The sequence below is a fragment of the Candidatus Pelagibacter sp. HIMB1695 genome (genome assembly GCF_052047655.1).
In the GTDB taxonomy this organism is placed as follows: domain Bacteria; phylum Pseudomonadota; class Alphaproteobacteria; order Pelagibacterales; family Pelagibacteraceae; genus Pelagibacter.
In genome coordinates this window covers 285592-343262 of record NZ_JBNAJT010000001.1, presented here as the reverse complement: position 1 = coordinate 343262, position 57671 = coordinate 285592, and the positions used below count along the sequence as shown (strand labels likewise).

Sequence of the window (57671 nt, the reverse complement as noted above, 5' to 3'; positions counted from 1 at the left end):
AGATTTGTTAAAGAATTAAGTGAATTAAATAATCAACATAATTCTAATCAAGACGAGTTAAAAAAAGCTGTAATGAAAAATGGGCAAAGTGTAGATGACAATTTAGTGGCACTTATTGCAAAAATTGGTGAAAAAATCACAATTGGAAAATCAAAAACAATTGAAAATTCAAGTGGTATCAATAACCATTATTTGCATACAGTAGTAAAAGATAATGTAGCAAAATTAGCAGTATTAGTATCTCTTGATACAAATGATAAATCAGACACAGTTAAAGCTTTTGGTAAACAATTATCTATGCATATAGCAGCTTCAAATCCTTTGGCACTTGAGTCAAATTTAATTGACCAAGCAGTAATTGATAAAGAACAAGAACTTGTTGCTGAGGAATTAAAGAATTCTGGTAAACCTGAGGAAATAGCAAAAAAAATTAGCTTAGGTAAAATGAACAAGTTCAAGGAGGAAAATGCACTTTTAACTCAAGCTTGGGTTATGGAACCTAAGAAAAAAGTTCAAGATATTGTAAAAGAACTTTCAATAGCTGATTTAAAAATTAAGGAATACTTTAGAATTAAAATTGGAGAGTAGATGTTTGACGAAAAATCGTATGGTGTAAAAATGGATAAAGCCATAGATGTATTCTCAAAAGAATTATCTTCTTTAAGAACAGGTAGAGCTAATTCAGCTATGTTAGATCTTGTAAAAGTAGATGTTTATGGTCAGCAAATGCCAATTAATCAAATAGGGAGTATAACAACACCAGAGCCTAGAATGATTAATATTCAAGTTTGGGATGCAAATAATGTTCCATTACTAGATGCGGCAATTAAAAAATCTGATTTGGGTTTAAATCCACAAATTGATGGTCAGCTAATAAGACTCCCTGTTCCAGAGCTGAATGAAGAAAGAAGATCTGAATTAAAAAAATTAATCAAGTCAATTGGTGAAAAATGTAAAGTATCAATAAGAAATATTAGAAGAGAAGCTAATGAAGATCTTAAAAAATTATTAAAAGAAAAAGAAATTAGTGAAGATGATGAAAAATTAAAAGAAAAAATAATTCAAACAATAACTGATGATCATATAAAATCTGTTGATGAGAAAGTTTCTTCAAAAGAAAAAGAAATAATGACTATATGAACCCATTAAATCATGTAGCCATTATTATGGATGGCAATGGACGTTGGGGTATTAAAAATCGAAAATCAAGGAATGAAGGTCATAAAGAAGGTATTAAAACTGTAGAGTTAATAATCAAAGATTCTATCAAGCATAAAATAAAATATTTAACATTATTTGCTTTTTCTACAGAAAACTGGAAAAGACCAACAAAAGAAATTAATTATTTATACAAATTATTAGAAAGGTTTCTGGTAACCAAAATAAAAATTTTTGAAAAAAATAATATTAGATTAAATTTTATTGGTGATAGAAATTTTTCAATCAAAATTAAAAATTTATTAAAAAGTGCTGAAAAAAGAACATCTAAAAACACATTAATTCAGGTAAATATTGCTTTAAATTATGGCGCAAAACAAGAAATAATTAATTCAATTAAAAAAATTTTCAAAATGAAAAAAAGAATAAATGAAAAAAATATTGAAAAATTTCTTTATACTTTTGACGTACCAAACCCAGATATTTTAATAAGAACAGGAAATAAAAAAAGATTAAGTAATTTTTTGCTATGGCAACTTGCGTATACTGAAATTTTTTTTGAAAAAAAATTATGGCCAGATTTTAATTCTAAGGATTTTAAGAAAATACTTAATATGTATAAAAAAATTAAAAGAAATTTTGGAGGAATATAGTGTCTAGTGAGCTAATTAAAAGAATTTTTAGTTCCATCATTCTACTGCCTATTTTAATTTATTTGATAATACAAGGTTCTTTATATTTCAATTTATTGCTAATATTTTGCTTTGTAATTTCAACTTACGAATGGAATAATATCGCAAAAACAAAACAAATAAAACTTGTTGGTTTAATTTTTTTAATTTTATCATTCTTCTCAATATATAAATTAAGAAACGAATTTTATGGAGAATATAATTTGGTGTTTTTTGTTTTGTTAATTTGTATATCAACTGACCTAGGTGGTTATATATTTGGAAAAACTTTTAAAGGTCCAAAATTAACAAAAATTAGTCCTCAAAAAACATATTCAGGTGTTTTAGGTAGCTTTATTATTAGTTATTTTTGTTCAATAAATTATTTTTATTTTTTTAATAATTTTTTTTCTAAAGTTTCATTGCTTGAAATATCTATCATTATTGTTTTAATTTCATTTGTAAGTCAAATAGGTGATTTGATTATTTCTTATTTTAAAAGAATTTCAAATATGAAAGATACTGGACAATTAATACCAGGTCATGGAGGTATTTTAGATAGAATAGACGGAATGATTTTTGCATTTCCATTATTTTATTTTTTATTTGCAACAAATATATTTAAATAATGATTAACAAAAAGAAAATTGCAATTATAGGTTCAACTGGATCAATTGGTAAAACTGTATTAAAAATTGTTAAAAAAAATCCAGATAAATTTAAGATAAAACTTCTAACTGCTAATACAAATTATAAAGAATTATTAAAACAAACAGAAAGTTTTAATGTCGAGAATGTTATAATAAAAAATGAAATTGCCTATAAAAAATTCCAAAAGCTAAATAAAAATAAAAATATCAAAATTTATAGAGATTTTAGTTATTTGAAAAAAATTTTTAAAAATAAAATTGATTACACAATGAGTTCAATTGTTGGTATTGAGGGTCTTGAGCCAACTTTAAAAATAATAAAATATACAAAAATAATTGCTGTAGCAAACAAAGAGTCAATCATTTGTGGTTGGAACCTAATTAGTAAAGAATTACTCAAATTTAAAACAAAAATTATACCAGTAGATTCTGAGCATTTTTCAATTTGGTATTCGATTAAAAACAATATTAAAAATATAGATAAAATTGTCTTAACCGCATCAGGTGGTCCCTTATTAAAGAAAACAAAAAAACAAATAAAAAACATTAAATTAAACGAAGTTTTAAAACATCCTAATTGGAAAATGGGCAATAAAATTACAATTGATTCATCGACTCTTATGAATAAAGTTTTTGAATTAATTGAAGCAAGAAATTTTTTTAAAATAAATTTAAAAAATTTAGATATTCTTATACATCCTAAGTCCTATATCCATGCAATTATAAAATATAATGATGGTATGATAAAAATCATTGCGCATGAAACTACGATGGAAATACCAATTTTTAGTTCAATTTATTCGAATAACGAAAAGTATTTCAAAAAAACAAATATTAATTTGTCTAAATTAAATAATTTAGAATTTTCAAAAGTTAATATTCAAAAGTTTCCTTCAATTAAAATACTAAATATGTTGCCAACAAAAATGTCTTTATTTGAAACTGTACTAGTATCTGCTAATGATGAGTTGGTTAGAATGTATTTAGAAAAAAAAATATCTTATCAAGATATATTAAAAAAATTAATTTTATTACTTAAAACTAATGAATTTCTTAAGTATAAAAATAAATTACCTTCGAATGTTTCAGATGTTTTAAATTTAGACAGATATGTTCGTTTAAAAATCAAATCAATAGGTGTATAAATCAGCATGTTCTTTAGATATTCAAAATTGTTTTTGATTACTTTTACATTATTTTTTTTAATGATTTCCAAGTCTTTTTCAGAAATTTTAAAAGATTTTAATATATCAGGTAATGAGAGAATTTCTGATGAAACAATAATAATGTTTTCTGAATATAAACAAGGAGACGTTATTGAGCTTGAAGATTTAAATAATGTTTTAAAAAATATTTATAGCAGTAATTTTTTTGAAAATGTTAATATTAATTTTTCAAATAACACACTTTTCATTAAAGTGTTGGAGCTTCCTATTATAGAGTCAATTTTATTTGAAGGAATTAAAGCTAAAAAAATAAAAAAAGAAATTACACAGAATTTAAAACTTAAGGAGAGATCATCTTATAATAAAAGTTTTTTTAACGACGACATAAATAAAATCAAATCAAGTCTTCAAAATTTAGGTTACTATTTTTCTGATGTGGATGCATTGTTAGAAGAACTTGATGACAACAAAGTTAATGTTATATACAAAATTAATTTAGGCAAAAAAGCTAAAATTAAAAAAATTAAATTTGTAGGTAATAAAGTATTTAAAGAAAAAATTCTTAAAAATATAATTGCAAGCGAAGAATATAAATTTTGGAAATTTATTTCTGGAAAAAAATTTTTAAATCAAAATTTGATTGAATTTGATAGAAAATTATTGACTAATTTCTATTTAAACAAAGGGTATTTCAATGTTAAAATAAATTCATCTTATGCCAAAATATTTGATAATGAGTCTTTTGAACTAATATTTAATATCAATGCTAACGATAAATTTTATTTTGATAAATTAACAATTAGTCTTCCAAGCGATTTTGATGAAAATAATTTTAAAAAAATTTTTGATCTATTTGCCGATTTGAAAAATGAAGTTTATTCTATAAATAAAATTGAACTAATACTTGATGAAATAGATCAAATTACTTTAGATGAAGAATTTGAAAATATTTCTGCAGTGGTTGAAGAGTCAATAATTGAAAATAAGATCAATCTTAATTTTAAAATTAAAAAATCTGAAAGATTAATTGTTGAGAAAATTAACATTTTTGGAAATAACATAACTCGAGAAAATGTAATTAGAAATCAATTTGAAGTTGATGAAGGAGATCCTTACAACGAAATATTAAAAAACAAAACAATAAATAATCTTAAAAGCCTTGGTTTTTTTAAAAGCGTTAAGTCTGAAGTAAATAAAGGAGAGTCTGAAAATAGTAAAATTATCAATATATCTGTCGAAGAAAAACCTACCGGTGAAATAGCAGCCGGAGCTGGTTTTGGTACAGACGGAGCAAGTTTTTTGTTTTCTGTTAGTGAAAATAATTATCTTGGAAAAGGTATTAAAGTAGACAATACACTTAATGTGAGTGGCGAGAGTATTAAAGGAAGTCTTTCAGTTAGCAACCCCAACATTTACAACTCTAACAATTCTGCTTATGCTGGAATTGACGCATCTGAGACAGATCGTTTAAAAGACTTTGGTTACAAAACAAATAAATACGGTTTTAATTTTGGAACAGCATTTGAATTTTTTGATGACACAAGATTTGGAATAGGTACATCCAATTATTATGAGAAAATTTCCACAAATAGTAGTGCTTCTGTAAGACAAAAAAAACAAGCAGGTAACTATTGGGATAGTTTCCTTAATCTAAATTTTGACTATGACAAACGAAACCAAAAATTTCAAACAACAGATGGATTTAGAAGTGCATACTTTTTAGATTTACCTTTAATAAGTGACACGAATACTTTAAGTAATAGTTATACTTATCAATTTTATACTGAATTATTTGAAAATAATAGATCCAATTTTACACTTTTTTTAAAATCTGTAGAATCAATTAGTGGTGATGATGTTAAACTTTCTGAGAGAATTTTTTTACCAGCTAGAAGACTGAAAGGTTTTGAAAAAGGTAAGGTTGGACCAAAAGATGGTGGTGATTATATAGGTGGAAATTATGCTACAACAGTAAATTTTGCATCGACAATACCATTTCTTTTTGAAAACTCTGAAAGTGTAGATTTTTTATTCTTTATTGATGCTGGCAATGTTTGGGGTGTTGACTATGATTCTTCAATTGATGATAATAGTAAAATTAGAAGTTCTACCGGTATTGGACTTGATTGGTTAACCCCAGTTGGACCTTTAAATTTTACTTTTGCAGAAACTATCTCTAAAGCTGAAACAGATGTTACAGAAACATTTAGATTTAACATTGGAACTACTTTCTAATGATTAGATTTAACAGATTGATTGCAATTATTTTTGTTTTTTTTTTAAATGTAGAGCATTCTAATGCCAGAGATAATATAGCATTCATTAATTTAGATATTTTAATACAAGAAACAAATCTAGGAAAATCTTTTTTAGATGAAATTAAAAGTCAAAATAATAAAAATATTAGTGAATTAAAAAAAATTGAAACTGAACTTAAAAGTGATGAAGAACAACTCAATGCAATTAAAAATATTATTTCAAAGGAAGAATATGAAAATAAGTTAAATTCTTTAAAAGAAAAAATTAATAAATTTCGAAATAAAAAAAACGAAATGGTAAAAAATATTCAGCAAAAAAGGGACTTAGAATTAGAAATTTTTTTTTCTAAAATTAACCCCATTATTCAAGATTATATGACTAAAAATTCAATAGATATAGTCTTAGATCAAAAAAATGTATTTATTGGAAAAAGTACTTCAGATATAACAGATAAGTTATTGATAGAAATTAATTTAAAGTTTAATTAGAGAAATGATATCACTAAATAAAAAAGATATTCAAAATCTATTGCCACATCGTGAGCCGATGTTACTAATTGATGAACTTTATGATATTGAAAAACTTGCTTCTGCTACTGGAGTAGTTAATGTAAAAAAAGATAGTTTTTTTGTTCAAGGTCATTTTCCTGACCAACCTGTTATGCCTGGAGTTCTTATAGTAGAGGCTTTTGGACAAACAGCTGCAGCTCTTACTGCTCATGGTTTGGACCAATCAGTTTATATAAACAAATTAGTATTTTTGATGGGAGTGGAAAAAGCTCGATTTAGAAATCCAGTAGTACCTAATTGCAAGCTATTATTAAAAATAGAAGCAATCAGATCACACGGAAGAGTTTGGAAGTATAAAGGGCGAGCATTCGTTGATAACAAATTGATGGCTGACGCTATTTGGTCAGCTACAATTGTTGATAAGAAATAAATAGCAATAAATATTGATAACTCCAATTTAATTGCTCTGTTACAAGCAATTATGTCTAATCCTTTCTTTAAAAATAAGGGTCCTTTTTTAATTTTGGATATTTTAAATTTTCTTAATATTAAAACCGAGACTTTGACCACTAATGTTGAAGTTACAGATATTAAGGACTTATTTAGTTCTAACAATTCTGAGATTACATTTTTACACTCAAAAAAATATAAAGAATTAGCATCAAAAACAAAAGCATCTTTTTGTATTACAACTGAGTCTTTAAAAAATGAACTCCCAACTTCGTGCGTTCCTATACTTGTTGAAAATGTATTAGTATCTGTATCAAAGATAACATCTATGTTTTATCCTGATGCTACAAATGACGATTTTGACAATAGTACAAGTTATATTAATGAAACAAATTTTAAAGATAAAGTTATTTACGGTAAAAATGTATTAATTGGAAAAAATGTATCTATAGGAACAAATTGTAAAATAGGCCATAATACAATAATTGAAAAACATGTTTCTATCGGTAATGACTGTTCAATTGGATCAAATACAATAATAAGAAATTCGTTAATTAGTAATAACGTAAAAGTTTTGGATAACTGTGTAATTGGAAAACATGGTTTTGGTTTTTTTCCAAATAAAACTAAAAATTTAAGGTATCCACATGTTGGTATTGTTATCATTGAGGAAAATTGTGAAATAGGATGTGGTTCTACTATTGATAGAGGATCGATGTCTAATACTATAATTGGAAAAAACACTTTTTTAGATAATCAAATACACATAGCTCATAATGTTAAAATAGGAGAAAATTCTATTATAGCAGGTCAAGTAGGAATTGCTGGTAGCTCAATTATTGGTTCAAACGTAAGAATAGGTGGTCAAGCAGGAATTTCAGGGCATATTAAAGTTGGTAATAATGTAGAAATTGGAGGTGGCACTGGTGTAATAAGAAATATTCCAGATAATACAAAAGTAATGGGTTATCCAGCAAAAAATATTAGAGAATTTTTAAGAGATAATAAATGATAGATAAAACTGCTATTGTTGATTCAAATGCTAAAATCTCTAAAAATGTATCAATAGGACCCTATTCTATAATAGGCCCCGATGTGGAAATTGGAGAGGGTACAGTAGTACAATCTCATGTAAATATAATAGGTAATACCACCATAGGAAAAAATAACCAAATTTATCCATTTGCATCTATAGGAAATGATCCCCAAGATTTAAAATTTAAAGGTGAAAAAACATTATTAGAGATAGGTAATCACAACAAAATAAGAGAGTACGTAACCATTAATCCAGGCACTGAAGGTGGTGGAGGAATAACTAAAATAGGTAATAATTGTTTGTTTATGGTGTCTTCTCATATAGCGCATGATTGCATAGTGGGAAACAACGTTATTTTAGCAAATAATGTTCCATTGGGGGGTCATGCTCATGTAGATGATAATGCAATAATAGGTGGTAATTCAGCTGTACAACAATTTACCAGAGTTGGCAAATATGCAATGATCGGTGGCATGTGTGGTGTGGTAAGAGATGTGATACCATATGGCATAGCACATGGAAATAGAAGTATATTGCAAGGATTAAATCTCATTGGTTTAAGAAGGAAGAATATTCCAAACAAAGAAATATTATCTCTTAGTGAAGCTTACAAAATAATATTTAAGAATGAGAATTTAACAGAGAATTTAAGTAATTTATCAAATGATATAAGAGAAAATAAATTAGTTTCAGAAGTAGTTAATTTTATAGAAAAAGATAAAAAAAGACCAATTTGCACTCCCTTTTCTAAATAAAATGATTGGTTTATTTTTAGGTGATACAGATTTTTCTGAAATAGTTTTAAATAAAATAAAAAAATTAAAAAAAAAATATTTTATTATCGATTTTTCAAAAACTAATAAATTTCATAAAGATAAAAACTCTCACAGAATCAGTATTGGAAAATTTGGAAAAATAATAAATTTAATTAAAAATAAAAATTGTAAAAAAGTTTTATTTGCTGGCAAAATAGCTAAACCTAATTTTACTTCTCTTAGATTAGATTTAAAAGGTATATACTATATGCCAAGTGTAATTAGGGCATCCAAAATTGGTGATGCTGCAATTATAAAATCTATAATTAAGATCCTTGCAAATGAAGATATTAAAGTTATTAGCTCGATATATTTTAATCCAGATTTATCTCTTAAAAAGGGAAATTATACAAAAAACAAGCCTAATAAGAATGATAATAGCTCAATTAAAAAAGCTAAAAATTATTTCAATAAAATTAATAGTTTAGATCATATCCAGGCTTTAGTTGTCAAAGATGAAAAAATAATTGCAAAAGAGGGAAGGCAAGGTACAAAAAAAATGCTTTCAAAGTTAAAGAAAAATTCAAAAGGTATATTAATAAAATTACCCAAAAATAAACAAGATTTAAGAATGGATTTACCAACTGTTGGTTTACAAACTTTAAAAGATATTAAAAAATATGGATTAAAGGGTCTCGTTTTAAAATCTAAAAAGAATATTTTTCTAGACAAAAAGGAAGCGATTCATTTTGCAAATAAAAATAAAATTTTTATTAAAGTGATATGAAAAAAATCTTTGTATTAACAGGCGAACCATCTGGAGATAAGCTAGCATCAACTTTAATTTCAAAATTAAAATTAGAATATCCAGAAATCGAGTATTTATCAGTGGGTGGTACTCATCTAAAGAATTTGGGAATCAAATCTATTTTTGATTTAAAAGAAATTACATATTTAGGATTTACAAGTGTATTGCTTAATATTTTTAAAATTAAATCAAAAATAAATAAAACTGTAGAAGAAATAGTAAAATTTAACCCTGATATATTGCTAAGCGTAGATAGTCCTGATTTTACCTTGAGAGTTGCTGAAAAAGTTAAAAAAATAAACAGCAACATTAAAACAATTCATTATGTAGCACCTCAAGTATGGGTGTGGCGAAAGAATAGAGTTAAAAAAATTAAAAAATTTATTGATCACATTCTTTTGCTGTTTGAATTTGAAAAAAAATACTTTGATGAAGAAAATATTAATAATACTTTTGTTGGCCATCCTCTAATAGAAAGAAATCAAAATAACAAAACTATTATTGACAATATTTTACCTAAAAATAAAAAAATAATATCTATATTTCCTGGTAGCAGAAATTCCGAAACTAATGTTTTGCTACCTATATTATTGAATTTTATTAAATTAATGAACAAAAAACATAATGAATATTTTTTTTATATTCATGCAACCGAAGAAAACAAAAGTTTAATTTTAGAACATGTAAAAAAATATAACTTTGACAATATAGATATTGTGTCTGAAGAAAATATTAAATCCGAAATTTTGTCTAAATCCATTTTTGCTGTTTCAAAATCTGGTACTGTTTCATTGCAAATTTGTAATTTTAATGTTCCATCAATTATTATTTATAAACTTAGTTTTATTAATTTTATGATTTTTAAAATGTTAGTTAATGTGAAATTTGCAAATATTATAAATATAATTAATAATCGTGAGGTAATTCCTGAATTACTTCAAAAAGAATGTAATGCAGATGAAATATATAGGTCTGTTATTTATTTACTTAAAAACCCCGAGTTGATGAAAAAACAAGTGAGTGAGTGTTCCAAAACTTTAGAGGGCATCAGGTCTAAAACTTCATCTGCAGGTGAGGCAAGTTCTATTTTAATTAAGTATCTTTCTTAATCTTTTCTCAACATCTGCTTTACCTAAAGATATAACAATGTCATATAGACCTGGTCCAAACTTAGATCCTGTTAGAGCCACTCTTAAAGGTTGACCTACACCTTTGAAATTTGTTTCATGTTTTTTTATCAAGTTGTTGACTATTGGCTCTAAATTATCTCTAGTTAAACTTTCTAAGTTTTTAATTTCATCTTGAAATTCATTAATTATTTTTTTGGATTTATCGTCAATTAGTTTTAAATCATTTTCATTAAAATTAACTTCATCATTAATGATATATTTTGCATTATTAAATATTTCTTCTAGTGTTTTCGCTTTATTTTTCAAAAATCCTAAAGATGATTTTATTTTCGATGCTTTTTCTGTATTAATTTTATCTTTATATTCTTCACAGTATCTCAAAAGATGATCATACAGATCATTTTCATCAATATTTTTGATATAGTACTCATTCATTGACAAAATACGGCTCATATCTAATTTTGATGGTGATTTTCCAATACCTTCTAAGTTAAAAAATTTTATACTTTCCTCTAGAGTAAATATTTCTTTGTCTTGATACGACCATCCTAGTCTTAGTAAATAATTTCTTAATGCGTCAGGCATAATTCCAATTTTTGAATAGTCATCCAATGTTGAAGCATTATCTCTCTTAGATAATTTTTTACCCTCTATTGTGTGAATTAAAGGAATATGGGCAAACAGTGGAACATCCCATTTCATTGCTTCATAAATTTGTATTTGTTTAAAGGTATTTATTTTATGGTCATCACCCCTAATTATATGCGTCATTCCCATTTCATGATCATCTACAGTTGCTGATAAATTATAAGTTGGTGTTCCATCATTTCTTAATATTACAAAATCTTCAATTGTACTATTTTCGATTTCAACCTCGCCCTGAACTAAATCTTTAAGAATTGAACTTCCTTCAATTTTACTTTTAAATCTAATTACAGGTTTAATTTCTTTAGGAGCGTCTTTTTCTTCTGCATCTCTCCATTTTCTGTTGTAAATATAAGGTATTTTCTTTTGTCTAGCTCTTTTTTTTTGCTCTTCTATCTCTTCAGGTGAACAGTAACATTTATAGGCATACCCATTTTTTAATAATTCATGTGCAATTTTTACATGATCATCAATTTTTGTTGACTGAATATATTCTTCACCATCATGTTTTATCCCTAACCAATTTAAGGATTTAATTATTTGAATTTTGTGTTCTTCTTTCGATCTTTCCTTGTCAGTATCTTCAATTCTTAAATGAAAAGTGCCTTTTTGATTTTTTGAATATAACCAATTAAACAAGGCAGTTCTAACACCACCTATATGAAGAGCCCCAGTAGGAGAGGGAGCAAAACGAGTTGCTACTTTTGACATCAGAGATATTTAGACTATTTTTTTAGAAGTTTCTATATAAAGATACTAAAACACCCTGAACTTTTACTCTATCAGGGCCAAATATTTTAGTTTCATAGTTTCTATTTGCACTTTCCAATGCAACAACTTTACCTTTTTTACGAATTCTTTTTAACATTGCTTCATGTTCATCGATTAATGCGACTACAATTTTTCCATTATCTGCTGTATCTGTTCTTTTAATTATAACCGTGTCTCCTTCGTGGATTCCAGCTTCAATCATTGAGTCACCTTGAACTTTCAATCCAAAATAATCTCCATTTTTTTCTAAATTATTTGGTAATGGTATTCTTGAAACTTCATTTTGTATTGCTTCAACAGGAGTACCTGCAGCAATTTTTCCTAATACTGGAACTTCCATTTCATCAGAATTGTTAATTTCTTCGTCTAAACCACCCTTTATAACGCTTGGCGAAAAGCTATTGTAAATATCATTTGCTGAAGCTGTTTCAGGTAATTTTACTACCTCTAAAGCTCTCGCTTTATGAGCTAATCTTTTAATAAATCCTCTTTCTTCTAAGGCGCTAATCAATCTATGAATACCTGACTTTGATTTTAAGTTTAGAGATTGTTTCATCTCTTCGTAAGAAGGAGATACACCAGAACTTCTCAACTTCTTGTTGATAAATAAAAGCAGGTTTTTTTGTTTTTTTGTTAGCATAAGAACAAATATCGTACAAAAGATGTTCTATAAAAGTTCTTTTGTTTTAACAATACTAAAAAAAGTCAGTAAAATAGGGCTTAAATTGACTACAAAACTGAAAAAATTGAATTTTCATCCAATTTTTTCAAAAGTGATTCACCAATTAAAAAAGTATTAATTGAAGTCTTGCTGTTTAATTCTAATAATTCTTCTTTAGATTTAATACCACTCTCAGAGATTAGAGGTCCTTTATGGTTTTTAACAACATTATAGATATCATAGGTTGTATTTATATCTGTTTTAAGTGTTTTTAAGTTTCTGTTGTTAATACCAATTAGTGCATCTTTAAAATTTAATGCTTTTTGAGCCTCTTCAATAGTATGCACTTCTACTATTACCGACATATCTAATTTCAACGCTTCTTGATATAAGTTGTTTGCAAGTTCATCTGATACACCAGCTAAAATAATCAGAATTGCATCTGCACCATAACTTTTGGCAAGTGGTACTTGAAAAGTATCAATAAAAAAATCTTTACATAATATCGGTAAATTAACCTTATCTTTTATTTTGCTTATATGGATTAAATTTCCTAAAAAATAATCTTCTTCAGTTAAAACTGATAAACAAGTAGCATTATTTTTTAAATAAATATTAGCAATTTCTACTGGATTGTAGTCTTCAATTATAACACCTGCAGAAGGACTTGCTTTTTTTATTTCAGCAATAATTGAGGTTTTATTTTCTTTTAAATTATTTTCAATTTTATCTTTAAAATTTATGTATGATTTATTTTTTTGTATTAATTCATCTAATTTTTTAAGATCTATTGATTTTTTTAGATTATCAATTTTTTCGATTTTTTTTTTAATTATATTTTCTAAAACGTTTTCAGACATTTTGTATTTGTTCCAAATGTAAAAAAGTTTTACCAGAAAGAATGAATTGTCTTGCGTGATTATAGGCCTCTTTAAAATCAACAAACTTTTCTGCAACGATTAAACCAGCTGCAGCATTTAAACAAACTGCTTTTGAAAAATCATTATCTTTACCTTTAAATATTTCAATCATTTTATCTGCATTAAATTTTGCATCATTACCAATTAAATTCTCAAATTTTTCTGCATTTACACCAATTGAATTAGGATCAACCAAGATTTCAGATATTTCTCCATTCTTCAATTGTATAATATTTGTTTTTGCATAAGGTGATATTTCATCTAATCCATCTTCGCTGTTTACTATCCATGCAAATTTTATATTTAAATTTTTTAATCCCTCTGCAAAAATTTTTAATAATTTTTTATCAAATACTCCAACAACCTGTCTTTCTACTAGAGCGGGATTGCTTAAAGGACCAATCATGTTGAATATAGTTCTTTTACCAATTTTCTTTCTTACAGGACCTACAAATTTCATAGCACTATGATAATTTGGAGCAAACATAAAACCAAAATTATTATTGCTTATCTCTTGTTCAATTTCCTCCGGCTCTAAATCAATTTTAATATTAAGAGCCTCCAACACATCTCCAGATCCACATTTTGAAGATACAGCTTTATTGCCGTGTTTTGCAACTTTTATACCCATACCAGCTAAAAGTAAGGCTGATGCAGTTGATATATTAACAGTGTTCATACCGTCACCACCTGTACCGCATGTATCTATGCAATCTTGAACGTTTACTCTTTTAGATTTTTCTCTAAGCACATAAACACCTCCAGCAATTTCATCTGCAACTTCTCCTTTTTCAGACAGAAGTGTTAAAAAATTATAGATTTGATCCTCATCAGCTTTACCAGTCATTAAAATTTCAAATGCTGATTTACTCTCTTCAAAGGTTAAATTTTCTTTATTTTTAAGTTTTTCTAAAATCTTTTCCATAAAATTAATAATTTATAAAATTTTTTAAAATTTTAATTCCCATCTTAGTTTTAATACTTTCTGGATGAAATTGTACACCATGAATATTAAATTGCTTATGTTGGATAGCCATAATTACCCCATCATCAGTTTCAGCTGTAATCTCTAAATCTTTCGAAAGAGTTTTTTTATCAATAATTAAGCTATGATATCTTGTAGCTTCAAAGGTACGAGGTAGATTTTTTAAAATCCCAATTTTTTGTGACTTAATTTTGCTAGTTTTTCCGTGCATTAATTTTTTTGCTTGAATAATTTTAGATCCAAAAACTTGACCTATAATTTGATGTCCAAGACAAACACCTAAAAAGGGCAATTTTTTATGTAATGATTTTAAAATGCTTATACAATTACCAGATTGATTTGGATTTCCAGGTCCAGGTGAAATAACAATTTTATCATATTTTTTTCTTAATATTTCTTTAGAGTTAATTTTATCATTTCTTATGACATCAACTTTTACATCTAATGAAGAAATGTAATGATAAAGATTAAATGTAAAACTATCATAATTATCTATTAATAATATTTTCATTATCTTAAAGCATTTATCAAAGCTTTCGCCTTGTTCACTGTTTCATCATATTCGTTTGTAGGCTTACTATCAGCCACGATACCTGCTCCAGCTTGTACATAGAATTTTTTATTTTTGGCTACAGCTGTTCTTAATGCAATACAAGTATCAAATTCACCATTAGCAGAAAAGTATCCAATTCCACCAGCGTAAACTTTCCTTTTCGATGTTTCTAATTCATCAATAATTTCCATTGCTCTTATTTTAGGAGCACCAGAAACAGTACCAGCAGGAAACCCTGCCAACAGTGATTTAAATTTTGAAAACTTTTTATTATACTCTCCAACTACATTGGAAACTATATGCATTACATGAGAGTACCTCTCAATTATGAAACTCTCAGTTACCTTTACAGTATTTATTTTTGATACTTTACCAGCATCATTTCTTCCTAGATCTAAAAGCATTAAATGTTCAGAAAGTTCCTTTTTGTCTTTAAGAAGGTCTTTTTCATAAAAAAGATCTTCTTTTTTGTTTTTTCCTCTTGGTCTAGTACCTGCTATTGGTCTAACTGTAATTTTATTATCTCTTAGTCTTACTAAAATTTCTGGACTTGCCCCAATAATTTGGAAGTCATTAAAATTGAAGTAAAACATAAAAGGAGAGGGGTTAGTTAATCTAAGTTTTTTGTAAATTTCTAAAGGTTTTTTTGTTAATTTTGCTTCAAATCTTTGACTTAAAACAACTTGAAAAATATCACCAAGTTTAATGTATTTTTTAGCTTTATTAACCATTGCAAGAAATTTATTTTTAGATGTGTTTGATTTAACTTTAATTTTTTTTTCTTTTAATACTCTTTTTGTATCAATATTTTTGATCGATGATTGAATTAATAGTTTAAATAGATCAGTTTTTATAGAGTCATACTTTTTTTGATAATTTTTAATTTTTTCATCATTAAAAACATTACTTATATAAAATATTTCTTTTTTTAAATTATCATGAATAACCAAGGTTCTTGGTCTCATCAATCTTACATCAGGTAAATTAAGATCATTTTTACATGAGTTAGGAATTTTTTCTATGTACCTAATAGAGTCGTATGAAAAATAACCTGAAATTAGCGAACAAATCTTAGGTAAATTCTTAGGTGTATCAAATTTAAAATTTTCAATAATTTTTTCTATTAACTCGTCTGGTTTATCTTTAAGAATGATTTTTTTATTATCAGTGATTAAATATGACTTTTGGTTGTTGAACTCCCATATCTTATCAGGATCTTTACCAAAAATTGTGTATCTACCTTTAATTTTTCCTTTTTCAACAGACTCAAATATAAAACTATTTTTTTCCTCTAAAAAATTATCAATTAAATTTATGACTTCATCATCAGAATTTACTTTTTTAGAAGTGTATATAATCTGATTTTTTTTGCTTCTATGTCGAAACTTAAAATCTTTGAAGCTTCGATTAATTATCATTTGAAATAGTTTTTAATTCTATCAATAGTTTTTTGATTCAATTGAACCTGATATTTATTATTCAACAGGGTATCGTAAGATTGTAAAATACTTTTTCTGTTGTTTGTATTTTGTGAATTTACAAATCCTTTATATTCCTCACCTTGTTTATTTATAGTATTTTTATTTATATCTTTTATTTTGACTAAAAATATTTGATTATTAGTATTGTTTACTAAAGCAAAAGAATTTTGAGGTAATGAGTAGAGCATTTTAATTGAATTTACTTCAAACAGCCCATCATCACTAATTGAATTAATTGATCCAGTTTGGATTTTACCTGAACTTAACTCTATAAATTTACTTTCATTAAATACATCATTCTGTATTTCTTCAATTATTTTTCTATTGTAATCAAATTTACCTTTTTGATAAATAAGTTCTACAATTTCACTTTTTACTATCTCATCATTTAGATCTGGCGAACGATCATATTCATTCTCTATATTATAAAGAATATAATTATCGCCACTTTCAAATATATCTAATTTGTTTGATTTCTTAGAGTAAATTAACTTTTCGTTCGTACTAGTGTTTTCATCTGGAGCAAATTCATTGATATTATTCACATCCACATTTATGTTTTCGATGATTGAACTAAAACTTTCATTTTGAGAAATTTTATTTTCTATTGAATCAATTTCGTTAAAAAAATCTTGATTAAATTCATCAATTCCAATTAAATTTTTTGGATTTAAAACTACATATTTGAAGTCAATATATTCTCTTTTTAATTGATCTTTATTTTCTTCAATAAATGTGTTGATTTCATCTGATGTATAATCATCTTTAATCTTATATAAATTTTCCATATCGAAGTATTCAATAGATAATGATTTATTGTTTTCTTCAAATTTACTTTCTATTAAAAATTCAGGGGTAACAGTACCTGCACCAATAAAATCAAATAAGTGTTTCTGTAAACCTTGATTTTTTAATTTTAACTCAAACAAAGGAGCAGACATATTATTTGAAAGTAAAAATTTTTCGTATTTAATTCTTTCAAAAGCACCATTCTCGTCTTTAAAATTTTTATTGTCTTTTAAATATTTTAAAATTGTCTTTTCGTTTATAGAAAGTTTAAAATCTTCAATCTCTAGATCAATTAAAGTTGTTGAAATAAGTCCTGATAGTAATTCTTCTATAATGTTGTTGTCTAAATTATTTCTTATTGCTTCTTGTGAAATTCCACTTTGATTAACATAGTCCATGAAATCTTGAGTGGTAACGTTAGTTTTATTTATTTTAGCAATATTATTTTGATTGTTAGTGCTAAAGCCTCCACCAAAACCTCCAAAGATAAAAGCAAAAGCAACAAAAGCCATCACCAAAAATCCTCCAGATTTTTTCCAACCTAAATTTTTTATAGTGTTAAACATAGTGTAAAATTTATTGATCTGTAAAAAACAAATCTATAGATTAAAAAGTCAATTAAGACAAATAAATATATGTATTTTATAGCTAATTGGAAAATGTTTGGTGATTTAAAAACCATAAATTCATTGGATAAAGTTATTAAATTTTCGAAAAGTTATAAAAAAAATAAGTTCAAACTAATTTATTGTCCTCCAAATACTCTAATACGTCCAATTTCAAAGAGACTTAGTAAAACTAATATTGAGGTTGGTGCACAAAATTCTCATCAAAGTTTAGATTATGGAGCTTTTACAGGTCAGGTTAATGCAAGAATGCTTAAAGGTGTTGGAGCTAAATATGTGATCTTGGGTCATTCCGAAAATAGAATAGCTGGAGAGGATGATAAGCTAATTAATCTTAAAATAAAAAATTCAATTAAGTCTGGTTTAAAAATTATTTTTTGTATTGGTGAAACTCTAAAACAAAAAAGAGATAAAAAAACTAATCAAGTTTTAAATAGTCAATTAAACAAAGGATTAAAATCTATCAAAAAAATTAATGATATAATTATTGCGTACGAACCAGTATGGTCAATTGGAACTGGTTTAATTCCTTCATCAGAGGAACTGTCTAAATCAATTAAATTTATAAAAAGTAAATTTGGAAAAAAATCTCCAAAAGTTTTATATGGAGGCTCTGTTAACAGTAAAAATATTGATCAATTAAAAATAATTCCTGACATAGATGGTTTTTTAATAGGTGGAGCATCACAAAATCCAAAGAAATTTATTGATATAATTAAAAAAACCATTAATTAGTCCCACATGGAAACATTATTACTTGTAATTAACATCATACTTGCATTTATTTTAGTTGTGCTTGTGCTACTTCAAAAATCAGAGGGTGGCGCTTTAGGTATTGGCGTTTCACAAGAAAATTTCATGCTATCGAGATCAGCTGGAAGTTTTATTACCAAAGCAACTGCAATAGTTGCAACTTTATTTATCATTTGTAGCTTAGCGCTGACAATAATTTCAAGAGCAGAATTAACGCCCACAGGATCAGTTTTGGACACAGTAGAAGAAAAAACTGAAGATACTCCATCAATTCCTGAAAATAATTAATTAATACTTCCTATTTCTTTTTTTATTAGCTATAAGATAATTCCATGGCGCGATATATATTTGTGACTGGCGGCGTGGTTTCATCCCTTGGAAAAGGTTTATCATCAGCATCACTAGCTTATCTTCTACAATCTCGAGGTTACAAAGTTAGACTTAGAAAATTAGATCCTTACTTAAATGTAGATCCTGGAACAATGAGCCCATTCCAGCATGGAGAGGTATTTGTAACAGATGATGGTGCTGAAACAGATTTAGATTTGGGTCACTATGAAAGATTTTCAGGAGTTACTGCAAAGAAAACAGATAATATTACTACAGGAAAAATTTATAGCGATGTTCTGAGGAAAGAAAGAAAAGGAGAATATCTTGGAAAGACAGTACAAGTTATTCCACATATAACTGATAGAATTAAAGAATTTATTAAATACGATACGTCAAAAGAAGATTTTGTAATTTGCGAAATAGGTGGAATTGTAGGAGATATTGAAAGCTTACCATTTGTTGAGGCTATAAGACAATTTTCAAATGATATTGGGAAAAAAAATGCTTTATTTATTCATTTAACTTTAGTTCCATATTTAAAAGCATCAGATGAAATAAAAACTAAACCAACACAACACTCCGTAAAAGAATTGAGAAGTATTGGTATTCAACCCGACATAATTATTTGTAGATCCGAAAGACCAATACCTTTAGAGCATCGAAAAAAAATATCTCTATTTTGTAATGTTGATATTAAAAATGTAATTGAAACAGTTGATGTAAAAACAATTTATGAAGCACCAATTAGTTTTGCCAAAGAAAAGTTGGATGTTCAAGTTTTAGATTACTTTAAAATAAAATCTAAAAAATCAAATAACTTAAATCCTTGGAAGAAAATTACCAAAATTACACTTAATACAAAAAAACAAGTTAATATTGCGATAATAGGTAAGTATGTAGAATTAAAAGATGCATATAAATCATTAGATGAAGCTTTAACTCATGGAGGAATTACAAACAACCTTAAGGTAAATTTAGTTAGAATTGATTCAGAAAAACTAAAAGTTTCTGAAATTAAAAGCAAACTTAAAAATGTTTCAGGTATTCTAATACCAGGAGGGTTTGGAAAAAGAGGAACTGAGGGAAAAATTGAAGCAATTAAATATTCAAGAATTAATAAAATACCATTCCTAGGTATTTGTTACGGTATGCAAATGGCAATAATAGAATTTGCTAGAAATAAATTAAAAATTAAAAAAGCAACTTCTTCTGAGTTTGATAAAGGTGGTGTTCATATAATTGGTTTAATGAATGAGTGGGAAAAAAGTGGAAAAAAAGTTAAAGGTACAGATAAAAATTTAGGTGGAACAATGAGACTTGGTTCTTATGATGCAATTTTAAAAGATAAATCTAAAATTAGAGATATCTATAAATCAAAATTAATCAAAGAAAGACACAGACATAGATATGAAGTGGATATTTCTTTTAAGGAAAAATTTGAGAAAAATGGACTAATATTTTCTGGTTTATCACCAGACAATAAACTTCCTGAGATAATTGAACTTAAAAATCATCCTTGGTTTATTGGAGTTCAGTTCCATCCTGAATTTAAATCTAGACCTTTATCTCCTCATCCTTTATTCTCTTCATTTATCAAAGCAGCAAAAAATCACAAATGAGTAGTATTACAGTTAATTGTGGGAACATAGAAATTTCAAACGACAAAAAAATTTGTATCATTGCTGGTCCATGTCAGCTTGAAACAGAGCAACATACAATGGATATGGCTGGAAAAATAAAAGAAATAACTTCCAAATATGGTCTAGGTTTTATTTATAAAACTTCTTTTGATAAAGCTAACCGAACAAGTTTAAAAGGTAAGAGGGGTGCTGGTTTGGAAGCTTCATTGCCTGTGTTTGACAAAATTAAAAAAGAATTAAATATTCCAATTTTGACTGACATTCATAATTCAGAGCAATGTTCAGTAGTTGCTAATCATGTTGATGTTTTACAAATTCCAGCTTTTCTTTGTAGGCAAACTGATCTTTTAATTGCTGCTGCAAAAACAAATAAAATTATAAATGTTAAAAAGGGTCAATTTTTAGCTCCTTGGGACATGGTAAATGTTACAAAAAAAATATCAGACTCAGGAAACTCAAATATTCTTGTTACTGAAAGAGGTGCAAGTTTTGGATACAACACTTTGGTTTCTGACATGAGATCTTTACCTATTATGGCCAAGAATGGTTATCCAGTTATTTTTGATGCAACGCATTCAGTTCAGCAACCTGGAGGACAAGGAGAGTCTTCTGGTGGTCAAAGAGAATTTGTTGAGTATCTTGCAAGAGCAGCTGTTGCAGTTGGGGTTGCTGGTGTATTTATAGAAACTCATCAAGATCCTGATAATGCACCATCTGATGGACCTAACATGGTTCCTCTAGATAAACTAGAAAATTTACTAAAACAGTTAACTGAAATTGATAAGCTTATTAAGTGAGTAAAATAACAAAAGTAAAAGCGCGGCAAGTTTTTGACAGTCGAGGAAATCCAACTGTAGAAGCTGAGGTTTATACAAATAATTTGAGTGCATCTGCTATATGCCCATCAGGTGCATCAACTGGAACTTATGAAGCTTTTGAAAAACGAGATAAAAATAATAAGAAGTATCTAGGTAAAGGTGTTTTAAAAGCTGTTGAATTAGTAAATTCAAAAATTTCAAAAAAATTAAAAGGCCAAAGCGTTCATAATCAAGAGAGAATTGATGCCTTATTAATTAATTTAGATGGCACGAGACAAAAAACCAATTTAGGTGCAAATGCTATGCTCGCAGTATCAATGTCTGTAAAAAAACTTTCTGCAAAAGTAAAAAAACTACCTTTGTATAAAACATTTTTTTTAAAAAATAATTTTCAATTACCTTATCCATTAATGAATATTATTAATGGTGGAGCCCATGCCAACAATGGTCTTAGAATTCAAGAATTTATGATAAGACCAGATAAAGCAAAAAGTTTCTCAGAAGCAATGAGGATTTGTTTTGTTGTAATTAAAAACCTAAGTAATTTAATAAAAAACAAAGGTTATTCTACATCAGTTGGTGATGAAGGTGGTTTTGCACCAATGATTAGTAGCAACAATCAGGCTCTAGATTTGATTGTCTCTGCAATTAAGAAATCTGGATTTGTTAATGGTAAAGATGTTTCAATTTGTTTGGATGTAGCTGCAAATGAACTATTAAAAAAAAATAAATATTCAATCCATTCAAAAAATTTTGTTTCTGTTGAAAAATCAATCAAAGAGTATCAAAAAATTATTAAGAAATATAAAATTAAATCTATAGAAGATCCTTTTGCAGAAAATGATTGGTTGGCTTGGAATAAATTAATGCGTTCTGTGAACAAAGTTCAGATTGTGGGAGATGATCTTTATGTTACAAATCTTGAGAGATTAAAAAAAGGATTTTTAAATATTTCATCTAATTCCATATTAATTAAACTTAATCAGATAGGCACTGTTTCTGAAACTCTAGATGTAATTAAATTTGCTCAAACTATTGGTTATAAAACAATAATTTCTCATAGATCTGGAGATAGTGAGGATACATTCATTGCTGATTTAGCAGTTGGAACAAATTCTAATCAAATTAAAACAGGATCTTTAGCACGTTCAGAAAGAGTTGCTAAATACAATCAATTAATTCGTATTGAAGAAGAACTTGGAAATAAGGCAAGAATGAATAAAATCAATTAATGTTAAGATTAATAAAAAGAAATTATTTTTTATTAACATCAATTTTTTTAATATTTTATTTTATATTTAATTTAGTTTCTGGAGAAAGAGGGCTTTTTTCGTATTTTGAAAAAAAAGAACTTTTGTCTGACTTGAAAAAAGAAGAGATATTATTAATTAAGAAAATAGAGGATACAGATCATAAAAATTCTCTATTAAGTACAAATCTAGATTTAGACTATGTGGAAATATTAATTAGAGAAAGATTTTTATTTGGTAAAAAAGGTGAAACAATTTATTTAATTAAAAAAGATGAAAAGTAGACATCCTGAAAAAGAAAATAAGCCGATAAATCCAATTAAAAAAAAACCAGATTGGATTAGATCAAAGCTTACAAATAGCAAAGAATTTTTTTTAACGAAAACAATAGTTAATAATAATAATTTAGTAACTGTTTGTCAGGAAGCAAACTGTCCAAATATTACTGAGTGCTGGAGTAAGAGACACGCAACTTTTATGATAATGGGTGATACTTGTACAAGAGCATGTGCTTTCTGTGATGTTAAAACTGGTGTTCCAGGAAATTTAGATTCATTAGAACCAGTTAAAATTGCAGAAGCTGTAAAAAAGTTAAATTTAAAACATGTTGTAATAACTTCAGTTGATAGAGATGATTTAGACGACGGAGGTTCTGAACATTTTTATAATGTGATTAACCAAACAAGAAAATTAAATCCAAATACAACTATAGAAGTTTTAACACCAGATTTTTTAAGAAAAGGGGAAGCGTATAAAAAAGTTATTGAAGCCAAACCAGATGTTTTCAATCATAATATTGAGACTGTACCTAGTCTTTATTTAAAAGTAAGACCAGGATCAAGATATTTTGCATCCTTAGAACTTTTAAAAAATGCAAAGAAAATTGATAAAAATATTTTTACTAAATCTGGAATTATGGTTGGGTTAGGAGAAACAAGAGACGAAATATTGCAAGTTATGGATGATTTAAGAGCAGCTGATGTAGATTTTATAACTATCGGCCAGTACTTGCAGCCATCAACAAAACATTTTCCATTAGATAGATATTATACCCCAAAAGAATTTGATGATTTAGGAACTATAGCAAAAGCTAAGGGATTTTTATTAGTTTCCTCATCACCTTTAACAAGATCTTCTTATCATGCCGACGAGGATTTTGCTAAGTTACAACAAAACAGAATAAAAAGTAATTAATGCCTAAAGCATCAGTTACACGTCACATCTCACGTGATAAACAAACATTAATTGATTTTGTTTTAGATATTGAAAAGTATCCTGAATTCATTCCATTTTGCATAGACTCAAAAGTTTATGAAAACAATGACGAGGGAGATGTAAAAAAAATAATTGCTGATCTGACCATTGGTAAAAGACCTTTTATAGATACTTATAAAAGCGATGTAAGATATGATAAAAAAAATGACTCTATTCATGTAACTAATATTGATGGTCCCTTAAAACATCTTGAAAATAATTGGAAATTTGTAGAAAAAGATAATTTAACAGAAGTTCAATTTGATGTTGATTTTGAAATTAAAAATAAGTTTTTGAATTTAATAATGGAAAAATCATTTCAATTTGGTTTAAATAAAATAGCTGATGCTTTTCAAAAAAGAGCTGAAAATCTTTAAGAAATAATTTTTGTAATTTTATTTAATACTTCTCTTACTGTATTTTTTTGAATAGTTGATCTGTTCCTAGATTTAAATTTATTTTCTAAAATTAATAAATATTTTCCTGTTTTAATCCCAATATAAACAAGTCCAACTGGTTTTAATTTTGATCCTCCTCCTGGCCCAGCTATACCAGTAATTGATACATTAATTTTGCTTTTAGAAATTTTAGATAAATTCTTTACCATTTCTTCACAGCATTCTTTGCTTACAGCGCCATATTTTTTAATGATATTTCTATTTACTTTTAAGATTTTGATTTTTGCTTCATTAGAGTAAGTAATTAAACCCATTTGAAAGTATTTTGATGAATTTGCTAGTTTAGTAAGATTGCTAGCCAACAAACCTCCTGTACAAGATTCAGCTACAGAAATTGTTAATTTTTTATCTATCAATTTTTTATGTAGTTTTTTTAAATTCATCAAAATATGAAACTAAATAAATAGACTACAACCATTGAGTAAAGACCTGCCATTATATCATCCATAATTATACCAAAATAATTTTTATAATTTTTATCGAAATAACTTACAGGAAATGGCTTTAAAATATCAAAAAATCTAAAAGATAATAAAGAAATAATATAATAAAATTCAATAGCAATATTGATTTGATTGGTTTGATTTAAATATAGCAAAAGTATCAAAGGCATTGATTGACCCAAAACTTCATCAATTACAATTTGTCTAGGATCTTTATTTTCAAATTCACTCTCTGTGTCTTTGACCGCATAAAAAGAGTAAAAAAACAAAATAATAAAAAATACTATCGAGAATTTTAAACTTGTATAATCAAGAATTTCATAAGCTATATAAATAAAGACTGTTGTGACAATCGATGCAACAGTACCAGGCATTTTCGTTAAGTATCCGTAGCCAAAAAAAGTTGAGATTAAAACATTAATTTTTTTCATTTTGATATTGAGCAAATTACTTCACAAGCAATTGCTTTTTCTTTTCCAATTAATCCAAGTTTCTCTGTCGTTTTGCCTTTTAAATTAATTAAATCTTTATTTAAATCTAGAAGATTTGAAAGCGAATTTAATATTTTATTTCTGTATTTTGATATTTTTGGTTTTTCACATATCAAATTAATATCTAAATTAATGATATGATAATTATTTGAATTTAATAACTTTATAATTGGTTTCAGCATTTTTGTAGATCTGATATTTTTAAACTTATTACTGTTATCTGGAAAAAAAGTTCCAATATCTTTTTTTCTCATTGCACCCAATATCGAGTCAATTATCGAATGAATAATTACATCGCCATCAGAGTGTCCTTTTAATCCTGAGTGATAAGGTATTTTAATACCTCCTAAATAAAGTTTTTTACCTTTAATTAATCTGTGAATATCAAATCCTACACCATAGTAGGTTTTTTTTTCTTTCATATCTTCTTTGAAAGTAATTTTAGTATTTAAATTTTCACCTTGAATAAATTTTACTTTAAGATTGTTTTCAATAAATATTGTTGCTTCGTCTGTGACTATTTTTTTTTGCTTTATTGATAAGTTATATAAATCTTTAAACTTAAAAGCCTGGGGGGTTTGCGTTAAAATAGAATTATCTCTGCTTAAATTGAATATTTGATTTTTAATTTTATACTTAATTGAATCTTTAGATTTGATTGCAGGTATTACTGCTTTATATTTTTTTAACGAAGTTATTAATTTATTTAATAGATTTATTGTAAAATTTGGTCTTGCTGCATCATGTATTAGTACATTGGTAGGTTTGTATTTTTTAATAAACTTTAAAGCAATCAATGAAGAGTCAGATCTTTCTTTTCCGCCAATGATAATTAAAACATTTTTTGGAAATTTTTCTTTAACCTCTTTTTTTTTATTAACTACAATTATTATTTTTTTGAAAAGTTTTGACTTTAAAGCCTTATCAACAGAGTGTTTGAATAAAGGTTTACCTTCATAAATATTATACTGTTTAGGTTTTTTTGAATTAAATCTTTTGCTTTGTCCTGAAGCTAGTATTATAAAATAGTTACTCATAATTATAGAAATTTTATACTCAAATGTCAGATTTTATTAAGAAAAATATTTATTTGATAATATTGTTTATTATCACATTATCGATAGGTTTTTTAACATTTTTAACTTTTATTGATAAAGGATTTATAAAACTAACTGATAAAAATTTACAATATCTTTTAATATTAAATATCCTGCTTCTAACTTCGCTTTTTGTATTTATTTTTTCTGAAATTAGAAGAGCAATTAAAACAGATATTGATAAAGATGGTTTAAAATCTAATAAAAAGTATATTACTGTATTTGCTCTATTTACTTTAATACCTTCAGTTCTAATTTCTATTTTTTCATTGTTCCTTTTTTCTTTTGCCTTAGAAAAATATTTCGACAAGAAAGTTACAACTGTAGTTAATAATTCCTATGAGTTAGCTAAAAATTATGTAGACGAAATTAGAAATAAAATTCAATCAGATATTGTTTTAATAGCCTTTGATACCAATAAAAGTAAAAATTTTTTAAATGATAATCCAAATGAATATAAGAGATTTTTAGATACCCAGAAATTAATTAGAGGCGTTGATGAAATTCACATCATCAATGTTGATAAAAAATTATTATTTACATCGCTAAAAGATGACCAGCTATATGTGCCTCCTGTAGATAGAGCTTTGGCACTAGTTCTTGACGATGATAGACCTTTAAAAATTATAAACGCTCCAGAAAATATGTCTGCTGCAATAATGAGATTACAAAATTTTGATAATAGGTTTCTATATGTTGTGAAATATTTGGATAAAGATATCTCTAAATATTTAACTGAGTCCGAGGAAGCAATAAATTTTTATTATACTGTTGAGGAAAAGAGCACAGGTATTAAAATATCTTTTGCAATTATTTATGTAATAGTTGTTAGCGTTCTATTGTTTGTCTCTATATCAATAGCTATAAGATTTTCTTCTAGGTTTTTTAGATCCATAAACAATTTAATTAATGCATCAGTATCTATTGGAGAGGGAAAATTTGATACAAAGGTTCCTGAAGTAAAAACTGATAAAGATTTAGAAATTTTAAATAAAAATTTCAATTTAATGATTGATAGACTTAGAAATCAACAGGAAAAATTAATAATAAATGAAAGACATGAAGCATGGAGTAATTTAGCAAGAAAACTGGCGCATGAAATTAAAAATCCTTTAACCCCAATTCAGTTAACAATAGATAGAATGAAAACAAAATATTCTAATCAAGTTAATGAAGACGAAAAACAAAATTTTAATGAGAATTTAAAGATAATAAATAACCAAATTAAACAAATAGGAAATTTAGTTAATGAATTTTCAGATTTCGCACGGATGCCGAAACCTATTTTAAAAGAAAACAATTTAATTCAAATTATTCAGGATAATATTAAATTATTAAATGAATTAGATAATACGATTAATATTTCTATTAATTGCAATCAAAAAGAAGTTTTATTAAATAGTGACAAAGAGCAACTTGCTAGAGTTTTCTTTAATTTAATTAAAAACTCAATTGAAAGTATTCAGCAACGAGTAGAAAACAACAGTAAATTAGAGAAAAAAATCACTATTGAAGTTAAAGAAGAAAATAACCACATCATAATCAATATAATAGATAATGGTATTGGATTTGGGATATTTGTGGCAAATATTAAAGATATTTTAAACCCATACTTTACTACTAAAAAAAATGGAACTGGATTAGGGCTTTCAATAGTAAGTAAAATTATAAATGATCACAATGGAAAAATTGAATTTATACCTTTGGATGAAGGAGCAAAAATTAAAATAAATTTTGTAAAATAAAATGAGTTCAGAAATTTTAATTGTAGATGATAATGCTGATATAAGAAATATCATAAATGAGTTAATTTTAGACGCGGGTTATAAAACAAGACTTGCTGCTAATTACAATCAAGCGTTAACAGAGATAGATAAAAAACTTCCAGATGTTGCCATACTTGATGTTAAATTAGATAAAGGTGATAATGATGGTATAGAATTGCTATCTCACATCAAATCAAAAGACAAAGATGTACCTGTAATTATAATTTCAGGTCATGCAAATATTGAAATGGCAGTAAAATCTCTTCATGAAGGAGCTTTCGAATTTATTGAAAAACCTTTTGATCAAGAGAGATTGTTAAACTTTATAAGAAGGGCAGTTGAAAACTACAGTCTTAAAAAACAAAACAAAGAATATGAAACAAAATTATTTTCTTCATATGAATTGATCGGAAATAGTAAGAATATTTTAAATATAAATGATCAAATTAATAAGATCTCTATTACTGAAAGTAGGGTATTTATTAACGGTCCATCAGGATCTGGAAAAGAATTAATAGCAAGAAAAATTCATAAATTATCAAAAAGAAATAAAAATACTTTTGTAGTGTTAAATGGAGCTTTATTAGACTCAAATAAATATGAATTAGAATTGTTTGGTGAAGAAAAAGATAACGGCTCTATATCTTATGGAGCATTAGAAAAAGCTAATAAAGGAACATTATTGATAGATCAAGTTTCTGAAATACCTTTAGATATACAATCTAAAATTTTAAGAGTTTTAACTGATCAAAAGTTTAAAAGAGTTAATGGTTCAAATGACGTAAGTGTGAATGTTAGATTAATATGCTCCTCAAGTAAGGATTTGAAAAAAGAAATTGAAATAGGAAATTTTAGAGAAGATTTATTTCATAGACTTAATGTCTTTGAAATAAATGTAGAACCATTAAATCAACGTATTTCAGATATTCCACTTTTGATTAAATATTTTTCAAAAAAAGTATCTGAAAATTATAATATTAATGAATTAGAGATAGACGAAGATAATTCTTATATCTTAAATCATGATTGGCACGGTAATGTTCGAGAGTTAAGAAATTTAATTGAACGAATTGCAATTTTACAACCAGACACAAAAGAAAAAATATCAAATATAATAAAAGAATCCTTAAAAAATATTAATTTCAATGAACAATTGGCTGAAAACAGTCTATCTGTGCCATTAAAAGAGGCTAGAGAAAAATTTGAAAAGGAGTATTTAACTATTCAATTGAAAAAATTTAATGGAAATATTTCAAAAACGGCTAATTTCGTTGGAATGGAAAGAAGTGCCTTACATCGAAAATTAAAAGGCTTAGGAATTAAAGAATTTAATTAAATGAACATAATCATTTGTGGCGCAGGAAGGGTAGGATTTACTATTGCGAAACAGCTTAGTGAACAAGGTCATTCTATTACTGTAATAGATCCATCAAGCGAAGATATTCAAAAAATTGATGACGCACTTGATGTTAAAGCTATTCTTGGAAAAGGAAGTTATCCATCAATTCTTGAAAAGGCTAATGCACAAGAGGCCGATATGATTATAGCAGTAACTCGAAATGACGAAATAAATATGGTTATATGTCAAATTGCATTCTCGATATTTAAAATACCAAAAAAAATTGCCAGAATAAGATCTCAGGATTATTTAAATCCAAAGTTTACAACTGTTTATAACAAAGAAAACTTACCAATAGATGTAATTATTTCACCAGAAATTGAAATTGCAAAATCAATCCAAAGAAAGCTCGAAGCTCCTGGTGCCTTAGATAGTGTACCTTTTGCAGAAAATAAAATTAGGTTACTTGAAATATTGATTAATGAAAATTGTAGTTTGATTAATATTAAATTAAGCGATCTTACAAAAAAATACCCTAATCTTAAAGCAAATGTAATAGGTGTAATAAGGGATGATAGGTTTTTTATTCCCAAAAAAACTGATGAAATAAAAACCAATGATAAGATTTATGTGATTATAAATTCAACCCAAATGTCCGAAACATTGGAAGTATTTGGACACACCGAAAAAGTTTCTAAAAAAATTCTTATAGTTGGTGGAGGAAATATTGGTTTTAATTTAGCTAAAAATATTGAGGAAAATTTAGATGCCGCAAGAGTAAAAATTATTGAGAAAAACAAAGACAGAGCTGAATTTCTTGCAAGCGAACTGAACAATACAATAGTTATCAATGGAGATGCCTTAGATGAAGAAGTTTTAGCTGAGGCAAATTTAGAAGAAGCAGAGACTGTTCTAGCTCTTACAAACGATGATGAAGATAACCTAATGGTAAGTGTTTTAGTCGAAAAATTTGCAAAAGATGAAAAAGAAATTGATGATAAAAGAACAATGGCCTTAATTAATAAACCAAACTATTCATTATTACAGAATTCACTTAAAATTGATGATTTGATTGATCCCAGAATGAATACAGTATCGAGTATTTTAAAACATATACATAAAGGAACAATTGAAACAGCTTATACAATTATGAATGGTGAATATGAGGTAATAGAAGCAGAGATAATTGAGACATCTGAATTAATTAACAAAGAATTAAAAAATTCTAATCTTCCTGAGGAAATTCGAATTGGTGCTATTCTTAGAGACGATAAAGTAATTATACCTAGATCAGACTTCGTATTTCAAAAAGATGATAAAGTTGTTTTTTTAGCCAAAAAAGACTCAATCTCAGTTGTTGAAAATATTTTTAGAATTAGTTCAATTTAATTAAATGCCAATACTTCGGGTAAAATATTTAAGTTTTTTTTTTCTATTAATTTCAGTTTTTTCTTTTTTAAATATTATTTACTCTTATTATTTCAACTTATACTTAAATTTAAATACATATTACTTTAGCTTAGTAATTTCTTGTTTAATTAGTTTTTTGTTTTACAAAATTGATACCTCGGAAAAAAAACCTACAATATTTGAAAAAATACTAACTGTACTTTTGGGATATTTTATTATGCCATTAGTGTTATCCATTCCATTTTATTTTAGTATTTATAACTTAACTTTTTTAAATGCTTTATTTGAAGCAGTTTCTGGTTTTACTTCGACTGGATTCACAATCTTTGAAAATATAAAACATATAGATCAAGGATTAATAATATGGAGATCATCAATTCAATGGATAGGTGGTTTATACTTTTTATTTTCTATAATTTTTTTAATTGATATTTATGATGAAAATTTAAAGAAATCCCTTACAAATTTTTTATCATTTAATACAACCGAAATTTTAAAACAAACAATTAAAATATTTATTTTATATTCAAGCTTAACTTTAGCTATTTTTATAATTCTTAATTTATTTGGAATTAGATCATTTAATTCATTAAATTTAACAATGACTATTATTTCATCAGGTGGTTTTTTACCTGTGAATGATCTATCAGCTATACTTGTTCAAAATTCACAGATAATAATTTTTTCTTTATTAATGCTAGTTTCCTTTTTTAGTATTTTCTTTGTATATAATTTAATTTTTTTAAGAAAAAATATTAATTTTTTTCATGAGGATATTCATTTATTTTTATATTTTGTGATAACAGTTGGAATATTTTTTATATTTTTTAGTTACGATAATACTTTTTCTTACAGTTTTTTATCTTTAGTAAGTAGTATTTCTAATATTGGAATTTCATTGAATGTTGATCAAACTAATCTTCAATTTTTGTATTTGCTTTTGGTTATAATTGGAGGCTCATTTATTTCAACAAGTTCGGGATTAAGATTTTTGAAAATTTATTCTTTAACAAAATATTCTTTAAATCAGATTCTATCATTTAGCAGACCAAAAAATGTATTTATGAATAAACTGGTATTTTCTAAAATTAATTTTGCAACTCATGATATAAATAAATATTTTCTCACAATTGTAATTTTTATAATTTCACTTTTTTCATTAACAATTTTTTTATCTTTGAGTGGTATTAATTTTGAATTTTCATTTAAACTTGGAGTATTAACATTAATGAATACTGTTAACTCATCAGCCTACGGAATAAGTGATTTTAATTTCCAAAATTTACATTTTATTACTAAATATATTCTTATTTTCTTTATGATTATTGGTCGAATTGAATTATTATCTTTATTATTGATAGCTAAAAAATTTCTGTTTAAATATTAATTTGTAATATATATGTAATTCAAAAATTGCGCCCTTAGCTCAGCTGGATAGAGCATCGGTTTTCTAAACCGAGGGTCGTAGGTTCGAATCCTTCAGGGCGCGCCATTACTTACTCTTTTGACCCTAATTTCCTCTTGAAGTAGTTTTTCTAAAATGGTTTAATCCTGCGAATTCAAAACTATGTTTTGAATTATTTGTTAACAAATAATAATAACTAAAAAGGAAGAATAATGTTTAAATACTTAAAACAATTAACTTCTTTAGTAGCAATGGTTGCAGTGTTGTTTACTTTTACAACAGAAACTATGGCTGCTAAAAAATCTAAAACACTTAAAAACACTCAAAAGAAGGGTTTTGTAAGATGTGGAGTATCTCAAGGTCTTCCAGGATTTTCTAATGCTGATGCTGCAGGAAATTGGACTGGTATCGACGTTGATGTATGTAGAGCGGTAGCTGCTGCAGTACTAGGTGATGCAAACAAAGTTAAGTTTACACCATTAAGTGCTAAAGAAAGATTTACAGCTTTAACTTCTGGTGAGATTGATATCTTATCAAGAAACACAACTTGGACTCTTTCTAGAGATGCTGATATCGGACTAACTTTCGTTGGAGTAAACTTCTACGATGGTCAAGGTTTCATGGTTAGAAAAAGTTCTGGTATTACTTCAACAAGCCAATTCAAAAATGGTATCTCAGCTTGTACAAACATTGGTACAACAACTGAGTTAAACATGAGAGACTTCTTTAACTCTAAAGGAATTTCTTATGAGCCAGTTGCTTTCGAAAAAGCTGACGAAGTCGTAGCTGCTTATGATGCTGGTAGATGTGATACTTACACTACTGATAAATCAGGTCTTGCTGCACAAAGAACTAAAATGACTAACCCAGATGATCACATTGTATTACCTGAAACTGTTTCTAAAGAGCCTTTAGGACCAGTTGTTAGACAAGGTGACTCAGTATGGGAAGATATCGTTAGATGGTCTTTAAATGCTATGATCGAAGCTGAGGAGTATGGAATTACTTCAGCTAATGCAGATATGATGAAATCTTCAGACAATCCAGCTGTTAAAAGATTAGTTGGTGCTGAAGGTGAATTAGGTGCTGCTTTTGGTCTAGACAATGAGTGGAGCTTAAGAATTATCAAGCAAGTTGGTAACTATGGTGAAAGCTACAAAAGAAATATAGCTGACACTGGAATTTTACCAGACAGAGGTCCAAATGAATTATGGACTAAAGGTGGAATTCTTTACGTACCACCTGCAAGATAATTGCATATTTAACTAATTAAAAAGGGCTAGATTTTTCTAGCCCTTTTTTTTATAAGCTCTTAAATGAACTTCAAATTACAAAATATAGTTCCTCAGTTAGTTACAGTTTTAGCAGTCATATTAGTTTTTGGTTTCTTTAGTTACAACGCCCAAGTCAATATGGAAAATAGAGGTATTGATTTTGGATATGGTTTTTTATCTCAAGAATCTTCATTTGATGTTCAATTTTCTTTAATTGAATATGATGGATCTCATTCTTATTTCAGAGCTTATTTAGTTGGATTATTAAACACGATCTTAGTCTCTGTTATTGGAATTATATTTGCAACCATACTTGGAGTAATAGTTGGTGTTGCAAGACTTTCACCAAATTATTTGATTAATAAATTTGCTGCATTCTATGTAGAATTTTTTAGAAATATTCCACTACTTTTACAGATATTTTTTTGGTATTTTGCTGCATTAAGAGCATTGCCATTACCTCAAGATGCTGATGCAATGTTTGGTGTTTTCTTTTTAACCATTAAAGGTCTTTATGTTCCAGCTTTTGTTTGGGAAAACTTTAATGTTTTCTTTTATTCAATAGTTGCAGCAATAATTGCGATAGTTGTAATCAGAATTCATGCAAGAAAAGTTCAAGAAACTCAAGGTAAACAGTTACCAGTTTTATGGATATCTTTAGGATTAATTTTAATACTACCTTTATTAAGTTTTGTTATAGGTGGAGTAAATTTATCTTTTGAAATTCCAAAATTAAAACAACTTGCAACTACATCATTCATTTATGAAGGAGGTGTAAGTTTACCTCCTGAATTAATAGCATTAACTCTATCTTTAGCATTATATACAGCAACTTTTATTGCAGAGTGTGTAAGAGCTGGAATTCAAGGTGTTGGAAAAGGACAAAAAGAAGCCGCTGCATCTATTGGTTTAAATCCAAATCAAGTTTTAAAATTAGTAGTAATGCCTCAAGCTTTAAGAATTATAATACCTCCAACTACTAACCAATATTTAAATTTAACAAAAAATTCATCATTAGCAGCTGCAATTGCTTATCCAGATTTAGTTTTAGTATTTGCTGGTACGGCTTTAATGCAAACAGGAAAAGCTATTGAGATTGTTTCTATTACCATGCTTACTTACTTAAGTTTAAGTATATCAATTTCTATATTAATGAATTGGTACAATAAAAAAATTGCTATTAAGGAAAAATAAATGTCAAAAATTAATTTTTTAAGACCTGATAAAGAAAATTTAAATACATTTCTATATTTAGGTTCTTTGTTGTTTTTTATTAGTGTTTTAGATGTATTCTTGAATTCATTTTTTGATGTTAATATCACTGGTTTCCTACCAACTTTTTTAAGTTTTTTAATACCTCTAATAATTGGATTTATAGGTCTTCATTTTATTAGGATTGAAAATAGTGGTTATAAATTTTTAGATAGTTTAAACAAAAATATTAATACGAATAGTTTTAATGCTGTTCTTTCATTATTAATTATTTTTGTAATCATTAAAGCAACACCACCAATTCTAAGTTGGTTTTTTGTTGATGCTAGTTTTGCTGGTGACAGTAAAGATGTTTGCTCCGGATCTGGTGCATGTTGGACATATATTAAAGTTTGGTTTAACAGATTTATGTATGGAATGTATCCAAATGCTGAGCAATGGAGAATAAATTTATCTTTTATCTCTTTAGCTTTACTTGGATCAGTTGGATATTTTGCGACAGAGAAATTTAAAAAGTATTTAACTTTGTATTATGTAGTTATTTATCCTTTTATTGCTTTTTTATTTATTTTCTTTTTTATATCAGGAGGGCCAGTATTTTTTGATTTCTCTTATGGTATAATCGCTGCAGTTATTTCAATTATTCTTGGATTTTTAATTCCAAGTAGATTTAAATTCTATTATTTTTTAATTGTTCCATTAACACTTTATATTGTTCTTAAATACTTTGTTTTTTACGAAGAGTTAATTGAGCTTGGTAAACTTGACGGTTTAAATTGGGTTGAAACTGGAGCTTGGGGAGGTTTATCTTTAACATTCATTATTTCGTTCTTCTGTTTGATTTTCTGTTTTCCTATAGGGATGGCATTTGCCTTAGGTAGAAGATCAGAGTTACCTTTGATTAGATATATATCAGTTGGATTTATTGAATTTTGGAGAGGTGTACCGTTAATTACAGTTTTGTTTATGTCTGCTGTAATGTTTCCAATGTTTTTACCTGAAGATTTTTTTATAGATAAGCTAGTTAGAGCAATTATTGCAATTTCATTATTTGAAGCTGCATATGTTGCAGAAGTAATAAGAGGGGGCTTACAAGCTTTACCAAGAGGCCAATACGAGGCAGCAAAATCATTAGGTATGGGGTATTGGAAGATGCACATATTTGTAATCTTACCTCAGGCACTTAAATTAGTAATTCCAGGTATCGCTAATACTTTCCTAGCATTAGTGAAAGATACACCTCTAATATTTGTAGTTGGATTATTAGAGATAGTTGGAATGTTAAATTTAGCAAAAACTAATCCAGAATGGTTAGGATTTGCGATGGAAGGCTACGTATTTGCAGCAATAATTTTCTGGATTATTTGTTATGCAATGAGTAAGTATAGCTATAATTTAGAACAAAAATATAAAACAGAGCGATAATTATGTCTGATAGTATTATTCAAATTAAAAATGTAAATAAATGGTTTGGAGATTTTCAAGTATTAAAAGACATAAATTTAGAAGTTAAACCAAAAGAAAAAATTGTAGTTTGTGGTCCATCTGGTTCTGGTAAATCAACTTTAATTAGATGTATAAATAGATTAGAAGAGCATCAGCAAGGAGATATTATTGTTGATGGTAATACTTTAACTGAAGATACAAAAAATATTGAACAAATTAGAGCTGAAGTTGGAATGGTTTTCCAACAATTTAATTTATTTCCACATTTATCAATTGTAGATAACTGTACACTTGCTCCTATTTGGGTAAAGAAAATGCCAAAAAAAGAAGCTGAAGAATTAGCACTAAAACATTTAGAAAGAGTTCAAATACTTGACCAAGCTCAAAAATTTCCAGGTCAATTATCTGGCGGTCAGCAACAAAGGGTCGCTATCGCTAGAGCTTTATGTATGGAACCAAAGATTATGTTATTTGATGAACCAACATCTGCCCTTGACCCTGAAATGATTAAGGAAGTTCTTGATGTAATGGTTGATTTAGCTAACCAAGGTATGACGATGATCGTGGTTACTCACGAGATGGGATTTGCCAAAGAAGTTGCAGATAAAATGATCTTTATGGATGAAGGTATGATAGTAGAAAAAGCAGACACAAAAGAGTTTTTTGCTAACCCAAAGAGCGACCGTACCAAGCTATTCTTAAGTCAAATACTGTAATTTTTAAATACATTCTATTATTAACAAACACTTGACAGGTTTTTAGTTTTTGTAGTTTTTTAATTAAAATAAATAAATTTTTCTATTGCAGTAGATCGAATAAATTTGTTCAATAGTGTTTTAAAATTTAATTAAGAGGGGTCTTAATGGAAGATAATTTCAACAAACACTTAGGCAATAAACTTAAGTTAAGAAGATTAGCTTTAGGTTTAACACAAACAAAAGTTGCAAAAGCTATTAATGTAACATTTCAACAAATCCAAAAATATGAAAAAGGAACCAACGGAGTAAGCTCAATTAGATTACTTCAACTTTCAAATTATTTAAAAGTACCAATAAATTATTTTTTCGAAGATTTTTCAGAATATTTAGTTAATTTAGAAAAATCTCAAGAAGGACATATGAATGTTAATTATAATTTTTTAGCAAAAGTTTATTCAGAACTTAATGCTGATCAAAAATTAAAATTTAACAAAACATTACAAATTTCAGGATCTAATATTTCTAAAGCAGTTTAATCATAACCAAAATGTGACCCTTTTAGTTATTTGTGTATTATCAAATATATTTCTAGATTATTTTTTTTTTTTGGCTCCTCGGGCAGGACTCGAACCTGCGACCAATTGATTAACAGTCAACTGCTCTACCAACTGAGCTACCGAGGAATGTAAAAATCACAACTTACTTTTTTTTAAAACTAAAACAAGATTTTTTTTGGAGGCAACGCCCGGAATCGAACCGGGATACAAGGATTTGCAATCCTCTGCGTAACCATTCCGCCACGTTGCCATCTTGTTTTAGACGAATAGCTTCAGGCCTTTTTATATTAAATTTTTTATATTAGTCTATTAAATAACGTTCCAAATTGATTATTGTTAAATAAGATTATTAAATTATAAACTTTAAAATCAATGAGTAACGATAAATATATCCATTCTGAAGTTGAAAATAAGATTTATTCATATTGGGAAAAAAATGAATTATTTAAACCAAAAGAAAATTCTAAAAAATTTTCAATAGTAATTCCTCCACCAAATGTGACTGGAAGTTTGCATATGGGACATGCATTAAATAATTCTATTCAAGATTTATTAGTGCGTTATCACCGGATGAATAATTATGAAACTTTATGGCAACCAGGAACTGACCATGCTGGTATTGCAACACAAGCATTAGTAGAGAAGAAACTTACTTCTGAAAAGATAGATAAGAATGAGATTGGTAGAGATAAATTTATTGAAAAGGTTTGGGAGTGGAAAGAACAATATGGTGACATAATAATCAATCAATTAAAAAAACTTGGTTGCTCTTGTGATTGGTCAAGAAATGCATTCACAATGGATGAAAATTTATCTAAATCAGTTATCAAAGTTTTTGTAGAGCTTTATAATAAAGGTTTAATTTACAAAGATAAGAAATTAGTAAACTGGGATACTGTTCTTAAGACAGCTATTTCAGATTTAGAAGTAGATCAAAGAGAAGTAAATTCAAAAATTTACTACATTAAATATCCTATAGATGAAACCAGTGAATTTATAACTATAGCAACCACAAGACCTGAAACAATGTTAGGTGATACTGCTATAGCTGTTAATCCTAAAGATGATAGATTTAAATCATTTGTTGGCAAAACAGTAACTATACCAATCGTTGGTAGAAAAATAAAAATTATAGAAGATGATTATGCTGATCCTGAACAGGGTACAGGAGCTTTGAAAATAACTCCTGCTCATGATTTTAATGATTATGATGTTGGTCAAAGAAACAATCTAGAAATAATAAATATTTTTACTGAAGAAGGTAAAATAAATGAAAACGCTCCTGAACACTATAAAGGTCTTGATAGATTTGAAGCTAGAAAAAGAATTTTAAAAGAACTTAAAGAAAAAGAATTTTTTGTAAAAGAAGAAAATATTAAAAATAAAGTTCCATATGGTGATAGATCTAATTCTATAATTGAACCTTTTCTTACAGAACAATGGTTTGCTGATGCTGGTAAATTATCAGTTAAAGCAAAAGAAGTTGTAAATTCAAAAAAAACAAATTTCTTTCCTGAAAATTGGTCAAAAACATATTTTCAATGGATGAACAATATTGAACCTTGGTGTATTTCTCGACAATTGTGGTGGGGGCATCAAATACCAGCATGGTATGGTCCAGATAATAAAATTTTTGTTGCTATAAATGAAGAAGAAGCAAAGTCTCAAGCAAAAGAATTTTACAAAAAAGAAGTAGAACTAAATAGAGATCCTGATGTTTTGGATACTTGGTTTTCATCTGGCTTATGGCCTTTTGCTACTTTAGGGTGGCCAGAAGATGATGATTATTTAAAGAAATTTTATCCAACTTCAGTATTGGTAACTGGTTTTGATATTATCTTTTTCTGGGTTGCTAGAATGATAATGTTTGGAACAGAGTTTTTAGATAAAGAACCGTTTAAAGATATTTATGTTCACGCACTTGTAAGAGATGAAAAAGGACAGAAAATGTCTAAATCAAAAGGAAACGTAATTGACCCTTTAGATTTAATAGAAAAATACAGTGCTGATGCATTGAGATTTACATTACTTTCAATGGCTTCACCTGGAACAGATGTAAAGTTATCGGAAGACAGGGTTAAAGGTTATAGAAATTTTTTAAATAAATTATGGAATGCTAATAACTTTTTAATAACAAATGAATGTGATTTTAAAGATATTGATGATCTACCTAATTTAAACGTAAATATTAATAAATGGATATATTCAGAGCTAATAGAGGCAAAGAATAAAATTCAAAAAAATCTTGAAGATTACAGATTTGATGAAGCTGCTAAAAATGCTTATCAGTTTGCTTGGCACTCATATTGTGATTGGTATCTGGAGTTATCTAAAACTATTTTGTTTTCAGATGATAATGATGCAAAAGCAGAGGTTAAAAAAGTATCATCTTATGTATTTAAACAAATATTAATCTTACTTCATCCATTTATTCCGTTTGTAACAGAGGAAATATGGCTCAAAGACCAATTTGATAAGAATGGTAGCGATTTTTTAATGCATAAAAATTGGGTAACAGGAGAAGTTAAAAAAGATAATAGCACTGATCAGGTAGAAAATATCATCAATATAATTTCAGAGCTTAGATCCTTTAAAAATGAGCTTAATGTTAGCCCAGGGTCATTTATTGATCTTTCGGTTAAAGGTATTAATGACAATCAAAAAGAATTTATTAATAAGAATGAAGTAATTTTAAAAAAACTTGGAAGAATAAATAATATACTTGATGATGATTTAGAAAAACCTGCTGCAACAATGGTTGTCTCTGGTGACTTATTTAAAATTTATTTTGATAAAGATGTGGATTTAAAACTAATCAAAGAAAACTTAACAACTAAACAAAGTAGACTAGAACAGGAAATGAATAAAATTTCTCAAAGATTAGAGAATAAAAGTTTTGTAGATCGTGCACCAAAAGATATTGTTGAACAAGAAAAAACTAATTATAATAATTTAAAGAATGATATTGAAAAAATATCAGTAACAATAAAGGGTATATAATGGCAAAATTTAATAAAAAGAAACTTCCAAGTAGACATACATCATTAGGACCAGATAGAGCACCACATAGATCTTTTTATTATGCAATGGGTGAAACCGAAAAAGATGTAGCAAAACCCTTTGTTGGAGTAGTTTCAACTTGGAATGAAGCAGCGCCTTGTAACATTGCTTTAATGAGACAAGCACAATCTGTTAAAAAAGGTGTTAGAGCAAACGGCGGAACACCAAGAGAATTTTGTACAATTACTGTTACAGATGGAATTGCAATGGGTCATGAAGGAATGAAATCTTCATTAATATCAAGAGAGGTTATTGCAGACTCTGCCGAACTTACTGTAAGAGGACATTGTTATGATGCATTAGTTGGTATTGCAGGATGTGATAAATCTTTACCAGGATTGATGATGTCAATGGTTAGACTTAATGTACCGAGTGTATTTATTTACGGAGGATCCATTCTTCCAGGTACTTACAAAGGAAAAGATGTAACTGTAGTAGATGTATTTGAAGCTGTTGGAAAACATTCATCAGGTCAAATGTCAGCAGCTGAGCTTAGAAAATTAGAATTAGTAGCTTGTCCAAGTGCGGGTGCTTGTGGTGGTCAATTTACTGCTAACACAATGGCATGTGTATCTGAAGCAATTGGTTTAGCGTTACCTTATTCAGCAGGAACTCCTGCTCCTTATGAGGAAAGAGATAAGTATGCAAAAGAAAGTGGTAAAATGGTCATGAACCTTTTGCAGAAAAAAATTAAACCAAGAGATATTGTAACAAGAAAAGCTTTAGAAAATGCTGCAACAATTGTTGCTGCAACAGGTGGATCCACAAATGCTGGTCTTCATTTACCAGCTATTGCTAATGAAGCAGGAATTAAATTTGATTTAATGGATGTTGCAAAAATATTTAAACGAACACCTTATCTTGCGGATTTAAAACCTGGTGGAAAATATGTTGCAAAAGATATGTGGTTAGCAGGTGGTGTACCAATGTTATTAAAAACATTATACGAAGGTGGATATATTCATGGTGATTGTATGACTGTTACAGGCAAAACCATGAAAGAAAATTTAAAAAATATTAAATTCAATCCTAAACAAAAAGTAATGAGATCTTATAAAGATCCGTTATCTCCAACAGGTGGTGTTGTTGGTTTAAAAGGAAACTTAGCTCCAGAAGGAGCAATTGTAAAAGTTGCTGGACTTAAGAAATTACAATTTACTGGAAAAGCAAGATGCTTTGATAATGAAGAAAGTGCTATGAAAGCCGTTCAAAGCAGAAAGTATAATGATGGGGATGTAATTATTATTAGATACGAAGGACCAGTTGGAGGTCCAGGTATGAGAGAAATGTTATCTACAACTGGTGCAATTTATGGTCAGGGAAAAGGGGAGAAAGTAGCTCTTATAACTGATGGAAGGTTCTCTGGTGCTACACGAGGCTTTTGTGTGGGTCACGTAGGCCCTGAGGCCGCTCTAGGGGGTCCTATAGGCCTTTTAAAGAATGGAGATATCATTGATATCGACGCTAAAAAAGGAACTATCAATGTAAGACTTTCTAAAAAAGAATTAGCTTCAAGAAGAAGAAAATGGAAAGCTAAAAAATCTGACTTTGGATCAGGTACTTTGTGGAAATATGCTCAAACAGTTGGACCAGCATATTTAGGTGCTCCAACCCATCCAGGTAAGAAAAAGGAAGTTAAAGACTACTCAGAAATTTAATGAAAATAAGACCAGTTATTTTATGTGGTGGTGCTGGTACTCGACTTTGGCCTAATTCTAAAAATCATCAAGCAAAACAGTTTATTGATTTTGGAAATTGGACTTTACTTGGAAAAACTTTAGAGAGAACCAAAGCATCTATTTATGATGCACCTATTATAAGTACGAACAAAAAGTATCTAAGTAAAGTTAAACAACATCTAAGAAAAAATAAAATCAATAAATATAAAATTGTTGTTGAGCCAGCTAAAAGAAATACAGCTCCTGCTATTTTAAGTACAGCTTTAATAAAAGATATTCCTGATAATCAGCCACTAATGTTTTTTACTGCAGATCATTTGATTGAGAAAATGAGCATTTTTAACAAAGCTATCAATAAAAATAAGTCCAATCTTAATGAAAATAATATTTTTGTGTTTGGTATTAAACCAAAATCTCCAACAAGTGATTATGGTTATTTCTTAACCAAAAAAATTAAAGGTAACATAAATAAAGTAACTAGATTTATTGAAAAACCTAAAGAAGCAAAAGCAAAAGAAATAATTCGAAAAAGTGGATATTGGAACTCAGGAATGTTTTATCTTCGTAAAGATTCAATCATCAATAACTTTAAAAAATATAACCCAACTATATATAGAAATTGTTTAACAGCAGTTAATAAGGCAAAATATAAATCAAATATTTATCATTTAAATAAAACGTCATTTATAAAAGCAACCGCTAAATCTTTTGATTATGCAATCCTTGAAAAAACAAAAGAGATTAATGCTATTAAATTAGATATACCTTGGTCAGATCTTGGAAGCTGGAAAGAAATTTTAAAAATGTATGACAAAAATAAAAAAAAATATATTAAGAAGAAAAATGTTTATCACAGACCATGGGGTAGCTACTCAAACCTATTTGAAGGCAAAGAATTTTTAATTAAAGAGCTTTATGTTAAACCAAAAGGAATACTAAGTTTACAAAAACATCATCATAGATCTGAGCATTGGTTAGTCACGCAAGGTAATGCCAAAATAACTCTAAACAAAGAGACGATAATTAAAAAACCTGGAGAACATATATTTATACCACTAGAAGCTATTCATAGAGTTCAAAATCCTGGACAAAAACCAGTTAAAATTATGGAAGCTCAAGTTGGATCAATATTAAAGGAAACTGATATTGTAAGATATCAAGATGTTTATGGCAGAGTAAAGTAGTGGACTTGTTAACAATAATTTTATTAATAATAATTGGATTATTAACTTTCTTACTCTTAAAAAAAGAAAGAGTGTTTGGAATTAATACTGAAGAAAACTCTGAAAAAGAAACAGTTAAAATTGTTGAAAGCAAAGATTACAGAAATAATTTGTATGATTTACTAAATTATATTCCAGAAGCAGTAATCATATTAGATAAAAGTAAAAAAATTATTTTTAGCAACAATTCCTCAAATAAACTTTTTCAAATAAAGCTATATGAAAATATTAGTGGCTTTTTACGTAATCCAGATCTTCTAAATTCTATTGATAAAGCTTTTCGAGGAACAAATGTTACAGATTTAGAAATTGAAATCAGAAATCAAGCAACTCAAAGATTAAATATCACTGCTTATTTAGATCACAATAACATTTTTTTTGATGAACAATCATGCGTGCTGCTAATGAGAGATTTAACTGAATTCCATAAATTTCAGCAGCTAAAATCAGATTTTGTAGCTAATGTTTCTCATGAACTTAGAACACCATTACAGTCAATTAAAATGGGCCTTGAGACCTTTGATGACAATTCAGAATTAAAAAAAAATTCAGAAATAAACAATTTGCTACCAGTAATGATATCTCAATCAGAAAGAATGGAAAATTTAATTAGAGATTTATTATCATTATCAAAAATTGAGCTTCAAGAACACATAAGGCCAACTCATGAGATAGATTTAATAGAATTGTTAGATTATGTAATTAAAACATACGAAAAAATAATTAGTAAAAATAATATTAAAATTAAATTTAATAAAATTGAAAATTTTAAAATAATTGGTGACAGAGATAAATTAATTGAAATTTTTACAAACCTTATCGATAACTCAATTAAATATAGTGACAAAAATAAAGAAATTACAGTTTCAGCAAAAAAAGATGGTGAACTTAATATTGTTTCAATATCGGACCAGGGGATAGGTATACCAAAAGAATCTTTGCATAGAATCACTGAAAGATTTTTTACAGTTGATCCTAGCAAAAGTCGTAGTGTTGGAGGAACTGGGCTTGGTTTAGCTATTGTTAAACATTTAGTTTCACAACATAGAGCTGAAATGGATATTAATAGTGTAGAAAATCAAGGAACAACAATAGATATCAAATTCAACTCTCTATAATACAACTAAAAAGTTAGTGGTTGTAACAAAAGTTTAACCTTCCTTTAATAAAATATTTAAGAATCAAATCTATTTAGTTCGCATATGAATCTAAAAAGGAGAATTATGAAAAAAGTAATAAGTGTAATATTTGGATTTCTTTTAGTACTAAGTTTTACAACAACTAGTTACTCAAGAGATCAAATCAAAATTGTAGGATCATCGACTGTTTATCCTTACGCAACAGTGGTTGCAGAAAAATTTGGTAAAAGTGGTAAGTTTAAAACTCCAGTTATTGAGAGTACAGGTACTGGTGGTGGTATGAAATTGTTCTGTGCTGGTGTAGGTGTTAACCACCCAGATGTAACAAATGCATCAAGAGCAATTAAACCAAAAGAAAAAGCATTATGTGAAAAAAATGGTGTATCTGAAATTATTGAAATTGTAGTAGGTAATGATGGTATTTCTTTCGCTCATGCAGTAAGTGCGCCAGATGCTAATTTTTCAAAAGAGCAATTATGGAGAGCATTAGCAGCTAAAGTTGATGTTGATGGCAAACTTGTTGAAAATCCTTATAAAAAATGGAGTGATATTGATGCAAGTCTTCCTAACAAAAAAATTGAAATATTAATTGCACCCCCAACGTCAGGAACGAGAGATGCTTGGAATTCATTAGTGATGGGTAAAGGTTGCTCTAAAACAGCAAAATCTTTATTTGGTGATAAAGCTAAAAAAGAATGTGCAAAAATGAGAGAAGATGGTTATGCAGTTGAGGCTGGTGAAAATGACACTCTTATTGTACAAAAATTAACATCAAATCCTGATGCTTATGGTTTTTTTGGTTACAGTTACCTTGTGGCAAATAAAGATAAGGTAAAAGCAGCTTCTATTGAAGGTGTACAACCATCTCTAGAAGGTATTCAAGATTACTCATACCCAATTGCAAGACCATTATTCTTTTACGTTAAAAAAGCACATATTGGTGTTGTTCCTGGTATTGAGGAATACTTAAAAGAGTTTACTTCTAAAAAAGCTATGGGTAACAGAGGATACTTGGGAAAAATTGGATTAGTTCCTTTAGCATCTGACAAGTACAAAGTTACTCGAACTGCAGCATTAGATTTAAACACAATAAGTATTAATTAATTAAAATCTTATTTTCAAAAAAAGGCCAGTTTATCTGGCCTTTTTTTATTCAATCTAGAATTTAATTTGTAACAAAACTGTAACATTTAGAAGATAGACATCATTTCAAATGAACTTCGTCTTAATATTCTTAATATCAATATTTTCATTATCTTTATTTTTCTATGGTAAATCAAAAACTAAAAGTATCTCAATAAACAAAAATATTAAATTAAACGCACTTCCAAAATTTTATGGATACTACCTGGTATTATGGTGTTCGATACCTTCTTTAGTGTTCCTGGTTATCTGGACATTGTTCGAACCAGTAATTATTAAATCAATAATTATTGAAACTGCTGCAAATAAGGGAGCTATTTTTAATGATAAGAATGAAGCAAATTTAGTTTATGAAAAAATTAAAGCAATTTATGCTGGCACATTTTTTGGAGATATAGATATTATTTTAAAAGAAAGTGCAATTTCATATGCAAAATTTATTAATATTTTTACTAATTCAAAAATAGTATTAATTTTTACTATTGTTATTGCTTCAGTAATTTATTCGTTAAAAAAAATTAAAAATAACAATAAAGCAAGAGATGATGTTGAAAAAATTTTAAAAGGATTGTTATTTGCTTCATCTCTAATTGCAATTTTAACCACTTTAGGAATAATTTTTTCACTTTTATTTGAAAGTATAAAATTTTTCTCAGTGATAAATATTTTCGATTATTTATTTGGGACCAATTGGAGTCCTCAGAGAGCTTTTGTTAGTGATGCTTCTGCAATAACAGCAGCCGAATATGAAGAACTTAAAGATGCATTTGGATTTATTCCATTGATTGCAGGTACCTCATTTATTGCTTTAATTGCTATGTTGGTCGCAGTTCCAATTGGGTTATTTTCTGGAATTTATATGGCTGAATACGCCTCATTAAAAATAAGAAGAATATCAAAACCAATAATTGAAATTTTAGCTGGTATTCCAACAGTTGTTTATGGATTTTTTGCAGCCCTAACCGTTGGTCCTTTTTTTAGACAAATTGGTGAAAATTTAGGATTAACCGTATCATCTGAAAGTGCTCTCGCAGCAGGATTAATAATGGGTATTATGATCATTCCTTATGTGTCATCATTATCTGATGATGTTATTAATTCGGTGCCACAATCTTTAAGAGATGGTTCTTATGCAATAGGCGCAACAAAGTCTGAAACAATAAAAAAAGTTGTTATACCTGCTGCATTGCCAGGTATCATAGGCTCAGTTTTACTTGCAGTATCAAGAGCAATTGGTGAAACAATGATTGTTGTTATGGCTGCTGGTCTTGCAGCAAATTTAACTATTAACCCATTAGAATCAACAACAACTATAACCACTCAGATTGTAATGATTTTAGTTGGCGACCAAGAGTTTGATAGTCCAAAAACTCAATCTGCTTTTGCTTTAGGATTAACTTTGTTCATAGCAACTCTTGTTCTTAATTATATAGCACAAAGAGCTGTTAAAAAATATCGAGAGAAATATGACTAAAGACCAAAGATTAAAAAAAAGACATAATGCTGAAAAAAGATTTAGATTTTATGGTCTAGCATCAATTTTTGTAGCATTGTTGTTTGTTATTATTTTGGTTCACAATATTTTTTCAAAAGGAAGTTCTGCATTCATGAAAACAGCAATAAATGTTGAAGTTTTTTTTGATCAAGAACTTTTAGAAATTCAAAATGGAGCTACAGAGAATGAGATTTTAGATGCTGATTTCTATGATGTTACTATTGAGAGCTTGTTAAAAGTTTATCCTGCTAAAAATTTAGATCAAGAAAATCAATTGATTGATTTATTTACTACAGATGCAGAGATTGAAATTAAAAGAGCTTTTTTAGAGAATAACAATTTAATTGGAAAAACATTAAATGTAGAGATAACAGCATCAGATGATATTGATCAATTACATAAAGGAAATTATCCAAGAGATTTACCAGAAGACAGAAGAAGAATATCTGATTTCCAATTAGTTATATACGATACATTGGTTGAAAATAAAAAAATCATTAAAAATTTTAATAATTATTTTTTTAAAAATGGAGATTCTCGTGATCCTGAACTTGCTGGTATTGGTGGTGCTTTAGTTGGATCTTTTTACAGTATAATTATCTGTTTATTATTAGCTTTTCCTGTTGCGGTGTTGGCTTCAATTTATTTAGAGGAATTTGCTCCAAAAAATAAAATTACTGATTTTATAGAAATTAATATAAATAATTTAGCTGCTGTTCCTTCAATAGTTTATGGTTTATTAGCTTTACAAATATTATTAGCCACAATCCAATTACCAAGATCTACACCATTAGTTGCTGGAATAACTTTAGCTTTAATGACTCTGCCTAGAATTATTATACCTTGCAGAGCTTCATTGAAAGCAGTACCTCCATCAATACGAGAAGGAGCTTTAGCAGTTGGTGCTTCCAAATTTCAATCTGTATTTCATCATGTTGTTCCTTTAGCGTTGCCTGGAACTTTGTCAGGAACAATTATAGGATTAGCTCAAGCTTTGGGAGAAACAGCTCCATTAATTTTAATTGGTATGGTTGCATTTGTAGTTGATATTCCTTCAACACCAATAGATCCTTCAGCCTCTCTACCTGTTCAAGTATATTTGTGGTCTGAGTCTGCTGAAAGGGGATTTGTAGAGAAAACATCTGCTACTATCATGATGTTATTAAGTTTTTTAATTGTAATGAATTTCTTAGCAGTATATTTAAGACAAAAATTTGAGAAAAGATGGAACTAATGAATAGTATAAAAATAAAATCAAAAAATTTGAATGTTTTCTATGGAGAAAAACAGGCACTATTTGATGTTAATTTAGATTTAAATGAAAAAGAGGTTACAGCTTTAATTGGTCCATCTGGTTGTGGAAAATCTACTTTTATTCGATGTTTGAACAGAATGAACGATGTTATTGATATCTGTAAAGTTACTGGAAATATAGAAATTGACGGTATTGAAATTAATGACAAAAATTTAGATGTTGTATCTTTAAGAGAGAGAGTAGGAATGGTCTTTCAAAAACCAAATCCATTTCCAAAAAGTATTTATGATAACATTTCGTATGGTCCAAAAATTCATGGAAAAGGTGAAACTAAAAGTGAATTAGATGAAATCGTTGAGAGTAGCTTAAGAAAAGCTGCTCTATGGGAAGAGGTGAAGGATCGACTTGACGAACCAGGTACAGGACTTTCTGGGGGTCAACAACAACGACTTTGTATCGCGAGAGCAATCTCTGTAAATCCTGAAGTTATATTAATGGACGAGCCTTGTTCAGCATTAGATCCTATAGCAACAGCAAAAATTGAAGAATTAATCGATGAACTTAAAAAAACATATACAATTGTGATTGTAACACACTCAATGGCTCAAGCAGTTAGAGTTTCACAAAAAACAGGCTTTTTCCATCTAGGTAAGTTAATTGAGGTAGGCAAAACTGAGAAAATTTTTAAAAATCCTGACAATAAAATGACACAAGACTATATTACAGGTAGATTTGGATAAATTATGAGCAATGAGCACACAGTAAAATCTTACGAAGAAGAATTAAGATACTTAATTGATTCAGTGATTAAAATGGGAAGTTTAACAGAGTCTCAAATGGTTGACTCTATGGATGCAGTAATCAAAGTTGATAAAGACTCTATTGATAAAATTATTAAAAGTGATGAAGAAATAAATAAATTTAGATCTAAAATTGATACTCAGATTATGACATTACTAGTCAAAAGAGCACCTATGGCTATTGATTTAAGAGAAACAATTAGTTCTTTAAAAATATCTCAAGACTTGGAAAGAATAGGTGATCTATCAAAAAGTAACGCAAAAAAAGTAAAACCATTACCATTAGATTTACCTGAGGAACTATTAGGAAATTTAAAGAGATTAGGAGATTTAGTAATAAAACAATTAAATGATGTTCTAGACAGTTATGTAAACAAAAATTATGACAAAGCTAAAGAGGTATGGGAAAAAGATGAACAAGTGGATGATTTGACCTATATAGCTATGGAAAGTGTTATTGATTTTCTTTCAAAAGATAAAAAAAATTTAGATTTCTCTACTCATTTGATTTTTGCAACAAAAAATCTTGAAAGAGCGGGAGATCATATAACTAATATTGCTGAAACAATTTGTTTTCTAATTAAAGGTGAATACTTAAAAGGTAGCAGACCTAAAGGAAAAGTTATTCAACAATAAAAAATGAATGGTAGGATATTTATTATTGAAGACGAACCTTCAATAATTCAATTAGTTCAACATAATCTAGAAAAAAACGGCTTTATAGTATCATCCTCATTAAATGGTAATGATGGTTTAAAAGAATTAAAAAAATTTCAACCTGATCTACTATTATTAGATTGGATGTTGCCTGATCTTTCAGGGATAGAAATTTGTAAAAGTATAAGAAAAGATAATAGTTTTAAAAGTTTACCTGTGATTATGCTAACTGCAAAGGGTGAGGAAGAAGACAAAATAAAAGGTCTAGATAGCGGAGTAGATGACTATTTAACTAAACCGTTTAGCTTTAATGAATTAATGGCAAGAATTAAAGCTGTGTTAAGAAGATCTAATCCAAATATAACATCTGATAGTTTAGAGTATGAAGATCTAAGCTTAGATAGAATTGAAAAAAGAGTGTTTAGAGATCAACAAGAAATTAAGCTTGGACCAACAGAATTTAGATTGTTGGAATTTTTTTTAACTAATCCTAAGAGAGTTTATTCAAGAGATCAAATTTTAGAAAATGTTTGGCCAAATAATGTAAATGTTGAAAGCAGAACTATTGATGTCCATATCAGAAGATTAAGACAATCTGTAAATTTAAAAAATAAAAAGGAATTAATTAGAACTGTAAGATCTTCTGGTTATTCACTTATTTAAAAAAACTTTTTTTACTAGATAAACAGCTATTATCATTCCAATCAATTCAGCCATTATATAAAACGGTGTATTCAAATAATTTATACCAGTAAATGATTCTGTAAAAGTTCTAGCTATAGCAACTGCAGGATTTGCAAATGATGTTGATGAAGTAAACCAGTAACCAGCTGTAATATATAAACCAACTGAAGCAGCTACAGTAATTTTACCCGATTTCATTGAACCAAAAATTATCATTATAAGACCTAAAGTAGCTACTATTTCTGATACAAATATATAAACACCATCTCTTGATTTTGTTGATAGCTCAAATATTTGATGTTCAAAAAAGAAGTTAGCTAAAGCTACACCCAACATGCACCCTAAGATTTGAGCAGAAATATAAAAGGGAAGTATTTTTTTTTTTAATTTTCCCGTAATTGTCATTGCAATACTAACAAATGGATTAAAATGAGCACCTGATACGTCAGCAAATACTGTAATTAACACAAATAAACCAGCGCCTGTTGCTATAGTATTGGCAATTAGCATTACAGCTATATCGTTGGTCAGATTTTCAGCCATTAAGCCTGATCCAACTATGATCATTACTAGAAAGCAACTTCCAATAAATTCTGAAAGAAAATATCTACTTTTATTTTTCATTTACCCAATCTTTAATTTTACTACTTATAATATTGAATGTGTTTCTAATGATTATTTGCTTTTCTTCATTATTTGCACTTTGAAGTTTGGATACAGGATCTTCAATATCCCAATGTATTATTTGTTCCTTTTGAGGCCAGATAGGGCACACCTCATTATTTGCGTTATTGCATACGGTAAATACATGAGCCATTTTTATTTCATTGTTTATAAATTCTTCAAAGTTTTTAGAGCTATAGTTGCTTAGATCGTAATTTTTGTTTTTCTCTAAAAAACTTTTAACATCTTGATTGATTGTTCCAGAAGGATTACTTCCAGCACTAAAAGCTTTAAATTTATCTGAGTATTCATTATTTGTAATACTTTCAGCTATAATACTTCTTGCAGAATTACCAGTGCATACAAATAATATATTTTTCATTAAAAAATAATTTTATAAATACCAATTACAAATAGTGGAATTTGTAATCCAAAATTAGTTAAAATAGCTTTATCCTTTAATAAAAACCCTGAAATTGTCCATCCAACAACACCAAGTCCATGAAAATATATATTCAGTGGATAAATATTAAGATTTGTAAGCAAAATACCAGTTAACACCAAAAATGTGCTGATCCATTTAAGATATTTTTTTATAAATAACATTCAAAATTTATATGAATGTTATGTTAAAGATTTATTACAAAGAATTTAATTTAATTTTTTTGAAGTTCGTAGATAGAAACATAATGTTTCTTCTTAGGTAGTGGGATTATTGTTGGAACTTTAGCTAATCTTGGTTTTATTGATTTATTTCCTACAATAATATTTTTATCATAATTTTCTAAATTCACTTCAGGATGAGGGTTTCCATCATTTATTAATGGCCAAGCATCACAAGCTCTATAACCAAATAAAATTAGAGGCCTTGAGTTATTCATAAGATTGTGTCCTGATCCATGAATTGATCTGCAATGAAAAAAAACAACTGTTCCAGCAGTTCCTGTTATAGAAACACTATCTTTAGTTCCTATTTTATTTTTTTTAGTATCTATTTTTCCAACAAAATAATTTTCTTTGCTGTGGTGGCTGTATAATTTTTTTTTGTGTGAATTTTTTATTATTTTAAGAGGCCCATTTTTCTCATAGCAATCATCTAAATATATACCAACTGTGATTAAATCATCGTTGGTATGAGGGTAAAAAGCCCAATCTTGGTGCCATCCAATTTCACTCCCTTTTTTCTTATTTGGAAGCTTAAAATTTAATTTACCAAGATGAAATCTAACTGTTCCACCTAACAATTTTTTAGCTATGGATATAATCTTTTTATCTCTAGATAATTCATAGAAGATTTTATGTCTGTTTTGAGGGTTATTTAGTCTTAATATTTCTTTATTATTTGATGAGTCTGAATTGTAAACAAAATGGTAATTATTATAGGATTGTGTTCCATTTACACCATTACAATTTTTTTTCTTTTTCTCTTTTGAAATTACTTCTTTAACAATTTTATTTATTTTGTTTATCTTTGTTTGAGAAATTAGGTTTTCTTTAACGATAAATCCATTTTTCTTAAATAAATTTAAGTCTTTCATCAATCTAATTTAATCAAAAATATCTAATCTAGACAATAATTTTTTTAAACATAAGTGTTAAATTATGTTGACAATAATTTGTTATGTTATAACATAACAATATGTCTAATAAAGAATTAGTCTTTAATATAATTAAAAAATCATCCAAGCATTTAACTGCTTATGAGATATTAGATAAGCTGCAAAAAATTAAAAAAACTCAACCAATGACTGTTTATAGAGCTTTAGACAGTTTGATTGAAGAAGAGAGAATACATAAATCAAATCAAACAAAAACTTATATTTTATGTAATCATACTCATGAAGATAATCATAATACAGCTATAGCGATATGTGAGAAATGTGGTGACACAGAAGAACTTAAATCAAATATCTTTTTAGAATTTTTTAAAAAAAACAATATTAAAAAATATGATTTTAATAAATTTAAAATGGAAGTGCTAACAACATGCAGGGAGTGTAATTAATGAAAAAAATATGGTTTTTATCTTCAGCCATCTACTTATTTAGTTTAACCGCTGTTCAAGCTGCAGAGGGACATTCTCATGAATTACCTGAAATCCTTCATTTTATGGAAGAACTAATAGAAGAGCACAGTATTTTAAGGGGAGCAACCTTTGGATTTATTCATACTTTAATTCCTTTGATAGGTTTTTATACAGGTTGGAGTATTAATAGATTTCTTAAAATTATCTCAAATGGAGCAATAGCTGGAATTGTTGGAATTGTTTTTGCACATATTATTGCTGACTTTATAGCAGCTTTAGCCGATCCAGATTTACAAAGTGCAGCTTTTGGTATTGTGATTGGAGGATTTTTACCTTTATTAGCTGTTCCATTCTTGGAAAAATATGTAACTAAAAGTAAATATCATACTGTTGTAGGTGATCACGAAGATCTAAAAAAGGATTTGAAAACCAAACATAAATAATATTTAATGATCGAGTGACTACTGTAGCACTTACATTAGATAAAATTTATGATTTAGCTAAAGAAACTCTTTTGGCTAATGGATGCGATGATGAGACAGCATCAATTTTATCAGATTTAATAAGAAATGCAGAAAGAGATGGCTCAGTATCACATGGTTTATTTAGATTGCCAGCATATGTTACTGGTCTTAAAAGCGGAAAAATAAATGGAAAAGGGAAACCTGAAGTTAAAAAAATATCTCCATCAGTAATTAAAGTTGAAGGAAATAATTGTTTAGCGCCTGTTGTTTTAAATAAAGGTTTGCCAGAATTAGCTAATGCTGCAAAAGAAAATGGTGTTGCAGTATTAGCAATAAACAATTCACATCATATGGCTGCTATGTGGCCTGAAACAGAAAAATTAGCTGAAGATGGTTTAGTTGCATTTGCTTGTACGTCTTACAAACCTGCCGTTGCACCAGCAGGAGCTATAAAACCATTATTCGGAACGAACCCAATATCATTTGCTTGGCCAAGACCTGGAAAAACTCCAGTTGTTTATGATATGGCAACTGCATCGATGGCAATGGGTGAAGTTCAGGTTGCTAAAAGAGAAGGGCACAAAGTTCCACTTGGAACTGGTTTGACTAAAGATGGAAAAGAAACAACTGATCCGGGTGAAATTGCTGATGGTGGAGTATTATTACCGTTCGGTGGCTACAAAGGTTCCGCAATTGCAATGATGGTTGAATTATTAGCGGGCGCATTAGTTGGTGATAATTTTAGTTATGAAACAGCTGCTAAAGATAATAACGATGGTGGACCTCCAAGCGGTGGTGAATTTATACTAGCAATAAGTCCAGATAAAACTTCAGGAACTAACTGGCAAAAACATGCGGAAGAATTTTTTGAGAAGATGAAATCAATGGGTGAAGTAAGATTACCAGGTGAAAGACGTCATAAAAATAGATTGGACACTGGTCCAAGAAATATAAACGAAGAGTTAGTTAATAAAATTAAATCTTTAAGCTAAAGTAATTTCAATAGGAGTGTGGTCAGAGGGTTTTTCTCTTCCACGAGGATCTTTGTTAATGTTTATATCCTTAATTTGATCAATTAGTGAATTTGAAACTAAAAAATGATCAATTCTCATGCCATTATTTTTTTGCCAGGCACCCCTCATATAATCCCAAAACGTATATCCTTCTTTCTCTTCATTAAAATATCTATACACATCATTGAAACCTAGATTTATCATCTCTCTAAATTTTTTTCTGATTTCCAACCTATATAAAGCGTCATCCTCAAAACTTTTTACATTATAAACATCTTCTGCTGATGGAATTATATTAAAATCACCAGCTAAAATTAAATTAGGATTTTTTTTAGATAAAGTTTTTAGTTGTTTGATTAATTGATCAAGCCAATTTTTTTTGTAATCATATTTTTCAGTATCAACAGGATTTCCATTTGGTGTGTATATATTAATTAATTGAATAGTTTTTTTCTTATATTCAAATTCAGCAGAAATTATTCTTGATTGTTTTAATTTATCTTTAATTAAATCAGTTTTAATATTTTTTAATTTATTTTTAGAAATAATTGCTACACCATTATAACTTTTTTGACCAAATACGTGGCTTTCATAATCCATTGAAGAAAAATCATCATAAGGAAAATTGATGTCCTCGGTTTTGATTTCCTGCATCATTAAAATATCTGGTTTATATTTTAATAAATAACTTTTGATATTTTCAATTCGTGCTCTTACAGAATTGACATTCCAGGATGAAATCAGCATTAAAGTGAGAAAGAAACACCGCAACCACAAGAGGATTTTGTTTGTGGGTTAGATATTTTAAATTGTTCACCTATTAACTCAGAAACATAATCAACTTCAGATCCTTTAAGTAAATCTGCAGAGGTTTTATCAATTAAAATATTTTGATAATTTAAATCGTCGTCTTGTTTTGATTTATCGAAAGTGAATTCATATTGAAATCCTGAACAACCACCACCTTTAATAGCGATTCTAAAAAATGAACCTTTGTCTTTTTTTGCTAACAAACTTTCTATTTGTTTTAACGCATTATCTGTAAATTTAATTTCTTTAATCATGTCTCAACACTGATATTACTAATATAATACTTAATTATTTTAATTAAAGGATGAAAAAAGACGCTTTGTTAGGGGTATACAAAAGTAAAGGCAGACTAATTAAGGAAGCTAACTCAAAATATCGATCTCCTTTTCAAAGAGATAGAGATCGTATTATTCATAGCGCATCATTTAGAAGGTTAAAACATAAAACCCAAGTATTTGTTAATACTGAAGGAGATCATTTTAGAACAAGGATTACTCACTCAATAGAAGTTGCTCAGATTGCAAGATCAATAGCTAAATATTTGAAATTAAATGAGGATTTAGCCGAAACTTTAAGTTTAGCACATGATTTAGGCCACACGCCGTTCGGTCATGCTGGAGAAGATGCCTTACATGAATGCATGGAGAATTATGGTGGTTTTGATCACAACCTTCAAACTTTAAGAATAGTTATGTTTTTAGAAAATAAGTATTTTAAGTTTAAGGGATTAAACTTGACCATAGAAACGTTAGAAGGTCTTCTTAAACATAACGGGCCTGTTCAGGATATTGGTTTAGTTAATAAGTTAATAGGGTTAAAAGCTTTTAAAGGTAAAATTAAATATAATTCATTTCCCTCTCTTGAAGCTCAAATTTCAGCAATTTCAGATGATATTGCATATAACAATCACGATATTCAAGACGGAATAAAAGCCAACCTTTTTAAAATGGAGGAATTGGTTGAAATAGATTTTTTTAAAAATATTCATAAAAAATATAAAAATAAAATTACTAATAAAAATTATAAAATTGCAATTTATCAGATTATAAGAGACTCAATTGACCTCATGGTTAGAGATTTATTGAGCAATACTCAGAAAAATATTCAAAAGCTTAAGATAAAATCCTCAAGAGATGTAGCTAGATCTAATGATTTAATCGTTTGTTTTTCTAACCAAATTAAGAATGCAGAAAAAGAAATTAAATCTTTCTTAAGAGACAAAATGTACGACAACAAGTCAGTATTGAAAAAAAATCATAAAGGTAAATTAATAATTAAGAAATTATTTAAAATAATTAAATCAAATCCAAGAAAATTTTTGTCCAAAGATCAATTGACTAAAGACAAATATAGAGCTATTTCAGATTTTATATCTGGTATGACTGATAGATATGCTATTAACCTTTATAACGATAATAAATGAATATTTTTGAATTATATTTAGATAAAATTAAATCTGTTATCGTTGATTTGAATAAAAATAATAAACTAGAAATTCCAGAGAATTTTAATGGTATTAATGCAGAAATACCTCCACCAAAATTTGATTGTGATATTTCAACAAATGTTGCGATGGTTTTATCAAAAATTAATAAAACTTCACCATTACAGCTTGCAGAAAAACTTGCTCCCGAAATTAAAAATAATGACAGTGAAATTGAAACAATATCTGTAGCCAAACCAGGATTTATTAATATTAAATTTAAACCATCTTATTGGTCAAATTTTATTAAAAATATCACAGATAATGCAGACAGTTTTGGAATAAATGAAAAAGAGAAAAAAAATAATTATTTAGTAGAGTTTGTTTCTGCAAACCCGACAGGTCCTTTACATGTAGGACATTGTAGAGGTGCTATTCTAGGTGATGTTATCTCTAATGTTTTAATTTTTAAT

The 57671-nt window shown here is 27.7% G+C and carries 60 protein-coding genes and 3 tRNA genes (2 of these 63 only partly in view); 45 read left to right on the top strand and 18 right to left on the bottom strand.

All coding sequences use genetic code 11. From position 1 onward, the window contains the following. The 12 genes in view from tsf to lpxB are tightly spaced (at most 51 nt apart) and all read left to right on the top strand, a layout consistent with a single transcriptional unit that may run on beyond the window. Positions 1-588, top strand: the 3' portion of a protein-coding gene (gene tsf / locus ACTTAX_RS01940) for a translation elongation factor Ts (RefSeq protein ID WP_440692426.1). 264 nt of this gene lie to the left of the window's left edge; only the last 588 of its 852 coding nucleotides appear in the window; the start codon falls outside the window, past its left edge; it ends in the stop codon at positions 586-588. Further along, positions 589-1140, top strand: a complete 552-nt coding sequence (gene frr / locus ACTTAX_RS01935; protein WP_440692424.1) for a ribosome recycling factor — start codon at positions 589-591, stop codon at positions 1138-1140. Continuing rightward, positions 1137-1811 (top strand): polyprenyl diphosphate synthase, encoded by a 675-nt coding sequence (uppS, locus tag ACTTAX_RS01930; RefSeq protein WP_440692422.1) that lies wholly within the window; start codon positions 1137-1139, stop codon positions 1809-1811. Before frr ends, uppS begins: the two co-directional genes overlap by 4 nt. After that, positions 1811-2458: a phosphatidate cytidylyltransferase gene (locus tag ACTTAX_RS01925; protein ID WP_440692420.1), complete on the top strand. Its 648-nt coding sequence runs from the start codon at positions 1811-1813 to the stop codon at positions 2456-2458. The genes uppS and ACTTAX_RS01925 overlap by 1 nt, the downstream gene beginning before the upstream one ends. Continuing rightward, complete coding sequence (locus ACTTAX_RS01920) at positions 2458-3624, top strand: NmrA family NAD(P)-binding protein (protein ID WP_440692418.1); 1167 nt, start codon at positions 2458-2460, stop codon at positions 3622-3624. The genes ACTTAX_RS01925 and ACTTAX_RS01920 overlap by 1 nt, the downstream gene beginning before the upstream one ends. A gap of 6 nt (positions 3625-3630) precedes the next feature. Next, entirely contained in the window at positions 3631-5880 is a 2250-nt protein-coding gene (gene bamA, locus ACTTAX_RS01915) for an outer membrane protein assembly factor BamA (protein WP_440692416.1), read from the top strand. After that, the gene (locus ACTTAX_RS01910; RefSeq protein WP_440692414.1) at positions 5880-6392 is read left to right on the top strand and encodes an OmpH family outer membrane protein; all 513 of its coding nucleotides are present in this window, start codon (positions 5880-5882) and stop codon (positions 6390-6392) included. Before bamA ends, ACTTAX_RS01910 begins: the two co-directional genes overlap by 1 nt. 4 nt (positions 6393-6396) lie before the next feature. After that, the gene (fabZ, locus tag ACTTAX_RS01905) at positions 6397-6843 is read left to right on the top strand and encodes a 3-hydroxyacyl-ACP dehydratase FabZ (protein ID WP_440692413.1); all 447 of its coding nucleotides are present in this window, start codon (positions 6397-6399) and stop codon (positions 6841-6843) included. 51 nt (positions 6844-6894) lie between these two features. Next, on the top strand, positions 6895-7875 hold the full coding sequence (lpxD, locus tag ACTTAX_RS01900; RefSeq protein ID WP_440692411.1) for a UDP-3-O-(3-hydroxymyristoyl)glucosamine N-acyltransferase: 981 nt from the start codon (positions 6895-6897) through the stop codon (positions 7873-7875). After that, positions 7872-8654 (top strand): acyl-ACP--UDP-N-acetylglucosamine O-acyltransferase, encoded by a 783-nt coding sequence (lpxA, locus tag ACTTAX_RS01895; protein WP_440692410.1) that lies wholly within the window; start codon positions 7872-7874, stop codon positions 8652-8654. Before lpxD ends, lpxA begins: the two co-directional genes overlap by 4 nt. A 1-nt stretch (position 8655) precedes the next feature. Next, on the top strand, positions 8656-9441 hold the full coding sequence (lpxI, locus tag ACTTAX_RS01890; RefSeq protein ID WP_440692408.1) for a UDP-2,3-diacylglucosamine diphosphatase LpxI domain-containing protein: 786 nt from the start codon (positions 8656-8658) through the stop codon (positions 9439-9441). Then, complete coding sequence (lpxB, locus tag ACTTAX_RS01885) at positions 9438-10571, top strand: lipid-A-disaccharide synthase (RefSeq protein ID WP_440692406.1); 1134 nt, start codon at positions 9438-9440, stop codon at positions 10569-10571. Before lpxI ends, lpxB begins: the two co-directional genes overlap by 4 nt. Here the strand turns inward: lpxB and gltX are convergent. The 7 genes from gltX to ACTTAX_RS01850 form a co-directional block, all read right to left on the bottom strand. Continuing rightward, positions 10551-11948: a glutamate--tRNA ligase gene (gltX, locus tag ACTTAX_RS01880; RefSeq protein WP_440692404.1), complete on the bottom strand. Its 1398-nt coding sequence runs from the start codon at positions 11946-11948 to the stop codon at positions 10551-10553. The genes lpxB and gltX overlap by 21 nt on opposite strands. A 22-nt stretch (positions 11949-11970) precedes the next feature. Then, positions 11971-12648, bottom strand: coding sequence for a transcriptional repressor LexA (gene lexA / locus ACTTAX_RS01875; protein WP_262589277.1), 678 nt, complete (start codon positions 12646-12648; stop codon positions 11971-11973). 89 nt (positions 12649-12737) lie between these two features. Next, complete coding sequence (locus tag ACTTAX_RS01870; protein ID WP_440692402.1) at positions 12738-13529, bottom strand: indole-3-glycerol phosphate synthase TrpC; 792 nt, start codon at positions 13527-13529, stop codon at positions 12738-12740. Beyond that, entirely contained in the window at positions 13522-14514 is a 993-nt protein-coding gene (gene trpD, locus ACTTAX_RS01865) for an anthranilate phosphoribosyltransferase (protein ID WP_440692400.1), read from the bottom strand. The genes ACTTAX_RS01870 and trpD overlap by 8 nt, the downstream gene beginning before the upstream one ends. A 4-nt stretch (positions 14515-14518) precedes the next feature. Next, positions 14519-15085 carry an anthranilate synthase component II gene (locus ACTTAX_RS01860; protein WP_440614431.1) on the bottom strand — a complete coding sequence of 189 codons (567 nt, stop codon included), beginning with the start codon at positions 15083-15085 and terminating at the stop codon, positions 14519-14521. Continuing rightward, a complete protein-coding gene (gene trpE, locus ACTTAX_RS01855) occupies positions 15085-16542 on the bottom strand; it encodes an anthranilate synthase component I (protein ID WP_440693743.1) in 1458 nt (485 codons plus the stop codon). The genes ACTTAX_RS01860 and trpE overlap by 1 nt, the downstream gene beginning before the upstream one ends. Then, a complete protein-coding gene (locus ACTTAX_RS01850; protein WP_440692399.1) occupies positions 16542-17963 on the bottom strand; it encodes a SurA N-terminal domain-containing protein in 1422 nt (473 codons plus the stop codon). The genes trpE and ACTTAX_RS01850 overlap by 1 nt, the downstream gene beginning before the upstream one ends. Before the next feature lie 69 nt (positions 17964-18032). Here ACTTAX_RS01850 and tpiA point away from each other — a divergent pair, with 69 nt between their 5' ends. Genes tpiA through ACTTAX_RS01810 form a run of 8 tightly spaced genes read left to right on the top strand, consistent with a single transcriptional unit; the run spans position 18033 to position 24445 of the window. After that, positions 18033-18758: a triose-phosphate isomerase gene (tpiA, locus tag ACTTAX_RS01845; RefSeq protein ID WP_440692397.1), complete on the top strand. Its 726-nt coding sequence runs from the start codon at positions 18033-18035 to the stop codon at positions 18756-18758. 6 nt (positions 18759-18764) lie between these two features. Then, a complete protein-coding gene (gene secG / locus ACTTAX_RS01840) occupies positions 18765-19064 on the top strand; it encodes a preprotein translocase subunit SecG (RefSeq protein ID WP_075506676.1) in 300 nt (99 codons plus the stop codon). Between the two features lie 44 nt (positions 19065-19108). Further along, positions 19109-20725 (top strand): CTP synthase, encoded by a 1617-nt coding sequence (locus tag ACTTAX_RS01835; RefSeq protein WP_440692395.1) that lies wholly within the window; start codon positions 19109-19111, stop codon positions 20723-20725. Beyond that, positions 20722-21543, top strand: a complete 822-nt coding sequence (gene kdsA / locus ACTTAX_RS01830; RefSeq protein ID WP_440692393.1) for a 3-deoxy-8-phosphooctulonate synthase — start codon at positions 20722-20724, stop codon at positions 21541-21543. Before ACTTAX_RS01835 ends, kdsA begins: the two co-directional genes overlap by 4 nt. Further along, on the top strand, positions 21540-22796 hold the full coding sequence (gene eno, locus ACTTAX_RS01825) for a phosphopyruvate hydratase (RefSeq protein WP_440692391.1): 1257 nt from the start codon (positions 21540-21542) through the stop codon (positions 22794-22796). Before kdsA ends, eno begins: the two co-directional genes overlap by 4 nt. Next, positions 22796-23098, top strand: a complete 303-nt coding sequence (locus tag ACTTAX_RS01820) for an FtsB family cell division protein (protein ID WP_440692390.1) — start codon at positions 22796-22798, stop codon at positions 23096-23098. Before eno ends, ACTTAX_RS01820 begins: the two co-directional genes overlap by 1 nt. After that, positions 23088-24008 carry a lipoyl synthase gene (gene lipA, locus ACTTAX_RS01815; protein WP_440692388.1) on the top strand — a complete coding sequence of 307 codons (921 nt, stop codon included), beginning with the start codon at positions 23088-23090 and terminating at the stop codon, positions 24006-24008. Before ACTTAX_RS01820 ends, lipA begins: the two co-directional genes overlap by 11 nt. Next, positions 24008-24445 (top strand): type II toxin-antitoxin system RatA family toxin, encoded by a 438-nt coding sequence (locus ACTTAX_RS01810; RefSeq protein WP_440692386.1) that lies wholly within the window; start codon positions 24008-24010, stop codon positions 24443-24445. Before lipA ends, ACTTAX_RS01810 begins: the two co-directional genes overlap by 1 nt. Here the strand turns inward: ACTTAX_RS01810 and ACTTAX_RS01805 are convergent. From ACTTAX_RS01805 to ispF, 3 genes are read right to left on the bottom strand one after another with little or no spacing between them, the layout of a single operon-like run. Next, positions 24442-24909: a CinA family protein gene (locus tag ACTTAX_RS01805; RefSeq protein ID WP_440692384.1), complete on the bottom strand. Its 468-nt coding sequence runs from the start codon at positions 24907-24909 to the stop codon at positions 24442-24444. The two genes, ACTTAX_RS01810 and ACTTAX_RS01805, sit on opposite strands and share 4 nt — an antisense overlap. Then, positions 24909-25400: a phosphatidylglycerophosphatase A family protein gene (locus tag ACTTAX_RS01800; RefSeq protein WP_440692382.1), complete on the bottom strand. Its 492-nt coding sequence runs from the start codon at positions 25398-25400 to the stop codon at positions 24909-24911. The genes ACTTAX_RS01805 and ACTTAX_RS01800 overlap by 1 nt, the downstream gene beginning before the upstream one ends. Next, positions 25397-26497 carry a 2-C-methyl-D-erythritol 2,4-cyclodiphosphate synthase gene (gene ispF / locus ACTTAX_RS01795; RefSeq protein WP_440692380.1) on the bottom strand — a complete coding sequence of 367 codons (1101 nt, stop codon included), beginning with the start codon at positions 26495-26497 and terminating at the stop codon, positions 25397-25399. The genes ACTTAX_RS01800 and ispF overlap by 4 nt, the downstream gene beginning before the upstream one ends. Positions 26498-26520: 23 nt before the next feature. Between ispF and ACTTAX_RS01790 the strand changes: the two genes are divergently transcribed. From ACTTAX_RS01790 to ACTTAX_RS01745, 10 genes are all read left to right on the top strand, one after another. Next, complete coding sequence (locus ACTTAX_RS01790; protein WP_440692378.1) at positions 26521-28302, top strand: ATP-binding protein; 1782 nt, start codon at positions 26521-26523, stop codon at positions 28300-28302. 1 nt (position 28303) lies between these two features. After that, positions 28304-29659 carry a sigma-54-dependent transcriptional regulator gene (locus tag ACTTAX_RS01785; protein ID WP_440692376.1) on the top strand — a complete coding sequence of 452 codons (1356 nt, stop codon included), beginning with the start codon at positions 28304-28306 and terminating at the stop codon, positions 29657-29659. Continuing rightward, entirely contained in the window at positions 29660-31051 is a 1392-nt protein-coding gene (gene trkA, locus ACTTAX_RS01780; protein WP_440692374.1) for a Trk system potassium transporter TrkA, read from the top strand. It abuts the gene before it with no gap. A gap of 238 nt (positions 31052-31289) precedes the next feature. Next, the gene (locus ACTTAX_RS01775) at positions 31290-32459 is read left to right on the top strand and encodes a TrkH family potassium uptake protein (RefSeq protein WP_440692372.1); all 1170 of its coding nucleotides are present in this window, start codon (positions 31290-31292) and stop codon (positions 32457-32459) included. Between the two features lie 28 nt (positions 32460-32487). Further along, positions 32488-32564, top strand: a tRNA-Arg gene (locus tag ACTTAX_RS01770). A gap of 125 nt (positions 32565-32689) precedes the next feature. Then, on the top strand, positions 32690-33730 hold the full coding sequence (locus ACTTAX_RS01765) for an amino acid ABC transporter substrate-binding protein (RefSeq protein ID WP_440618463.1): 1041 nt from the start codon (positions 32690-32692) through the stop codon (positions 33728-33730). Positions 33731-33793: 63 nt separating this feature from the next. After that, on the top strand, positions 33794-34945 hold the full coding sequence (locus ACTTAX_RS01760) for an amino acid ABC transporter permease (RefSeq protein ID WP_440692370.1): 1152 nt from the start codon (positions 33794-33796) through the stop codon (positions 34943-34945). Further along, on the top strand, positions 34946-36388 hold the full coding sequence (locus tag ACTTAX_RS01755) for an amino acid ABC transporter permease (protein WP_440692368.1): 1443 nt from the start codon (positions 34946-34948) through the stop codon (positions 36386-36388). It abuts the gene before it with no gap. Between the two features lie 2 nt (positions 36389-36390). Further along, positions 36391-37125 (top strand): amino acid ABC transporter ATP-binding protein, encoded by a 735-nt coding sequence (locus tag ACTTAX_RS01750; protein WP_316963573.1) that lies wholly within the window; start codon positions 36391-36393, stop codon positions 37123-37125. A 146-nt stretch (positions 37126-37271) separates the two neighbouring features. Further along, entirely contained in the window at positions 37272-37643 is a 372-nt protein-coding gene (locus tag ACTTAX_RS01745; protein ID WP_262589252.1) for a helix-turn-helix domain-containing protein, read from the top strand. 71 nt (positions 37644-37714) lie between these two features. Here the strand turns inward: ACTTAX_RS01745 and ACTTAX_RS01740 are convergent. Together ACTTAX_RS01740 and ACTTAX_RS01735 are read right to left on the bottom strand one after the other, a co-directional pair. Then, positions 37715-37790, bottom strand: a tRNA-Asn gene (locus tag ACTTAX_RS01740). A 50-nt stretch (positions 37791-37840) separates the two neighbouring features. Further along, a tRNA-Cys gene (locus ACTTAX_RS01735) sits at positions 37841-37914 on the bottom strand. A 122-nt stretch (positions 37915-38036) separates the two neighbouring features. On the opposite strand from ACTTAX_RS01735, the gene ACTTAX_RS01730 reads away from it, so the two are divergent. From ACTTAX_RS01730 to phoB, 10 genes are all read left to right on the top strand, one after another. Then, entirely contained in the window at positions 38037-40664 is a 2628-nt protein-coding gene (locus tag ACTTAX_RS01730) for a valine--tRNA ligase (RefSeq protein ID WP_440692366.1), read from the top strand. Continuing rightward, positions 40664-42382, top strand: coding sequence for a dihydroxy-acid dehydratase (ilvD, locus tag ACTTAX_RS01725; RefSeq protein WP_440618459.1), 1719 nt, complete (start codon positions 40664-40666; stop codon positions 42380-42382). The genes ACTTAX_RS01730 and ilvD overlap by 1 nt, the downstream gene beginning before the upstream one ends. Beyond that, entirely contained in the window at positions 42382-43587 is a 1206-nt protein-coding gene (locus ACTTAX_RS01720; RefSeq protein WP_440692364.1) for a sugar phosphate nucleotidyltransferase, read from the top strand. The genes ilvD and ACTTAX_RS01720 overlap by 1 nt, the downstream gene beginning before the upstream one ends. Continuing rightward, positions 43587-44744: an ATP-binding protein gene (locus tag ACTTAX_RS01715; RefSeq protein ID WP_440692362.1), complete on the top strand. Its 1158-nt coding sequence runs from the start codon at positions 43587-43589 to the stop codon at positions 44742-44744. Before ACTTAX_RS01720 ends, ACTTAX_RS01715 begins: the two co-directional genes overlap by 1 nt. Before the next feature lie 105 nt (positions 44745-44849). After that, on the top strand, positions 44850-45869 hold the full coding sequence (locus tag ACTTAX_RS01710) for a substrate-binding domain-containing protein (protein ID WP_440634846.1): 1020 nt from the start codon (positions 44850-44852) through the stop codon (positions 45867-45869). A 109-nt stretch (positions 45870-45978) separates the two neighbouring features. Continuing rightward, positions 45979-47382 carry a phosphate ABC transporter permease subunit PstC gene (gene pstC, locus ACTTAX_RS01705; protein WP_262589244.1) on the top strand — a complete coding sequence of 468 codons (1404 nt, stop codon included), beginning with the start codon at positions 45979-45981 and terminating at the stop codon, positions 47380-47382. Next, on the top strand, positions 47375-48637 hold the full coding sequence (gene pstA, locus ACTTAX_RS01700; RefSeq protein WP_440692360.1) for a phosphate ABC transporter permease PstA: 1263 nt from the start codon (positions 47375-47377) through the stop codon (positions 48635-48637). Before pstC ends, pstA begins: the two co-directional genes overlap by 8 nt. Continuing rightward, a complete protein-coding gene (gene pstB / locus ACTTAX_RS01695; RefSeq protein WP_440692358.1) occupies positions 48637-49398 on the top strand; it encodes a phosphate ABC transporter ATP-binding protein PstB in 762 nt (253 codons plus the stop codon). The genes pstA and pstB overlap by 1 nt, the downstream gene beginning before the upstream one ends. Positions 49399-49401: 3 nt before the next feature. Further along, the gene (phoU, locus tag ACTTAX_RS01690; RefSeq protein ID WP_262589241.1) at positions 49402-50094 is read left to right on the top strand and encodes a phosphate signaling complex protein PhoU; all 693 of its coding nucleotides are present in this window, start codon (positions 49402-49404) and stop codon (positions 50092-50094) included. A 3-nt stretch (positions 50095-50097) separates the two neighbouring features. Further along, positions 50098-50778: a phosphate regulon transcriptional regulator PhoB gene (gene phoB / locus ACTTAX_RS01685; RefSeq protein ID WP_440692356.1), complete on the top strand. Its 681-nt coding sequence runs from the start codon at positions 50098-50100 to the stop codon at positions 50776-50778. On the opposite strand, the gene ACTTAX_RS01680 is transcribed toward phoB, so the two are convergent. From ACTTAX_RS01680 to ACTTAX_RS01665, 4 genes are read right to left on the bottom strand one after another with little or no spacing between them, the layout of a single operon-like run. Beyond that, positions 50767-51423, bottom strand: a complete 657-nt coding sequence (locus tag ACTTAX_RS01680) for an aquaporin (RefSeq protein ID WP_440692354.1) — start codon at positions 51421-51423, stop codon at positions 50767-50769. The genes phoB and ACTTAX_RS01680 overlap by 12 nt on opposite strands. Then, positions 51413-51844, bottom strand: coding sequence for an arsenate reductase ArsC (locus tag ACTTAX_RS01675; protein WP_440692352.1), 432 nt, complete (start codon positions 51842-51844; stop codon positions 51413-51415). The genes ACTTAX_RS01680 and ACTTAX_RS01675 overlap by 11 nt, the downstream gene beginning before the upstream one ends. Continuing rightward, the gene (locus tag ACTTAX_RS01670; RefSeq protein ID WP_440692350.1) at positions 51844-52068 is read right to left on the bottom strand and encodes a DUF6552 family protein; all 225 of its coding nucleotides are present in this window, start codon (positions 52066-52068) and stop codon (positions 51844-51846) included. Before ACTTAX_RS01670 ends, ACTTAX_RS01675 begins: the two co-directional genes overlap by 1 nt. Before the next feature lie 50 nt (positions 52069-52118). Continuing rightward, entirely contained in the window at positions 52119-53000 is an 882-nt protein-coding gene (locus ACTTAX_RS01665; RefSeq protein WP_440692348.1) for a phytanoyl-CoA dioxygenase family protein, read from the bottom strand. A 101-nt stretch (positions 53001-53101) separates the two neighbouring features. On the opposite strand from ACTTAX_RS01665, the gene ACTTAX_RS01660 reads away from it, so the two are divergent. Genes ACTTAX_RS01660 through ACTTAX_RS01650 form a run of 3 tightly spaced genes read left to right on the top strand, consistent with a single transcriptional unit; the run spans position 53102 to position 54944 of the window. Beyond that, on the top strand, positions 53102-53467 hold the full coding sequence (locus ACTTAX_RS01660) for a transcriptional repressor (protein ID WP_440678258.1): 366 nt from the start codon (positions 53102-53104) through the stop codon (positions 53465-53467). Then, positions 53467-53931 carry a hypothetical protein gene (locus ACTTAX_RS01655; protein ID WP_440678257.1) on the top strand — a complete coding sequence of 155 codons (465 nt, stop codon included), beginning with the start codon at positions 53467-53469 and terminating at the stop codon, positions 53929-53931. The genes ACTTAX_RS01660 and ACTTAX_RS01655 overlap by 1 nt, the downstream gene beginning before the upstream one ends. Positions 53932-53945: 14 nt before the next feature. Next, positions 53946-54944, top strand: a complete 999-nt coding sequence (locus ACTTAX_RS01650; protein ID WP_440692346.1) for an Ldh family oxidoreductase — start codon at positions 53946-53948, stop codon at positions 54942-54944. On the opposite strand, the gene xth is transcribed toward ACTTAX_RS01650, so the two are convergent. Next, positions 54936-55712 (bottom strand): exodeoxyribonuclease III, encoded by a 777-nt coding sequence (gene xth, locus ACTTAX_RS01645; protein ID WP_440614394.1) that lies wholly within the window; start codon positions 55710-55712, stop codon positions 54936-54938. The genes ACTTAX_RS01650 and xth overlap by 9 nt on opposite strands. Beyond that, on the bottom strand, positions 55712-56029 hold the full coding sequence (locus ACTTAX_RS01640) for a HesB/IscA family protein (RefSeq protein ID WP_262589230.1): 318 nt from the start codon (positions 56027-56029) through the stop codon (positions 55712-55714). Before ACTTAX_RS01640 ends, xth begins: the two co-directional genes overlap by 1 nt. Before the next feature lie 50 nt (positions 56030-56079). Here ACTTAX_RS01640 and ACTTAX_RS01635 point away from each other — a divergent pair, with 50 nt between their 5' ends. Continuing rightward, entirely contained in the window at positions 56080-57198 is a 1119-nt protein-coding gene (locus ACTTAX_RS01635; protein WP_440692344.1) for a deoxyguanosinetriphosphate triphosphohydrolase, read from the top strand. After that, on the top strand, positions 57195-57671 hold the 5' end (the start) of the coding sequence (argS, locus tag ACTTAX_RS01630) for an arginine--tRNA ligase (RefSeq protein WP_440692342.1). The gene runs 1257 nt beyond the window's last position; the window shows 477 of its 1734 coding nt (coding positions 1-477); its start codon is at positions 57195-57197; the stop codon falls past the right edge of the window. The genes ACTTAX_RS01635 and argS overlap by 4 nt, the downstream gene beginning before the upstream one ends.

Bases quoted from the DNA above. Each gene is read 5' to 3' on its own strand.
- frr (WP_440692424.1), top strand. From the start codon at position 589: ATGTTTGACGAAAAATCGTATGGTGTAAAAATGGATAAAGCCATAGAT.
- uppS (WP_440692422.1), top strand. From the start codon at position 1,137: ATGAACCCATTAAATCATGTAGCCATTATTATGGATGGCAATGGACGT.
- ACTTAX_RS01920 (WP_440692418.1), top strand. From the start codon at position 2,458: ATGATTAACAAAAAGAAAATTGCAATTATAGGTTCAACTGGATCAATT.
- bamA (WP_440692416.1), top strand. From the start codon at position 3,631: ATGTTCTTTAGATATTCAAAATTGTTTTTGATTACTTTTACATTATTT.
- ACTTAX_RS01910 (WP_440692414.1), top strand. From the start codon at position 5,880: ATGATTAGATTTAACAGATTGATTGCAATTATTTTTGTTTTTTTTTTA.
- fabZ (WP_440692413.1), top strand. From the start codon at position 6,397: ATGATATCACTAAATAAAAAAGATATTCAAAATCTATTGCCACATCGT.
- lpxD (WP_440692411.1), top strand. From the start codon at position 6,895: ATGTCTAATCCTTTCTTTAAAAATAAGGGTCCTTTTTTAATTTTGGAT.
- lpxA (WP_440692410.1), top strand. From the start codon at position 7,872: ATGATAGATAAAACTGCTATTGTTGATTCAAATGCTAAAATCTCTAAA.
- lpxI (WP_440692408.1), top strand. From the start codon at position 8,656: ATGATTGGTTTATTTTTAGGTGATACAGATTTTTCTGAAATAGTTTTA.
- lpxB (WP_440692406.1), top strand. From the start codon at position 9,438: ATGAAAAAAATCTTTGTATTAACAGGCGAACCATCTGGAGATAAGCTA.
- gltX (WP_440692404.1), bottom strand. From the start codon at position 11,948: ATGTCAAAAGTAGCAACTCGTTTTGCTCCCTCTCCTACTGGGGCTCTT.
- lexA (WP_262589277.1), bottom strand. From the start codon at position 12,648: ATGCTAACAAAAAAACAAAAAAACCTGCTTTTATTTATCAACAAGAAG.
- ACTTAX_RS01870 (WP_440692402.1), bottom strand. From the start codon at position 13,529: ATGTCTGAAAACGTTTTAGAAAATATAATTAAAAAAAAAATCGAAAAA.
- trpD (WP_440692400.1), bottom strand. From the start codon at position 14,514: ATGGAAAAGATTTTAGAAAAACTTAAAAATAAAGAAAATTTAACCTTT.
- ACTTAX_RS01860 (WP_440614431.1), bottom strand. From the start codon at position 15,085: ATGAAAATATTATTAATAGATAATTATGATAGTTTTACATTTAATCTT.
- ACTTAX_RS01850 (WP_440692399.1), bottom strand. From the start codon at position 17,963: ATGTTTAACACTATAAAAAATTTAGGTTGGAAAAAATCTGGAGGATTT.
- tpiA (WP_440692397.1), top strand. From the start codon at position 18,033: ATGTATTTTATAGCTAATTGGAAAATGTTTGGTGATTTAAAAACCATA.
- secG (WP_075506676.1), top strand. From the start codon at position 18,765: ATGGAAACATTATTACTTGTAATTAACATCATACTTGCATTTATTTTA.
- ACTTAX_RS01835 (WP_440692395.1), top strand. From the start codon at position 19,109: ATGGCGCGATATATATTTGTGACTGGCGGCGTGGTTTCATCCCTTGGA.
- kdsA (WP_440692393.1), top strand. From the start codon at position 20,722: ATGAGTAGTATTACAGTTAATTGTGGGAACATAGAAATTTCAAACGAC.
- ACTTAX_RS01820 (WP_440692390.1), top strand. From the start codon at position 22,796: ATGTTAAGATTAATAAAAAGAAATTATTTTTTATTAACATCAATTTTT.
- lipA (WP_440692388.1), top strand. From the start codon at position 23,088: ATGAAAAGTAGACATCCTGAAAAAGAAAATAAGCCGATAAATCCAATT.
- ACTTAX_RS01810 (WP_440692386.1), top strand. From the start codon at position 24,008: ATGCCTAAAGCATCAGTTACACGTCACATCTCACGTGATAAACAAACA.
- ACTTAX_RS01805 (WP_440692384.1), bottom strand. From the start codon at position 24,909: ATGAATTTAAAAAAACTACATAAAAAATTGATAGATAAAAAATTAACA.
- ACTTAX_RS01800 (WP_440692382.1), bottom strand. From the start codon at position 25,400: ATGAAAAAAATTAATGTTTTAATCTCAACTTTTTTTGGCTACGGATAC.
- ispF (WP_440692380.1), bottom strand. From the start codon at position 26,497: ATGAGTAACTATTTTATAATACTAGCTTCAGGACAAAGCAAAAGATTT.
- ACTTAX_RS01790 (WP_440692378.1), top strand. From the start codon at position 26,521: ATGTCAGATTTTATTAAGAAAAATATTTATTTGATAATATTGTTTATT.
- ACTTAX_RS01785 (WP_440692376.1), top strand. From the start codon at position 28,304: ATGAGTTCAGAAATTTTAATTGTAGATGATAATGCTGATATAAGAAAT.
- trkA (WP_440692374.1), top strand. From the start codon at position 29,660: ATGAACATAATCATTTGTGGCGCAGGAAGGGTAGGATTTACTATTGCG.
- ACTTAX_RS01775 (WP_440692372.1), top strand. From the start codon at position 31,290: ATGCCATTAGTGTTATCCATTCCATTTTATTTTAGTATTTATAACTTA.
- ACTTAX_RS01765 (WP_440618463.1), top strand. From the start codon at position 32,690: ATGTTTAAATACTTAAAACAATTAACTTCTTTAGTAGCAATGGTTGCA.
- ACTTAX_RS01760 (WP_440692370.1), top strand. From the start codon at position 33,794: ATGAACTTCAAATTACAAAATATAGTTCCTCAGTTAGTTACAGTTTTA.
- ACTTAX_RS01755 (WP_440692368.1), top strand. From the start codon at position 34,946: ATGTCAAAAATTAATTTTTTAAGACCTGATAAAGAAAATTTAAATACA.
- ACTTAX_RS01750 (WP_316963573.1), top strand. From the start codon at position 36,391: ATGTCTGATAGTATTATTCAAATTAAAAATGTAAATAAATGGTTTGGA.
- ACTTAX_RS01745 (WP_262589252.1), top strand. From the start codon at position 37,272: ATGGAAGATAATTTCAACAAACACTTAGGCAATAAACTTAAGTTAAGA.
- ACTTAX_RS01730 (WP_440692366.1), top strand. From the start codon at position 38,037: ATGAGTAACGATAAATATATCCATTCTGAAGTTGAAAATAAGATTTAT.
- ilvD (WP_440618459.1), top strand. From the start codon at position 40,664: ATGGCAAAATTTAATAAAAAGAAACTTCCAAGTAGACATACATCATTA.
- ACTTAX_RS01720 (WP_440692364.1), top strand. From the start codon at position 42,382: ATGAAAATAAGACCAGTTATTTTATGTGGTGGTGCTGGTACTCGACTT.
- ACTTAX_RS01710 (WP_440634846.1), top strand. From the start codon at position 44,850: ATGAAAAAAGTAATAAGTGTAATATTTGGATTTCTTTTAGTACTAAGT.
- pstC (WP_262589244.1), top strand. From the start codon at position 45,979: ATGAACTTCGTCTTAATATTCTTAATATCAATATTTTCATTATCTTTA.
- pstA (WP_440692360.1), top strand. From the start codon at position 47,375: ATGACTAAAGACCAAAGATTAAAAAAAAGACATAATGCTGAAAAAAGA.
- pstB (WP_440692358.1), top strand. From the start codon at position 48,637: ATGAATAGTATAAAAATAAAATCAAAAAATTTGAATGTTTTCTATGGA.
- phoU (WP_262589241.1), top strand. From the start codon at position 49,402: ATGAGCAATGAGCACACAGTAAAATCTTACGAAGAAGAATTAAGATAC.
- phoB (WP_440692356.1), top strand. From the start codon at position 50,098: ATGAATGGTAGGATATTTATTATTGAAGACGAACCTTCAATAATTCAA.
- ACTTAX_RS01680 (WP_440692354.1), bottom strand. From the start codon at position 51,423: ATGAAAAATAAAAGTAGATATTTTCTTTCAGAATTTATTGGAAGTTGC.
- ACTTAX_RS01675 (WP_440692352.1), bottom strand. From the start codon at position 51,844: ATGAAAAATATATTATTTGTATGCACTGGTAATTCTGCAAGAAGTATT.
- ACTTAX_RS01670 (WP_440692350.1), bottom strand. From the start codon at position 52,068: ATGTTATTTATAAAAAAATATCTTAAATGGATCAGCACATTTTTGGTG.
- ACTTAX_RS01665 (WP_440692348.1), bottom strand. From the start codon at position 53,000: ATGAAAGACTTAAATTTATTTAAGAAAAATGGATTTATCGTTAAAGAA.
- ACTTAX_RS01660 (WP_440678258.1), top strand. From the start codon at position 53,102: ATGTCTAATAAAGAATTAGTCTTTAATATAATTAAAAAATCATCCAAG.
- ACTTAX_RS01655 (WP_440678257.1), top strand. From the start codon at position 53,467: ATGAAAAAAATATGGTTTTTATCTTCAGCCATCTACTTATTTAGTTTA.
- xth (WP_440614394.1), bottom strand. From the start codon at position 55,712: ATGCTGATTTCATCCTGGAATGTCAATTCTGTAAGAGCACGAATTGAA.
- ACTTAX_RS01640 (WP_262589230.1), bottom strand. From the start codon at position 56,029: ATGATTAAAGAAATTAAATTTACAGATAATGCGTTAAAACAAATAGAA.
- ACTTAX_RS01635 (WP_440692344.1), top strand. From the start codon at position 56,080: ATGAAAAAAGACGCTTTGTTAGGGGTATACAAAAGTAAAGGCAGACTA.